Source organism: Curtobacterium sp. PhB25, from assembly GCF_004365375.1.
Taxonomy (GTDB): Bacteria; Actinomycetota; Actinomycetes; order Actinomycetales; family Microbacteriaceae; genus Curtobacterium.
In genome coordinates, this window is sequence record NZ_SODR01000007.1 from 171967 (window position 1) to 227077 (window position 55111).

Annotated in this window: 61 protein-coding genes (2 of these 61 running past the window's edge); 20 read left to right on the forward strand and 41 right to left on the reverse strand. The window is 71.3% G+C overall.

Translation table 11 applies throughout. The annotated features are described in order from the left end of the window. The 4 genes in view from EDF51_RS14595 to EDF51_RS14610 are tightly spaced (each overlapping or abutting the next) and all read right to left on the reverse strand, a layout consistent with a single transcriptional unit that may run on beyond the window. Positions 1 to 655 carry the 5' portion of a hypothetical protein gene (locus EDF51_RS14595; RefSeq protein WP_131844758.1) on the reverse strand. 344 nt of this gene lie to the left of the window's left edge, so 655 of the gene's 999 nt are visible here — the first part of the coding sequence; the start codon lies at positions 653 to 655; the stop codon falls past the left edge of the window. Further along, positions 652 to 1455: a heme ABC transporter ATP-binding protein gene (locus tag EDF51_RS14600; RefSeq protein ID WP_131844759.1), complete on the reverse strand. Its 804-nt coding sequence runs from the start codon at positions 1453 to 1455 to the stop codon at positions 652 to 654. Before EDF51_RS14600 ends, EDF51_RS14595 begins: the two co-directional genes overlap by 4 nt. Then, entirely contained in the window at positions 1452 to 2555 is a 1104-nt protein-coding gene (locus EDF51_RS14605; protein WP_131844760.1) for an iron ABC transporter permease, read from the reverse strand. The genes EDF51_RS14600 and EDF51_RS14605 overlap by 4 nt, the downstream gene beginning before the upstream one ends. Next, a complete protein-coding gene (locus EDF51_RS14610) occupies positions 2552 to 3679 on the reverse strand; it encodes an ABC transporter substrate-binding protein (protein WP_131844761.1) in 1128 nt (375 codons plus the stop codon). The genes EDF51_RS14605 and EDF51_RS14610 overlap by 4 nt, the downstream gene beginning before the upstream one ends. Before the next feature lie 118 nt (positions 3680 to 3797). Between EDF51_RS14610 and EDF51_RS14615 the strand changes: the two genes are divergently transcribed. Both EDF51_RS14615 and EDF51_RS14620 read left to right on the forward strand, forming a co-directional pair. Further along, positions 3798 to 4835: a glycerate kinase gene (locus tag EDF51_RS14615; protein ID WP_134195450.1), complete on the forward strand. Its 1038-nt coding sequence runs from the start codon at positions 3798 to 3800 to the stop codon at positions 4833 to 4835. A 114-nt stretch (positions 4836 to 4949) separates the two neighbouring features. Next, a complete protein-coding gene (locus tag EDF51_RS14620; RefSeq protein ID WP_111085390.1) occupies positions 4950 to 5996 on the forward strand; it encodes an NAD(P)-dependent alcohol dehydrogenase in 1047 nt (348 codons plus the stop codon). A gap of 78 nt (positions 5997 to 6074) precedes the next feature. Here the strand turns inward: EDF51_RS14620 and EDF51_RS14625 are convergent, their stop codons facing one another. The 4 genes from EDF51_RS14625 to EDF51_RS14640 form a co-directional block, all read right to left on the reverse strand. Next, the gene (locus tag EDF51_RS14625; RefSeq protein WP_134195452.1) at positions 6075 to 7481 is read right to left on the reverse strand and encodes a hypothetical protein; all 1407 of its coding nucleotides are present in this window, start codon (positions 7479 to 7481) and stop codon (positions 6075 to 6077) included. Then, positions 7471 to 8301, reverse strand: a complete 831-nt coding sequence (locus tag EDF51_RS14630; protein ID WP_134195454.1) for a TIGR03943 family protein — start codon at positions 8299 to 8301, stop codon at positions 7471 to 7473. The genes EDF51_RS14625 and EDF51_RS14630 overlap by 11 nt, the downstream gene beginning before the upstream one ends. Then, positions 8288 to 9307, reverse strand: coding sequence for a permease (locus tag EDF51_RS14635; protein ID WP_131844766.1), 1020 nt, complete (start codon positions 9305 to 9307; stop codon positions 8288 to 8290). The genes EDF51_RS14630 and EDF51_RS14635 overlap by 14 nt, the downstream gene beginning before the upstream one ends. Before the next feature lie 179 nt (positions 9308 to 9486). Continuing rightward, a complete protein-coding gene (locus EDF51_RS14640) occupies positions 9487 to 10065 on the reverse strand; it encodes a TetR family transcriptional regulator C-terminal domain-containing protein (protein ID WP_165901146.1) in 579 nt (192 codons plus the stop codon). 96 nt (positions 10066 to 10161) lie between these two features. On the opposite strand from EDF51_RS14640, the gene EDF51_RS14645 reads away from it, so the two are divergent. Together EDF51_RS14645 and EDF51_RS14650 are read left to right on the forward strand one after the other, a co-directional pair. After that, the gene (locus EDF51_RS14645) at positions 10162 to 10476 is read left to right on the forward strand and encodes a multidrug efflux SMR transporter (RefSeq protein ID WP_134195455.1); all 315 of its coding nucleotides are present in this window, start codon (positions 10162 to 10164) and stop codon (positions 10474 to 10476) included. A gap of 1 nt (position 10477) precedes the next feature. Next, positions 10478 to 10849, forward strand: a complete 372-nt coding sequence (locus EDF51_RS14650; RefSeq protein WP_134195457.1) for a multidrug efflux SMR transporter — start codon at positions 10478 to 10480, stop codon at positions 10847 to 10849. Positions 10850 to 11080: 231 nt separating this feature from the next. Here the strand turns inward: EDF51_RS14650 and EDF51_RS14655 are convergent, their stop codons facing one another. Beyond that, positions 11081 to 12220, reverse strand: coding sequence for a CE1758 family FMN-dependent luciferase-like monooxygenase (locus EDF51_RS14655; protein ID WP_123339972.1), 1140 nt, complete (start codon positions 12218 to 12220; stop codon positions 11081 to 11083). Positions 12221 to 12305: 85 nt separating this feature from the next. After that, complete coding sequence (locus EDF51_RS14660) at positions 12306 to 13205, reverse strand: phosphatase PAP2 family protein (protein ID WP_131844768.1); 900 nt, start codon at positions 13203 to 13205, stop codon at positions 12306 to 12308. A gap of 238 nt (positions 13206 to 13443) precedes the next feature. Here EDF51_RS14660 and EDF51_RS20000 point away from each other — a divergent pair, with 238 nt between their 5' ends. Continuing rightward, positions 13444 to 13893, forward strand: a complete 450-nt coding sequence (locus tag EDF51_RS20000) for a DUF4383 domain-containing protein (protein WP_165901145.1) — start codon at positions 13444 to 13446, stop codon at positions 13891 to 13893. Between the two features lie 101 nt (positions 13894 to 13994). Here the strand turns inward: EDF51_RS20000 and EDF51_RS14670 are convergent, their stop codons facing one another. From EDF51_RS14670 to EDF51_RS14725, 12 genes are all read right to left on the reverse strand, one after another. Beyond that, positions 13995 to 15329 (reverse strand): AAA family ATPase, encoded by a 1335-nt coding sequence (locus tag EDF51_RS14670; RefSeq protein ID WP_131844769.1) that lies wholly within the window; start codon positions 15327 to 15329, stop codon positions 13995 to 13997. Further along, positions 15326 to 17263 carry a cytochrome c oxidase assembly protein gene (locus EDF51_RS14675; RefSeq protein WP_131844770.1) on the reverse strand — a complete coding sequence of 646 codons (1938 nt, stop codon included), beginning with the start codon at positions 17261 to 17263 and terminating at the stop codon, positions 15326 to 15328. Before EDF51_RS14675 ends, EDF51_RS14670 begins: the two co-directional genes overlap by 4 nt. A gap of 175 nt (positions 17264 to 17438) precedes the next feature. After that, a complete protein-coding gene (locus tag EDF51_RS14680; protein WP_111085379.1) occupies positions 17439 to 17726 on the reverse strand; it encodes an HU family DNA-binding protein in 288 nt (95 codons plus the stop codon). A gap of 278 nt (positions 17727 to 18004) precedes the next feature. After that, complete coding sequence (gene rpsN, locus EDF51_RS14685; RefSeq protein ID WP_111085378.1) at positions 18005 to 18310, reverse strand: 30S ribosomal protein S14; 306 nt, start codon at positions 18308 to 18310, stop codon at positions 18005 to 18007. A 2-nt stretch (positions 18311 to 18312) separates the two neighbouring features. Then, on the reverse strand, positions 18313 to 18483 hold the full coding sequence (gene rpmG, locus EDF51_RS14690) for a 50S ribosomal protein L33 (RefSeq protein WP_017886456.1): 171 nt from the start codon (positions 18481 to 18483) through the stop codon (positions 18313 to 18315). Next, positions 18483 to 18719, reverse strand: coding sequence for a 50S ribosomal protein L28 (rpmB, locus tag EDF51_RS14695; protein WP_111085377.1), 237 nt, complete (start codon positions 18717 to 18719; stop codon positions 18483 to 18485). Before rpmB ends, rpmG begins: the two co-directional genes overlap by 1 nt. A gap of 230 nt (positions 18720 to 18949) precedes the next feature. Further along, positions 18950 to 19642, reverse strand: a complete 693-nt coding sequence (locus tag EDF51_RS14700) for an alpha/beta hydrolase (protein WP_134195459.1) — start codon at positions 19640 to 19642, stop codon at positions 18950 to 18952. Positions 19643 to 19652: 10 nt separating this feature from the next. Continuing rightward, entirely contained in the window at positions 19653 to 20096 is a 444-nt protein-coding gene (locus EDF51_RS14705; RefSeq protein WP_123293457.1) for a transcriptional repressor, read from the reverse strand. Beyond that, on the reverse strand, positions 20093 to 21064 hold the full coding sequence (locus EDF51_RS14710) for a metal ABC transporter permease (protein WP_243649777.1): 972 nt from the start codon (positions 21062 to 21064) through the stop codon (positions 20093 to 20095). The genes EDF51_RS14705 and EDF51_RS14710 overlap by 4 nt, the downstream gene beginning before the upstream one ends. Then, the gene (locus EDF51_RS14715) at positions 21064 to 21909 is read right to left on the reverse strand and encodes an ATP-binding cassette domain-containing protein (RefSeq protein WP_123293829.1); all 846 of its coding nucleotides are present in this window, start codon (positions 21907 to 21909) and stop codon (positions 21064 to 21066) included. Before EDF51_RS14715 ends, EDF51_RS14710 begins: the two co-directional genes overlap by 1 nt. A 47-nt stretch (positions 21910 to 21956) precedes the next feature. Next, a complete protein-coding gene (locus tag EDF51_RS14720; RefSeq protein ID WP_131844772.1) occupies positions 21957 to 22868 on the reverse strand; it encodes a zinc ABC transporter substrate-binding protein in 912 nt (303 codons plus the stop codon). A 127-nt stretch (positions 22869 to 22995) separates the two neighbouring features. Continuing rightward, positions 22996 to 24261, reverse strand: a complete 1266-nt coding sequence (locus EDF51_RS14725) for a PTS transporter subunit EIIC (protein WP_123672150.1) — start codon at positions 24259 to 24261, stop codon at positions 22996 to 22998. A gap of 178 nt (positions 24262 to 24439) precedes the next feature. Between EDF51_RS14725 and EDF51_RS14730 the strand changes: the two genes are divergently transcribed. After that, a complete protein-coding gene (locus EDF51_RS14730) occupies positions 24440 to 24676 on the forward strand; it encodes a PTS transporter subunit EIIB (protein WP_071293232.1) in 237 nt (78 codons plus the stop codon). Then, the gene (locus EDF51_RS14735) at positions 24673 to 25125 is read left to right on the forward strand and encodes a glucose PTS transporter subunit IIA (protein ID WP_123293454.1); all 453 of its coding nucleotides are present in this window, start codon (positions 24673 to 24675) and stop codon (positions 25123 to 25125) included. The genes EDF51_RS14730 and EDF51_RS14735 overlap by 4 nt, the downstream gene beginning before the upstream one ends. 98 nt (positions 25126 to 25223) lie before the next feature. Here the strand turns inward: EDF51_RS14735 and EDF51_RS14740 are convergent, their stop codons facing one another. The 6 genes from EDF51_RS14740 to EDF51_RS14765 form a co-directional block, all read right to left on the reverse strand. Further along, positions 25224 to 25958 (reverse strand): GntR family transcriptional regulator, encoded by a 735-nt coding sequence (locus tag EDF51_RS14740; RefSeq protein WP_123293453.1) that lies wholly within the window; start codon positions 25956 to 25958, stop codon positions 25224 to 25226. 129 nt (positions 25959 to 26087) lie between these two features. Beyond that, positions 26088 to 26669 (reverse strand): GNAT family N-acetyltransferase, encoded by a 582-nt coding sequence (locus EDF51_RS14745; protein ID WP_166673566.1) that lies wholly within the window; start codon positions 26667 to 26669, stop codon positions 26088 to 26090. A gap of 159 nt (positions 26670 to 26828) precedes the next feature. Beyond that, complete coding sequence (locus EDF51_RS14750; protein WP_131881944.1) at positions 26829 to 28430, reverse strand: dihydrolipoamide acetyltransferase family protein; 1602 nt, start codon at positions 28428 to 28430, stop codon at positions 26829 to 26831. A gap of 46 nt (positions 28431 to 28476) precedes the next feature. After that, positions 28477 to 29436, reverse strand: a complete 960-nt coding sequence (locus EDF51_RS14755) for an alpha-ketoacid dehydrogenase subunit beta (protein WP_131881952.1) — start codon at positions 29434 to 29436, stop codon at positions 28477 to 28479. Between the two features lie 86 nt (positions 29437 to 29522). Next, complete coding sequence (locus EDF51_RS14760) at positions 29523 to 30659, reverse strand: thiamine pyrophosphate-dependent dehydrogenase E1 component subunit alpha (protein WP_111087051.1); 1137 nt, start codon at positions 30657 to 30659, stop codon at positions 29523 to 29525. A 23-nt stretch (positions 30660 to 30682) separates the two neighbouring features. Then, on the reverse strand, positions 30683 to 31762 hold the full coding sequence (locus EDF51_RS14765; protein WP_134195463.1) for a histidinol-phosphate transaminase: 1080 nt from the start codon (positions 31760 to 31762) through the stop codon (positions 30683 to 30685). Between the two features lie 50 nt (positions 31763 to 31812). Between EDF51_RS14765 and EDF51_RS14770 the strand changes: the two genes are divergently transcribed. The 5 genes from EDF51_RS14770 (at position 31813) to EDF51_RS14790 (ending at position 36365) form a co-directional block, all read left to right on the forward strand. Further along, entirely contained in the window at positions 31813 to 32211 is a 399-nt protein-coding gene (locus tag EDF51_RS14770; RefSeq protein ID WP_123293450.1) for a phage holin family protein, read from the forward strand. Positions 32212 to 32258: 47 nt separating this feature from the next. Further along, entirely contained in the window at positions 32259 to 32771 is a 513-nt protein-coding gene (locus EDF51_RS14775; RefSeq protein WP_111087056.1) for a low molecular weight protein-tyrosine-phosphatase, read from the forward strand. Further along, the gene (purB, locus tag EDF51_RS14780) at positions 32768 to 34153 is read left to right on the forward strand and encodes an adenylosuccinate lyase (protein ID WP_123672158.1); all 1386 of its coding nucleotides are present in this window, start codon (positions 32768 to 32770) and stop codon (positions 34151 to 34153) included. Before EDF51_RS14775 ends, purB begins: the two co-directional genes overlap by 4 nt. A 134-nt stretch (positions 34154 to 34287) precedes the next feature. After that, entirely contained in the window at positions 34288 to 35553 is a 1266-nt protein-coding gene (locus tag EDF51_RS14785; RefSeq protein WP_131922120.1) for a hypothetical protein, read from the forward strand. A gap of 2 nt (positions 35554 to 35555) precedes the next feature. Then, positions 35556 to 36365: a L,D-transpeptidase family protein gene (locus EDF51_RS14790; protein WP_243648943.1), complete on the forward strand. Its 810-nt coding sequence runs from the start codon at positions 35556 to 35558 to the stop codon at positions 36363 to 36365. A gap of 86 nt (positions 36366 to 36451) precedes the next feature. Here the strand turns inward: EDF51_RS14790 and EDF51_RS14795 are convergent, their stop codons facing one another. Then, positions 36452 to 37366, reverse strand: a complete 915-nt coding sequence (locus EDF51_RS14795) for a LysR family transcriptional regulator (protein WP_131881940.1) — start codon at positions 37364 to 37366, stop codon at positions 36452 to 36454. A gap of 71 nt (positions 37367 to 37437) precedes the next feature. On the opposite strand from EDF51_RS14795, the gene EDF51_RS14800 reads away from it, so the two are divergent. Next, positions 37438 to 38427 carry an EamA family transporter gene (locus EDF51_RS14800; protein WP_131881938.1) on the forward strand — a complete coding sequence of 330 codons (990 nt, stop codon included), beginning with the start codon at positions 37438 to 37440 and terminating at the stop codon, positions 38425 to 38427. On the opposite strand, the gene EDF51_RS14805 is transcribed toward EDF51_RS14800, so the two are convergent. Genes EDF51_RS14805 through EDF51_RS20340 form a run of 3 tightly spaced genes read right to left on the reverse strand, consistent with a single transcriptional unit; the run spans position 38396 to position 40102 of the window. Further along, positions 38396 to 39373 (reverse strand): DUF1731 domain-containing protein, encoded by a 978-nt coding sequence (locus tag EDF51_RS14805; protein ID WP_131881936.1) that lies wholly within the window; start codon positions 39371 to 39373, stop codon positions 38396 to 38398. The genes EDF51_RS14800 and EDF51_RS14805 overlap by 32 nt on opposite strands. A gap of 1 nt (position 39374) precedes the next feature. Next, positions 39375 to 39551, reverse strand: a complete 177-nt coding sequence (locus EDF51_RS20335; protein ID WP_131881948.1) for a DUF4166 domain-containing protein — start codon at positions 39549 to 39551, stop codon at positions 39375 to 39377. After that, positions 39548 to 40102 carry a DUF4166 domain-containing protein gene (locus EDF51_RS20340; protein ID WP_131881934.1) on the reverse strand — a complete coding sequence of 185 codons (555 nt, stop codon included), beginning with the start codon at positions 40100 to 40102 and terminating at the stop codon, positions 39548 to 39550. Before EDF51_RS20340 ends, EDF51_RS20335 begins: the two co-directional genes overlap by 4 nt. A gap of 47 nt (positions 40103 to 40149) precedes the next feature. On the opposite strand from EDF51_RS20340, the gene EDF51_RS14815 reads away from it, so the two are divergent. After that, positions 40150 to 41070, forward strand: a complete 921-nt coding sequence (locus EDF51_RS14815) for a cation diffusion facilitator family transporter (RefSeq protein WP_111086907.1) — start codon at positions 40150 to 40152, stop codon at positions 41068 to 41070. Between the two features lie 211 nt (positions 41071 to 41281). Here the strand turns inward: EDF51_RS14815 and EDF51_RS14820 are convergent, their stop codons facing one another. Together EDF51_RS14820 and EDF51_RS14825 are read right to left on the reverse strand one after the other, a co-directional pair. After that, positions 41282 to 41887, reverse strand: coding sequence for a hypothetical protein (locus EDF51_RS14820; protein ID WP_134195464.1), 606 nt, complete (start codon positions 41885 to 41887; stop codon positions 41282 to 41284). Between the two features lie 131 nt (positions 41888 to 42018). Then, positions 42019 to 43302 carry an MFS transporter gene (locus EDF51_RS14825; RefSeq protein ID WP_134195466.1) on the reverse strand — a complete coding sequence of 428 codons (1284 nt, stop codon included), beginning with the start codon at positions 43300 to 43302 and terminating at the stop codon, positions 42019 to 42021. 81 nt (positions 43303 to 43383) lie between these two features. On the opposite strand from EDF51_RS14825, the gene EDF51_RS14830 reads away from it, so the two are divergent. After that, complete coding sequence (locus tag EDF51_RS14830; RefSeq protein ID WP_166673567.1) at positions 43384 to 44262, forward strand: LysR family transcriptional regulator; 879 nt, start codon at positions 43384 to 43386, stop codon at positions 44260 to 44262. Between the two features lie 72 nt (positions 44263 to 44334). Here EDF51_RS14830 and EDF51_RS14835 read toward each other — a convergent pair whose 3' ends face one another. From EDF51_RS14835 to EDF51_RS14860, 6 genes are all read right to left on the reverse strand, one after another. Further along, entirely contained in the window at positions 44335 to 45102 is a 768-nt protein-coding gene (locus EDF51_RS14835; protein ID WP_134195470.1) for a hypothetical protein, read from the reverse strand. Next, on the reverse strand, positions 45092 to 45631 hold the full coding sequence (locus EDF51_RS14840; RefSeq protein WP_111086929.1) for a sigma-70 family RNA polymerase sigma factor: 540 nt from the start codon (positions 45629 to 45631) through the stop codon (positions 45092 to 45094). The genes EDF51_RS14835 and EDF51_RS14840 overlap by 11 nt, the downstream gene beginning before the upstream one ends. 123 nt (positions 45632 to 45754) lie before the next feature. Beyond that, the gene (locus EDF51_RS14845; protein WP_123310696.1) at positions 45755 to 46018 is read right to left on the reverse strand and encodes a hypothetical protein; all 264 of its coding nucleotides are present in this window, start codon (positions 46016 to 46018) and stop codon (positions 45755 to 45757) included. Next, entirely contained in the window at positions 46015 to 46674 is a 660-nt protein-coding gene (locus EDF51_RS14850; RefSeq protein WP_123293438.1) for a DUF308 domain-containing protein, read from the reverse strand. Before EDF51_RS14850 ends, EDF51_RS14845 begins: the two co-directional genes overlap by 4 nt. A gap of 146 nt (positions 46675 to 46820) precedes the next feature. Next, positions 46821 to 48779 carry a DUF11 domain-containing protein gene (locus EDF51_RS14855; protein WP_134195472.1) on the reverse strand — a complete coding sequence of 653 codons (1959 nt, stop codon included), beginning with the start codon at positions 48777 to 48779 and terminating at the stop codon, positions 46821 to 46823. A gap of 111 nt (positions 48780 to 48890) precedes the next feature. Continuing rightward, complete coding sequence (locus tag EDF51_RS14860) at positions 48891 to 50549, reverse strand: glycoside hydrolase family 13 protein (protein WP_134195474.1); 1659 nt, start codon at positions 50547 to 50549, stop codon at positions 48891 to 48893. 106 nt (positions 50550 to 50655) lie between these two features. Here EDF51_RS14860 and EDF51_RS14865 point away from each other — a divergent pair, with 106 nt between their 5' ends. The 5 genes from EDF51_RS14865 to EDF51_RS14885 all read left to right on the forward strand — a co-directional run bounded on the left by EDF51_RS14865 (position 50656) and on the right by EDF51_RS14885 (position 54521). After that, entirely contained in the window at positions 50656 to 51213 is a 558-nt protein-coding gene (locus EDF51_RS14865) for an NAD(P)H-dependent oxidoreductase (RefSeq protein WP_111086916.1), read from the forward strand. A gap of 152 nt (positions 51214 to 51365) precedes the next feature. Then, complete coding sequence (locus EDF51_RS14870; protein ID WP_123339939.1) at positions 51366 to 51878, forward strand: MarR family transcriptional regulator; 513 nt, start codon at positions 51366 to 51368, stop codon at positions 51876 to 51878. A gap of 119 nt (positions 51879 to 51997) precedes the next feature. Further along, the gene (locus EDF51_RS14875; protein ID WP_123293434.1) at positions 51998 to 52504 is read left to right on the forward strand and encodes a DNA starvation/stationary phase protection protein; all 507 of its coding nucleotides are present in this window, start codon (positions 51998 to 52000) and stop codon (positions 52502 to 52504) included. 8 nt (positions 52505 to 52512) lie between these two features. Continuing rightward, positions 52513 to 53313, forward strand: coding sequence for an SDR family oxidoreductase (locus EDF51_RS14880; RefSeq protein ID WP_111086919.1), 801 nt, complete (start codon positions 52513 to 52515; stop codon positions 53311 to 53313). A 14-nt stretch (positions 53314 to 53327) separates the two neighbouring features. Next, the gene (locus EDF51_RS14885; RefSeq protein ID WP_123293433.1) at positions 53328 to 54521 is read left to right on the forward strand and encodes an FAD-dependent oxidoreductase; all 1194 of its coding nucleotides are present in this window, start codon (positions 53328 to 53330) and stop codon (positions 54519 to 54521) included. A 99-nt stretch (positions 54522 to 54620) separates the two neighbouring features. Here the strand turns inward: EDF51_RS14885 and EDF51_RS14890 are convergent, their stop codons facing one another. Then, positions 54621 to 55111, reverse strand: the 3' end of a protein-coding gene (locus EDF51_RS14890) for an alpha/beta fold hydrolase (protein WP_166673568.1). The gene runs 589 nt beyond the window's last position; 491 of the gene's 1080 nt are visible here — the last part of the coding sequence; its start codon lies beyond the right edge, outside the window; it ends in the stop codon at positions 54621 to 54623.

Genomic DNA, 55111 nt, shown 5'->3' on the forward strand with positions numbered 1-55111 from the left:
TGTCGGCCGGCGCCTGCCCGGTGGTCGCCCTGGTGCCGCCACCGGCCAGCGTGCCGCCGCTGCCGTACAGGTTCTGCACGGAGACGGGTGTGAACGACTCGTTGTTCGCGTTCGCGACGCCGTGCGCACCGATCGTGATGATCCCGCACTGCACGACCGTGCAGTCGACGGTCTTCGCGGCACCGTTCCGGTCGAGCGCCTGGAACGTCGAACCGGGGACCTTGAGGGTCGCGGACCAGGTGCCCGTGGCGGAGTCGACCGTGCCGCCGTTCGCCGCCGACGCGGTGGTGCTGCCCTCGAAGGCCACGAAGTCGAGGTACCCGGTGGGGTTCGACTCGTCGTCAGGCACGTAGCTGTAGTCCGCGCCCGTCGCCCCGCCCTTGCTCGGCTGCCAGGTGCCGTTCACGGTGCCGAACGCCACGTAGATGCCGCCGTACCCGTTCTTGATGCCCTGGAACCCGGAACCGCGCAGGCGCAGCGTCGTCAGGTACGTCGAGTCGACCTGGTTCGTGACCTCGGGGTGCCCCTCGATCGCGACGCTGACACGGCCGGCTGCCGCTGCGGGGGCGACGCCCACCAGGGCGGCTCCCCCGGCACTGAGCGCGACGAGCAGTCCGGCGAGCGCGAGCCGCAGCGGGCGGGTGCGGGTGGTCACGAGGAGGCCTCCTGGAGGGTTCGGGACGGCACGACGACGGGCGTGCCGGTGTTCGGGTCGGGCACGACGGTGACCGGGTGTCGGTAGACGGTGCCGATGCGGTCGGCGGTCAGGACGTCGGTGGGGGTGCCGTCGGCGACGATCCGACCGCCGGCGAGCATGGCGACGCGGTCGGCGTACGCCCCGGCGAGGCTCAGGTCGTGGAGCACCACGACGACGGCGCCGCCGGCCCGGGCGTGTGCGCGGGCGACGGCCAGCACGGCCTCCTGGTGCCGCAGGTCGAGGGCGGCGGTCGGTTCGTCGAGCAGGAGCACCGGGGTCGACTGCGCCAGGACCCGGGCGAACGAGGCCCGGGCTCGCTCCCCGCCCGACAACGAGGGGAACGCCTGGTCGATCCGGTCGGCGAGTTCGACCTGGTCGAGCACCCGCGCGACGACGGTGTCGTCGTCGACCGCTCGCGGGGTCCCCCGCCACGGAGCACGGCCCATCCGGACGACCTCCCCGACGCGGAACCCGAAGGCCACGGCGGTGTCCTGCTCGAGCACGGCACGCCGACGAGCGGTGGCGAGCGGTGCTTCGCCGCCGGTGCGCACGCCGTCGATCGCGACCGTGCCGCTGTGCGCGAGGTCACCGGCGATCGCCCGGAGCAGGGTCGACTTGCCGGCACCGTTCGGACCGACGAGCGCCAGGACCTCGCCCGCGCGCACGGTCAGGTCGACGTCGGCGAGCAGCGGTCGTCCGTCGATGACGACGCCGATCCCGGAGGCGACCACGGCGCCGACAGCACTCGTCTCGATCATGCCCAGCCTCCTGACCGTCGGCGGGCACGGCGCAGGAGCCAGAAGAAGAAGGGTCCGCCGACGAGCGAGGTCAGCATGCCGATCGGCAGGTCCGCGTACGGCACCAGGGTGCGCGCGAGCAGGTCGGCGATCGTCAGGAGCAGGGCGCCGCCGAGCGTCGAGACGAGCAGCAGCGGGCCGTGCGCCGGGCCGATGACCATCCGCATCAAGTGCGGGACGACGAGCCCGACGAACGCGATGATGCCGGCGAACGCGACCGCTGCGCCGACGAGCAGCGCGACCACGACGATCGCGACGACCCGGACGGCCTCGACCCGCACCCCGACGTGCCGCGCGGCCCGGTCGCCGAGGGCGAGCAGGTCGAGCGAGCGCGTCAGCACGACGGCGCCGACGAGGCCCGCACCGATGACGGGGGCGATCGCTGCGGCCTGGTCCCACATCGAGCCGTTCAGGGACCCGAGCTGCCAGAACACGATCTGCTCGCGCGCCTGCTGGTCGCCGAGGAACGTCAGGAAGGCGAGCCCCGCGCCGGTGAACGCGTTCACCGCGATGCCGGTGAGCAGGAGCGTGACGACCTCGGTGCGGCCACCGGCACGGGACAGCCCGTAGACGAGCAGCGTCGCGACCAGGCCCGCGGCGAAGGCCATCAGCGGCGTCGTCCAGTACCCGGCGAACTGCAGCCCGAACACGATCGAGGCGCAGGCCCCGAACGCCGCGCCGCCGGACACCCCGACGACGCCGGGGTCGGCCAGGGGGTTCGCGAACACGGCCTGCATGAGCACACCGGCCGCGGCGAGCGCGGCACCGATCAGCAGCGCCATCACCACGCGCGGGAACCGGATCGTCCACAGCGCCTGGGTGACGAGGTCGTCGGCGGGACCGTCCACGGGCAGCCCGAGCGACCGGCCGACGGTCCGGAGCACCTCGGCGGGCGAGATCCCGAGCTGCCCGACGCTCGCCGACACCAGCGTCGCGACGACGAGCGCCACCACGAGCCCGGCGGTGAGCAGTGCGATGCGGCCGACCCGCGACCTGGACGTGACCGCCGGTGCTGCGGGGACGTGCGTGGCGGGCGCGATCCGTTCCTCCCGGACGGTCATGAGGCGTCCGCCGGACCGTAGATCGCCGCGGCCAACGCGGCCACGATCTCGGGCGTGCGCGGCCCGAAGCTCATCACCGTCGTGTCCGCCATGTCCACGATGCGGCGGTGCTCACCCGCGGGCGTCTTCGCGATCGCGGGGACCCGCTGGAGCAGTCCGTCGACGCCGTCGACGGACTTGAGCCCCTTGGTCATCATGATGACGAGGTCCGGCTGCATCGCGACGAGCGCCTCGGCGTTGACGGGGCGCATGCCCGTCCAGTCCTGTTCCGTCGCGACGTCCCGCCCGCCGACGGCGTCGATGAGCGAGTCGGCGCCGGACTCGCTGCCGAACAGGTAGTAGATCCCGGCGTTCCCCCGCACGTACAGGAACACCATCTTCAGCTTGTCGGCCCGAGCCGACGGCGCGATCCGGGCCACCTGCGCGGCGACGGCCTGCTCCTGCGCGTGCACCTCGGCGGCCAGGCGGTCGCCGGTCGCCGGGACGCCGAGCGCGGTCGCGACCTGCTCGATGATCGCGTCGGTGTTCGTGGTGTCCCGGTGCGGGTCCAGGACGACGACGGGGACGCCGGCCTTCCGGATCTGCAGGACGACGTCCCACGGTCCGAGTGAGGTGTCGGTCAGCAGCACGGTCGGGCGGAGCGCGAGGATCGCCTCGGCGGAGAGTTCGTGGCCGTTCTGGGTGACGAGCGGCAGGTCCTCGGTGCCCGCGAAGCCGGTCGAGACGTCCCGTCCGACCAGGTGGTCCCCCAGGCCGAGGCCGTACACGGTGGACGACAGCGTGCCGGAGATGTCGAGCGCGAGGATCCGGTCCGCGCTCGTGACGGTCACCTCGGTGTCCTGGTTGTCGGTGACGGTGACGGGCAGCTCGGGCTCGTCCACCGTGCTCGCCGTCGGCGGCAGGTCCGTCGCCAGGGTCGCGGTGCGCTCGCCGGTCACGTCCTTCGCGTCGGTCACCGGGGCGATGGCCTGGAGGCTCGCGGCCGGGTCCGTCGCGCTCGTCCCGCGACCCGCCGCATGCGTCGCGCCCGCGGTACCGGTGCCGCCGCCGGTGCAGCCGGTCGCCACGGCGAGGACGACGAGGGCGGACGCTGCAGCCGAGAGGGCGCGACGGAGTGACGACATGGAGATGATCCCGAGTGCTGGTTCGTGAAGTTAGGTGAGCCTCACCTAACCGTTAACTTAGGTGAGCCTTGCCTACCTTGTCCAGCACGTGTCGCCGTCTCCCCGCTACGGTGGTCCCGTGCGCATCGTGGTGGCTCCGGACTCGTTCAAGGGCACCGCGACCGCGGCGTCCGTCGCCCAGGCGGTCCGCGACGGCTGGCTGACCGAACGCCCCGACGACGACGTGGTGCTCGTGCCGATGGCCGACGGCGGCGAGGGCACCCTCGAGGCGTTCGCGACCGCCGTCCCCGGTGCGGTCCGGGTCCCCGTCACCGTGACCGGGCCCGCCGGCACCCCCGTCGAGACGTGGTGGCTCATGCTGCCCGACGGCCGTGCGGTGGTGGAGCTCGCGGCGACGAGCGGCCTCCCGCTGCTCGACGAACTCCTGCCGGACTCCGCGACGAGCCGGGGGTTCGGCGAGGCGATCGCCGCCGCGCTCGACGCCGGCGCCACGGGGCTCGTGCTCGGCATCGGCGGCAGCGCCTCGACCGACGGCGGCCGGCCCGTGCTCGAGGCGCTCGGGTACGACGCCGACCACGACGCGCTGCGTGCCCTCCCACCGCTCGGCGTCACCGTCCTGACCGACGTGACCTCACCGCTGCTCGGCCCGACCGGCGCGGCTGCCGTGTTCGGGCCGCAGAAGGGGATCGAGCCCTCGCGCGTCGCATTCTTCGACGAGCGACTGGCCGCCTGGGCCGCCCGCTTCCCTTCGGTGGACCCCGCGACCCCCGGCGCCGGCGCCGCGGGTGGCGTCGGCTTCGGCCTGCTCGTCTGGGGTGCGACCCTGGCCCGCGGCGCGGACGGCATCGCCGAGGTGCTCGGGCTGGCCGATCGGCTCACCGGCGCCGACGTCGTGATCAGCGGCGAGGGCCGGTACGACGGCCAGTCCGCCGCCGGCAAGGTCCCGTCGGTGGTGCGGTCACTCACGGCGACGCACGCCCCCGGCGCCCGGTCGATGCTCGTCGCCGGCGCGATCGAGGCCTCCCTCGACGACTACGCCGCCGCTGCCTCGCTCACCGTCCTCGCCACGCAGACCACCGGGGAACCGGACGACGCCCTGGCCGACACGCTGCGCTTCGCCACGATCGCGGGCCAGCGCCTCGCACGGCTGGCCTGACCACTCCGATTCCCGCACTGGGGAGCCCCATTGGAACCTCCCACGCTGTGGCGCGCTCCATCAGACTGGTTCCGGGCCGGAACCGGCCCGCAACGCACCCCCACGAGGAGATCATTGCGCACCGTCAACGCCTACGCGGCACCGTCAGCGACCGAGCCGCTCGTCAAGACCACCATCACCCGTCGTGACGTCGGAGCGAACGACGTCGAGATCGACATCGCCTACGCCGGCATCTGCCACTCGGACATCCACACCGTCCGCGGTGAGTGGGGCCAGATCCAGTACCCGCAGGTCGTCGGCCACGAGATCGTCGGCCACGTCTCCGCCGTCGGCGAGAACGTCACCAAGCACCAGGTCGGCGACCGCGTCGGCGTCGGCTGCATGGTGAACTCGTGCGGCGAGTGCGAGAACTGCGTCGCCGGCGAGGAGCAGTACTGCCTCAAGGGCAACATCGGCACGTACACGAGCGTCGACCCGGCCGACGGCTCGATCACCCAGGGCGGCTACTCGCAGGCGATCGTCGTGAACGAGGACTTCGTCCTCCGCGTCCCCGAGTCGCTCGACATCGAGAAGGTCGCGCCGCTGCTCTGCGCCGGCATCACCACCTACTCGCCGCTGCACCACTGGAAGGCCGGCCCCGGCACGAAGGTCGCCGTCATCGGCATGGGCGGCCTCGGCCACATGGCCGTCAAGATCGCCGTCGCCCTGGGCGCCGAGGTCACCGTCCTGTCGCAGACCACGTCGAAGGAAGCCGACTCGCTCCGCTACGGCGCGAAGGCCCACTACGCGACGAAGGACCCGGAGACGTTCGAGAAGCTCGCGAACTCCTTCGAGCTCATCATCAACACCGTGTCGGCGAAGATCCCGATGGGCTCGTACCTCGGCCTGCTCAAGGTCGACGGCACGCTCGTCAACGTCGGCGCTCCGTCCGAGCCGCTCGAGGTCCCGGCGTTCGCCCTGATCCCGCGCCGGCTCAGCTGGGCCGGGTCCGCCATCGGCGGCATCCGCGAGACCCAGGAGATGCTGGACTTCTGCGCCGAGCACGACATCCTGCCGGAGACCGAGCTCATCAGCGCCGACCAGATCAACGAGGCCTACGAGCGCGTCCTGTCCTCGGACGTCCGCTACCGCTTCGTGATCGACGCGGCCACGCTGGCGTAGTCGGCACCACTTGCGAGACGGGAGGCCCGTTGCCAGCCGGCAACGGGCCTCCCGTCTGTCCGCCTGTCCGTCGGGCCGTCAGCCGACCTCGTCGCCGGACGGCAGCGCGCCGCACCAGTCGACGGAACCCGCGTCGATGCTCGCCTCGAGCGCACCGGAGGTCGCGTCGATGATGCTCACCAGCTCGTCGGTCGCCGACTTCGTCGCAACCGCGACGAACTGACCGTTCGGAGACGGGCAGACCGCCGTGACGCTCGCGTCGTCGGGGATGGTCACCGGCAGCCGGGAGGCCCGCCCACCGTCCACGCGCACGATCCGTGCCGAGACGGTCCCGTCCGACCGCACGTCCCCCAGCACGCGCAGGTACGTGTCGTCCGTCAACGGGGCGATGCGGCCGAGCACCGCCGCGTCGGTGCTCGCGGCCGGCGCCCGCAGCGCCGTCTTCGCGCCGTCGGTCAGGTCGAGGCGCTCGATGCCCGTGCCGGTCTCGACCACCGCCGTGGTGCCCGAGCCGACGAACCCGTGCAGGTACGTGGCGCTGCCGAGCCGGACGGGGTCGGCGTGGCCGCTCATGTCGACGAGCACCAGGTCGTCGCTGCCCGTCCGCACCAGGGCGCTCTCGGTGCGCGGCACGTAGGCCCACTGCCCGACCGTCATCGGCACGGCACCCGTCGTCGGCGTGCCGTTCGCCGCGATCGCCGTCGGCAGGTGCGTGCCCGTCATGTCGACCACGTACAGACCGGTGTTCCGCGACTGCCCGGTCGAGGTGTCGGCGTACTCGAACCCGAACGAGGCCCCGTCGTCGGCGACGTGCAGCGCGGTGACCCGCCCCTGCGACGACGGCAGCGTGAGGTGCTCGACGGGGGCGTCGTCGTCCTGCACCCCGCCGGACAGCGCGACGATGTCGACCGACGAGCTCGCGTCGCTGCCGCTCACCACCACCAGGGAGCGTCCGAGCCGGGCGTACTCCGAGATGTCCGTGCCCTGGTACACCGTGGTCGCGCCCCCGGCGTCGAGCGAACGGCTGACGATGCGGTCCTTCGCGCCGTCGGCTCCGGGCACGAGGGCGAGGACGTCGGTGCTGCCGGTGCGGATCGCCGCCGTCAGGTCGGCGGTGGCGCGCTGCCCGGGAGCCCGGACACCCTCGACGGTCACCGTGTACTCGCGGTCGTAGGCCAGGGGCCCGGCGAACTCGACCGCGATCGTGTTGCCGCTCGACGTCACGGTGTGCGCGGCCGCGGGGCTGACCCGGACGTCGGCGGCGGACACCTGCTGCAGCGCCTGGTTCGCCGTCAGGATCACCCGCTGCGCCGGACGGGACACCAGGCCGGTGGCGTCGTACGACACGTCGCGCAGGCGTGGGCCCTGCTGCGACCCGACGACGGCGGCGAGCGCTGCGACGACCGCCAGGACGAGCACGACGGCGAGGTACCGGCGGTGGAACCGGCGCGTCACCGGGCGGCGTCCCGCGTGCTCAGTACTCATACGGGTCCTTCGGCTGCGCGATCTCGGTGACCTTCGCGGCCTTGATGACGATGCGGGCGTCGGCGGACTGGTCCGGGTTCGCCGCGAGGGCGCCGGTCACCGTGACCCACTGTCCCTCGTCGGGCTCCGCGTCGGCGCCGTCGCCCGTCACCACACCGAGGCCGACCGGCTGGGCGTCGACGGCACAGCAGCTGATCACGAACCGGGTGAGGGTGAACGAGCCGTCCTGGCCGGGCACGACGAAGCCGGACAACCGGACCTGCTTGCCGACCAGGGCCGTGGTGTCGGTGGTCTGCCGGATCAGGGCCGCCCAGTCCTTGACGCCGTACTCCGAGGTGTCGACGCCCCCGCTGCCGAGCAGGGAGACCGCCGCCTCGGAGCCCGTCGCGTTCGACAGGGTCGCCGAGTCCACGCTCCGCTGCTGCGCGGTGCGGGCGGACAGCGTCGTCGGGGGCAGGACCAACATCGACACGGTGACCCCGACCGTGACGATCGCGGCCGCTCCACCGAGCGCGAGTCGGACGGCGCGACCACGGCCGGGCCCGCGCCGCCCGTGGTCGTGGTCCGGCTCGTGCTCGTGCTCGTCCGCGTCGTCACCGTGGGTGTGGCCGTGGCCGCGTGCGATGACCACCAGGCCCGCGATCGAGGCGGGTACCGCGACGGCGGCGAGCACGATCGTGAACACCGAGTACCGCGGGTTGATGTACAGGTCGAGGTGGCCCACCAGTGCGAGCCAGAGCGTGCACAGGGCGACCGCCAGCACGGACCCGAGCCCGAGGTAGGCCGGAGCATTGCTGCTGCGTGCGTCAGACGAGGACATTCATCACCAATCCCACGGCGCCGGCGAACAGGACGCACACGACGGCGAGCAGCACCAGGAACCGGACCCGGAACGTCGTGCGGAGCAGGGCGATCATCTTCACGTCGATGATCGGCCCGATGATCAGGAAGGCCGTGATCGACCCGGGCAGGAACGTCGAGGCGAACGACAGTGCGAAGAACGCGTCGACGTTCGAGCAGAGCGACACCGTCATCGCGAGCAGCATCATCGCCGCGACGGACAGCACCGGGTTCGAGCCGATCGCGACGAGCGTCGAACGGGGCACGGCGACCTGGATCGCCGCAGCCAGGCCGGCGCCGACGAACAGGGCCGGCATCATCGTCGCGGTCTCGCCGCCGAACTGCGCGGCGCTCTCCCGCCAACGGTTCCGGCTCCGTGGTGCGCCGATCGCAGCGCGGCAGCGGGCCTCGAACGCGGGCAGCAGCAAGTCGGCCGGGCGGCGGTGCGCGGCGACGATCCAGCCGACCAGGTTCGCGATCACGAAGCCGCCGACGATCCGGACCGGCAGGATCCAGCCGGACCAGCCGAACGCCTGCGCGGTGCTGATGATCACGAGCGGGTTGAGGATGGGCGCGGCGACCAGGAACGTGACGGCCTCGGCAGGGGTGAACCCGCGCATCATCAGGCCGCGGGCGAGCGGCACGTTGCCGCACTCGCACACCGGGAACAGCATGCCGATCAGCGAGATCACGGCGCGGCGGCCGAAGGCGTTCTGCGGCAGGACCTTCTCGAGCGCACCGACCGGCACCCACACCTCGACGACGATCGACAGCACGATCCCGAGCACCACGAACGGCAGCGACTCGACCACCACGCTGATCGCCAGCGTGAGGAAGTCCTGCACGACGTCCGGCAGCCCCGCGGTCCCGATGCTCGGGGACAGCAGCCGGATCCCCAGGAGCACGACGACGGTGAGCAGCACGAGGCCCGGGCCCGTCAGGGAACGGGAGCGGGAGCGCTGCTGCGGCGGCGTGGTCGTCGTCACCCGGAAAGGATAGGCGACGCGTGCTGCGTGGCGGTCCGCGCGCGGCCGCCTGCGCACCGTGCGAGTTCGTTCACCCCGTGCAGGGTTGCTCGCTCGGTGCAGGCCTGGAGCGCCGCACGGAGCCACCAACGACGCACGGGTTCGCGAACCCGGCACCGTGCGAGCGCGACGGGCCGCAGTCAGACCCGGGCGATGCCCGCCACGTGCCGATCGAGGGTGTCGATCGCCCACGAGGCGTCACCCCCGGGATCGACCCGCACGATGTGCATCGCGAGCCCGTCCACCAGGGCGTGCAGCCGCCGGGTCTCGTAGGGCACGTCGGCGTCCGGCACCCCGAGCGCCCGCAGGATCCGCCCGCACCACTCCCGCATCTCGTCGACGACCCGGTCGTGGAACGGCCGGAGCTCGGCGTCGGTCAGCGCCGCCGTGCCGAGGCCCAGGTAGACGTCGAGCTCGATGCGTCGCTCCTCGTCGAGGGGCAGGAGCTCGAGCAGGACCGCGTGCGCGTACGCCGTGCCCCGCAGGTCCGCGGGCACGGCGTCGATCCGGGCCGCGGTCGCGTCGAACACGAGCTCGAGCGCGTGCGACCGGACGCTCGCCTGGGTCGGGAAGGTGTAGCGGACGGTGCTCGGCGGCAGTCCGGCCTCCGCCGCGACGTTCCGGACGCTCAGCGCCCCGAGTCCGTCGCGGGCGAGCACCCGGCACGCCGCTTCGGACACGGTGCGGCGCCGCTGCTCGACGTCCATGCTCCTGGCCACCACGCCATACTCGCACAGTCGTACGAACTCGTGTTAGCGTCGAGGTCGTTGTCGCACAGTCGTGCGACTATGCGACCGAACGAAGGGAACATCGTCATGGCATGGGTCATCCTCGTGCTGAGCGGCGTGCTCGAGGCCGTCTGGGCCACCGCGCTGAGCGCCTCGAACGGCTTCAAGAAGGTCGTGCCGACGATCGTGTTCATCGCCAGCATGGCGCTGAGCATGGTGGGGCTCGCGTTCGCGATGAAGTCGATCCCGGTGGGCACCGCCTACGCCGTCTGGGTCGGCATCGGCGCCTCGCTGACGGTCGTCGTGTCGATCCTGCGCCGACAGGAAGCCGCGTCGCTCGCACGCCTCGGCCTCGTGTTCGGCCTGGTCGCCTGCGTCGTCGGCCTCAAGGTGGTGAGCTGAGGTGGCCTGGATCGTCCTGTTCCTCAGCGCCACGCTCGAGACCGTGTGGGCGACCGCCCTCGGCGAGAGCGACGGCTTCACCCGACCCGGCCCGACCGTCGTGTTCGCGATCACGATCGTGATCAGCCTCGTCGCCTTCGGCTACGTCCTCAAGCACATCCCGATCAGCACCGCGTACGCCGTGTGGACCGGCACCGGTGCAGCCCTGACGGTGCTGTGGGGCATGGCCACCGGCGCCGAGCCCGTCACCGTGCTGCGCGTGCTGTTCATCGCCGGGATCGTCGGCTGCGTCGTCGGCCTGAAGCTCGTGCCGGCCCGTCCGGTCACCGAGCCCGCCTCCCCGCTCGCGAAAGCGACAGATCTCCGCCGATGATCGGCGGGCAACTGTCGCTTTCGCGAAGGTGACGGCAGCGCCATCCGCAGGACTGTCGCTTTCGCGACTCGCGCCGTGGACGGGCGCCGAGACGGACTGGAGGCCCGGTGCCAGCTGGCGCCGTCCCTCCCGTCCGCACGTGGTCGCGCCCACCCCGCATGGTGAGCAGAAAAGGTCGGGTCTCCTCGCGGGACCCGACCGTTCCTGCTCACGAACCGAGCGCTGGGAGCGTCAGACGGAGGCGCCCGTCCACTCGTCCTCGGCGGCGACGTGGTCGCTGCCGACCGTGCCTGCGGCGAGCGCTGCGGCGGCGCGCTCCGTGTGGCTCGGCGGGTTCGACGGTACGTCGGACGGACGGCCCTCGTCGTTCAGCTTGCGCAGCTCGGGGACGATGTCCGTGGCCAGGATGTCGATCTGCTCGAGCACGGTCTTGAGCGGCAGCCCGGCGTGGTCGACCAGGAACAGCTGGCGTTGGTAGTGGCCGACGTGGTCCTTCATGGCCGCGTACCGGTCGATGACCTGCTGCGGCGAACCGACCGTGAGCGGGGTCTGGGCGGCGAAGTCCTCCATCGAGGGGCCGTGACCGTAGACCGGGGCGTTGTCGAAGTAGGGCCGGAACTCGTTGACCGCGTCCTGCGAGTTCTTCCGAGCGAAGAACTGCCCGCCCAGACCGACGATCGCCTGGTCGGCACGGCCGTGACCGTAGTGCTCGAAGCGCTGGCGGTACAGCCCGACCATCTGCTCGGTGTGCTGGATCGGCCAGAAGATGTTGTTGTGGAAGAAGCCGTCGCCGTAGTACGCGGCCTGCTCCGCGATCTCGGGCGTGCGGATCGAGCCGTGCCAGACGAACGGGGGCACGCCGTCGAGGGGGCGCGGCGTCGAGGTGAAGCCCTGCAGCGGCGTGCGGAACTTGCCCTGCCAGTTCACGACGTCGTTCTCCCAGAGCTGGCGGACGAGCGCGTAGTTCTCGATCGCCAGGTTGACGCCCTGGCGGATGTCCTGCCCGAACCACGGGTAGACCGGGCCGGTGTTGCCGCGACCCATCATGAGGTCCATGCGGCCGTCGGAGATCACCTGGAGCATCGCGTACTCCTCGGCGATGCGCACCGGGTCGTTCGTGGTGATGAGCGTGGTGCTCGTCGAGAGCGTGATGTCCTTCGTCTTCGCCGCGAGGTAGGCCAGCAACGTGGTCGGCGACGAGGCGACGAACGGCGGGTTGTGGTGCTCGCCGGTGGCGAAGACGTCGAGTCCGGCCTGGTCGGCGTGCTGCGCGATCGTGAGGATGTCACGGACGCGCTGCGTGTCGTCCGGCGTGGTGCCGGTCGTGGGGTCGGTCGTGACGTCACTGACCGTGAAGATGCCGAACTGCATGATGCGCCGCCTTTCGCGATATCGATGCGTTTGCATCGACTTGCTCGGTACAACGTAGCGTACGCCGGTGCATTCCCACCAGGCGTCAGCGCGCTGCGGGCAGTGCTGCGGGGTCGGTCCGGGCCGCGTGGTGCATGCCGTCGAGGAACCACACCGCGGTCACCACCGCCAGGACGCTCGCGCTCGAGGCCAGTCGTCCGGCCATCAGGATCGCGGCGTGGTCGTGAGCGCCGTCCCCCGTCAGGCCGACGACGAGCGCGGCGACGCCGACAGCCAGCGTGACCCCGGTGGCGACGAGCAGGACGACGCTGACCACCCGACGCGGTCCCCGTCGGCCGTCCCGGTCACCTCGGAGTCCACGGTCGACCCTCGGCCCGAACGCCCGGACGACGCCGAGCCAGAACATCGCGATCGCGCACGCCCCGATGATGTCGCTCACCCGGTGCCAGCCGTAGACGACCGTCTGGTTGGCGACGAAGACCGCGTAGGCGGCACCGAGCAGGGTGACGATCGGCCGGAAGCGACGGGGCGTGACCATCAGGACGGCGAACAGTGCGGCCAGCGCGATGGTCGCGTGCCCCGAGGGGAACGAGTTCGGCGTCGTCGACTGGGCGATCTCCGGGCGCTCGGCGATACGCTTGACGAGCGTCGAGGTGGCCGCCGACGCGAGCACCACTGCACCCGCGCCGAGCCCCACCGAGAGCCGTCGCCTGGCGAACGCCACCGCGACGATCACGACAACGAGCAACAGGATCACCGGCACCGAGATGACGTTGAGCGCAGTGTCCGAGCTGAACAGGTCGGACTCACGGACCCCGCCGAGCGCGGCGTCCTCCATGCGCTGCCCCACCGGCGTCAGCACCGCGGCCGCGTAGACGGAAGGCACGATCACGAACCCCAGAGCCGCCAGCACACCCCACCGCAACCGCCGCGAGACGCTCGGTCCACGCGACTCCGGTGCATTGCGCTCGGGTGTCAAGGTCACCGGGCTGGTCCTCCTCGGAGTGGTCGTCGTCGGTCTCGTCGCACGCCTGGTGACGGCGCTGCGATTCGGACGGTCGGGGTCGGACACGATACCGTTGGCTCACCGGCCGGAGGCTGGGAACCGCGCGGCCGTCACCCGCGGATCCCGCGCTGTGCCGCTCAGTGCCGCGCCGCTCAGTCCGGCGGGCACCGCCGGACTGACGCACGTCGCGTCGGCAGTGTACGAGGAGGAGACCGAAGTGGCCATCAAGGAACCGGGCATCACCGCCTCACCGAACCGCGGGCTCGCGCTCACGGTCGGTGGCGTCCTCGCACTCTGGGGCATCCTGGGCTTCTTCTTCGCCGCCGACGGCGACCCCGGCTTCTTCAGCCGCCAGGGCGGGATGCTCTGGAACGCCTTCGGGGTGAACCCGCCGCTCGCTCTCATCTGGGTGCTGCTCGCCGCGGTCCTGCTCATCACCGGGCTCGGCACCACCATCGGTTCGCGGAACGGCAACCTGGTCGTCGGCGCCGTGCTCGTGGTGCTGGCGGTCTACGGCTTCGTCTTCGTCAACACCTCGGCGAACATCTTCGCGCTGAACACCACCGACAACGTGTTCCACGCGATCGTCGGGGTCATCCTGCTGCTGACGGCGCTCGGTGCCGACAAGGAGAACCTCCGCGCGCTGCGTGCGGCGGCTCGCGCCTGACGCACCGACACGCTCCCCGACGCCCGTCTGCCGCTCCGGCAGGCGGGCGTCGTCGTGTGTGCGGAGCGAGTGCGTGACTGGAGCGTGCGTGCGCGGGTGCGTCAGGCGTCGTCGTCGGAGTCGTCGGGGTCGTCGTCCGGCTCCGGCTTCCGGGCTTCGAGTGCCGTCGCGACGATGCGCGGCGCCTCGGACATGAAGCGTCGGACGTCCGTGTCGACGATGATGTCCTGCGGCCGCAGCGGCCGGGTGAGGTACAGGCCCTCGAGCGAGGTCAGGCGTGACAGCGCGACGTACGTCTGTCCGGCGCTGAACACCCGGTTGCCCAGGTCGACCACCGCGCGGTCGTAGGTGCTGCCCTGCGACTTGTGGATCGTCACCGCCCAGGCGAGTCGCAACGGGAACTGCTGGAACTCACCGACGGTGTCCTTCTTGAGTTCCTTCTTGTCGGCGTCGTAGGAGTACTTGAACTTCTCCCACACCGACGGCTGGACCTCGAACGATTCTCCGTCGACGTCGACCCAGACCGTGTCGCGGATCGCCGTGACGATGCCGAGCGTCCCGTTCACCCACCGCTGGTCGGCGTCGTTGCGCAGGAACATCACGTGCGCACCGGGCTTGAGCTCGAGGGCTTCGTCGGCCGGGAAGTTCCGCCCGCCGAAGTCACCGTTGACGTCGGCCTTCGCGGTCTTCACCTTGCCGGGCAACCGTTCGAGCGCCGCCTTGTTGATGCGCGCGACGGTGTCGTTCCGGGTGGCGAGGGTGATGGCGTCGTCGGGCGAGGGCCGTGCGCCCGCGGTGTTCAGCTGGTCGGCGATCTCGGCGGTCACCCGGCCGTGCCGCACCGCCGTGAGCATGGCGGCGAAGGCGTCGTCGCGCTGGCGGTGCACGGTGGCGAGCTCGATGATGTTCAGCTTCGCCTCGAGCCAGACCTTGGCATCGAAGAACCACATCGACCGGTAGTGGTCGGTGAAGTAGGCGCGTTCGTCGGCACCGCCCGGGACCGGCGGCAACTGGTACGGGTCGCCGAACATGACCACCTGCACTCCACCGAACGCCTCGAACTGCCGCCCGCGGGCCTTGCGGAGCGAGCGGTCCATCCCGTCGAGCAGGTCGGCGTTCACCATCGAGACCTCGTCGATCACCAGGGTGTCGATGGTGTTCAGGAGCTTGCGGGTGTCCGGTCCCTGGCGCAGCTCGGCATCGGCGATGAGCCCGATCGGCAGGCGGAACAACGAGTGGATCGTCTGGCCACCGACGTTCAGGGCCGCGACCCCGGTCGGTGCGCAGATCACGACCTGCTTCTCGGTGTTCCACGACAGGTGGTTGAGCAGGGTCGACTTGCCCGTGCCGGCACGACCGGTGATGAAGACGTGGTCACGGGTGTGCTCGATGTACTCGAAGACGGCCCGCTGCTCGTCACTGAGCTCGACGCTCATCGTGCGTCCTGCTCGAGGGTGCGCGCGTCCGCTCCGAGCGTGCGAGCCGGTGATCCAGCACGCCGCAGCTGCACGAGCACCACCACGACGACCGCCACCAGGAGCAGCACCCCGGCGACCACGAGCACGAGCCCACCACGGGCCTGGTCGACGAGCGGATCGGGCCCCCAGGTCCGCCCCATCGCCCCGAACCACGACGCCTGCAGCAGTCCGAGCGGCCCGCGCATCGCGACGCCGAGCGACACCGCTCCGGCGGCGACGACCGCGGCCCCGACGATCCGGACGATCGCTGCTGCGCGGGTCGGGTACTGCTGGCCGGCCGCGACCGGTGCGAAGAGCGTCGGCATCGCCAGGAGCCCGACGAGCAGGAAGCCCACGTCGATGACCGTGCGCCCCGTGGAGTCGCTCACCGACCACCGGACGGCGTCGGTTGCGAAGTACGCCCACCACACCGCTGCGGCGAGCAGGAACGCCGGGAAGGGCTGCACCAGGTAGCGGACCGCGGCGTTGTCGACCAGCACACCGGTCCACTCGCGCACGCCGGTGCTGTCGTCGTCGCGCGGGTGCACCGCGGCCCGGATGAGCACGACGGGAGCCGCCGCCCACGCGAGCGCCGGCACGACGAGACCGAGCAGCACGTGCGCGCCGACGTTCGCCGAGACCAGGAAGCGGTCGTACTGGTGCAGCGACCCCGACGTCGCGACCACGAGGCACACGATCGCGAGCGCAGCAGCCACCGAGCGGCGCACCGGCCAGTGCACGCCGCCCCGACGCAGCCGGACGACCCCCGCGACGTAGGTGACGGCGAGCAGGACGGCGGCCATCAGCCAGAACAGGTCGAGGTTCCACTGCGTCAGCCAGCCCCACGCCCCCGGCGCGTGCGGCAGCCGGTCGTCGGTGAGGAACTCGGCCGGGCTGGGGTCGGTGGTCTTGCTCGGGGCGAGCTGGTCGGTCGGTGTCGCCGTGCGTCCGAGTGCGGCGGCGAACCCCGAGGCGATCCCCATCACCCCGAGTTCGACCACCACGAGGGTCCAGAACGGACGGTGTCGGGCGGGGACGGCGGTCAGGGCACGGATCGCGCGTCGCCGCTGCACGGCACCGAGGATCCCGATGGCCACGATCGCGCCGATCTTGACGAGCACGAGGACGCCGTACGGGGTGAACAGGTTCGACAGGGCGCCGACACGGATCTGCGCGGACGCGGTGCCCGACACGGCCACGAGCACGAAGCAGGCGAGCGCGATGCTCGAGTAGCGCGAGACGACCACGGCCAGGCGGTCGCCCGGCAGCACGCCGCGCAGGAGGACGAGCATCAGCAGTCCACCGACCCAGAGCGCTGCGCCGATCAGGTGCAGGCCGAGCGCGGTCACCGCCGCGTCGTGGCTGGCGGTGCCGGCTGCGTGGCCCTGCTGCGCGAGCGGGATGAGGCCGATCATCGCGACACCCGTGGTAATGGCGACCATGCCGCGCGAACGGACGGCGAAGCAGAGGACGGTGACGGCTGCGGCGACGAGGACGGTCACCAGCCAGGCGAGCCCGAGGTCCGTGCCGGTGAGGAACACCCCCATCGACTGCCCGAACTGCTCGTCGATGCTGATCTTCGAGCCGGCGACGCTCAGGAACGTGAAGAACGTGGCGACGGCGGACGACACCGTCCAGACACCGCTGGCGGCCGCCGCGACGTCGATGGCACGGTTCCACTCCGGGCCGGAGCGCGAGAGTCCGACGGTGGCCAACGCGAGGCCGCCGATCGTCGCAGCGGCGGACAGGTCCACGACCAACCGGGAGATCGGCAGACCGAACCGGACCAGGGCACCAGGGTCCGCGATCAGGGCTGCGTCGGCGCCACCGCCGATGACGAGCGCAGCGAGCAGCGCCACGAACCCGACGAGCAGGAGCACGGCGGGACCGGCGATGCGCACGATCCGATTCACCCGTCAAGCCTAGGCGGTGCCCACCCGGCCACCGAACCGGCCGGGCCGACCTGTGGGAACCGGCACGGGCCTCCCGGTCGACGCAGCGCGACGAACGCGACCCGACGCACCGAACGCACCCTGGGAACGACGAAAGGGACGGCCGAAGCCGTCCCTCCCGATGCGCGGAACAGTCTTACTTGACCGCAGCCTTGAGCTTCGAGCCGGCGCTGACCTTGACCGAGTCGCTCGCGGCGATCTCGATGGCCTCACCCGTCTGCGGGTTGCGGCCGGTGCGGGCGGCGCGGTGCGTCTTCTCGAAGGCGATCCAACCGGGGATCGTGACCTTCGTGCCGTCCGCGACGGACGACGAGACGACGCTGAAGAGCGCGTCGACGACGCCGTTGACGGTGGCCTGGCTCTGGCCGGACTCGGCGGCGACGGCAGCGACGAGCTCGGTGCGGTTCAGTGACTTGTCAGCCATGGATGTCCTCCTCGGACTTCTTGCAGTATCGGTCGGACGGACGTGCCGTCCGGCGCCCGGAGCGGTTGCCCCGTGCCACGGTGCCAGTGGGCCGAGGGCCCGGCGGAACCGGAGTTGAACCTACCAGCCACATCGGACGTTTTCAGCCGACTCGCCCGGATTTCCGGGCTTGTCGCGGGTCCAACGGGGCAGATGTGACCCCTGAGGCACCCTTGTACCCCGGACACAGCGAACGCCCCGCCACCAGGAGGTGACGGGGCGTCGGGTACTGCGAGTGCTTACCAGGAGCTCTTCGTGATGCCGGGGAGCTCTCCACGGTGGGCCATGTCGCGGAAGCGGACACGGCTGATGCCGAACTCACCCAGGTGGCCACGGGGGCGGCCGTCGATCGCGTCGCGGTTGCGGTAGCGGATCGGGGATGCGTCGCGGGGCAGCTTCTGCAGGCCCACGCGAGCGGCCTCACGCGACTCGTCGGAGCCGTTCGGGTCCACGAGGGCCTTCTTCAGCTCGAGACGACGCTCGGCGTAGCGCGCGATGATGACGGCACGCTGATTGTTCTTCGCGATCTTGCTCTTCTTCGCCATGCTTAGCGCTCCTCACGGAAGTCGACGTGCTTGCGGATCACCGGGTCGTACTTCTTCAGCACGAGACGGTCGGGGTTGTTCCGACGGTTCTTCTTGGTCACGTACGTGAACCCGGTGCCCGCCGTCGAGCGGAGCTTGATGATCGGACGGATGTCCTGACCCTTTTTCGCCATCAGATCTTCTCCCCACGGGCGAGGACGTCCTTGACGACGGACTCGATGCCCCGTGCGTCGATGACCTTGATGCCCTTAGCGCTGACGTTGAGCGTCACGTTGCGACGCAGCGACGGCACGTAGTACGTCTTCTTCTGCACGTTCGGGTCGAAGCGGCGCTTCGTCCGGCGGTGCGAGTGCGAGATGTTGTGACCGAAGCCGGGAACGGCGCCGGTCACCTGGCACACTGCTGCCATGGTTTCCTCCTGAGGTACCGTGCGACCGGACGGCCGCACCCAAGTTCACTTGCCTGGTGCGCACGCGCAGGACCACCGGAGTGGTGCATGCGAGGGGGTTGTGCACACCGCCCAGGCCCGCAGCCCCTGTCGAAGGGGGAACGGACACCACGCGACCGCGGCGTTCGCGACGGTCGGAGGGCTTGGAACAACGGGTCCACCACGCGGACGTGGAGGACCAAGGGAAGAGCTTACGCGAGCTCCGGGCGTGTCGCAAGCGCACGCACCATGAGCTCGCCGAGTTCGCGCGGCGCCGTGAACATCGGCCAGTGTCCGGTCTCGAGTCCGACGATGCTGAGTTCCTCGGTCTCGACGAGTTCCGCGGCCCAGGTCTGGTGGTCGGCCACCATCGTCGCGAGCTCGGTCGCCGGGATCTCGCAGGTGATCACCGTCGCCGGGATCGTGTGGCGGGCGGCGTCGGCGTAGTGGAACCGGTCGGACGGCACGGCGGCCGGCTCCGGGATCGCGCGGTGCTCGAAGGACTCCCGCAACGCCGGGGTCATCCCGCGCACCGTGGCCGGCTCCCAGACGTCCCACGACGGCAGCGGCACCACACCGTCCACCACGGGCAGTTCGTCGTTCACGCAGCCGCCGGCGGGACCGGGGAACGTGTCGACGTAGAGCAGGTGTGCGACGAGCGAGGGCCGCTGGTCGGCGGCCATGTACGCGATCGGTCCGGCACCGGAGTGTCCGGCGATCACGACGGGCTCGTCCGGGCTGGCGACGTCGTCCAGGCGCTCCACGAGCGCCGCGACCTGCTCGTCGAGCGTGTCGCCGTCGCGGGTGATCGCCTCGACCGTGTGGCCCGCCTGCAGCAGCACCGGGGCGACGTCGTCCCACGCGCTCGCATCGAGCCAGAACCCGGGGACCAGGATGACGTGCATGGCGCGGACGCTACTCGCCGTCGGCGTCGCCGGTCCGCGGTCCGGCTGCGGCGGCAGATGCCGTGCACACCGCGCACTCGCCGAAGATGTCGACGACGTGGCTGGCGTTCGTGAACCCGTTGGCGGCGGCGACGTCCTGCGCCCACTGCTCGACGGGGTCCGCCTCGATCTCGACGGTCCGGCCGCAGTTCCGGCAGATCAGATGGTGGTGGTGCGCGTCCGTCGTGCACGCCCGGTACAGCGATTCGCCGTCCTGCTGCAACGAGTCGGCGTCACCCTCGGTCGCCAGGTCGGCGAGCGCCCGGTAGACGGTGGCGAGGCCGATGGTCGAGCCCTCGTCCCGCAGGTGCTGGTGCAGCGCCTGCGCGCTGACGAACCCCTCGGTGGAGTCGAGGGCACCGCGCACCGCTTCGCGCTGCCACGTGTTCCGCTTGACCTTCTGCACGGCGTTCATGCTGGTGCACCCACCTTCGTTTCGGCTGACGTTCCGGAACCGGTTCCGGCTCCGGTTCCGGTTCCGTTCGTTCCGGACGGGAGGCCCGGTGTGCCCCCGCCACGCTGGTCGCGGCGGACGACCCGGTCGCGTCCACGGCGGTCGCGCCGGGCCCCGACGATCCGACAGACCACCCAGATCGCGAACGAGATGGTCGTCACGTAGGGGCTGATCGGCAGTCCGCCGCCGAGTGCCAGCAGGATGCCACCGACGACCGACACCACGGCGAACACCGTGGACAGCACCGGCACCACGACCGGGTGCGAGCTGAGCCGCAGTGCCGCAGCGGCCGGGGTGACGAGCAGCGACAGCACGAGCAGGGCGCCGACGATCTGCACCGACACCGCGGTGGCCAGGCCGAGGACGAGCATGAACACGATCGCGAGCGTCCGCACCGGGACACCGGCGGCCGCGGCGACGTCGGGGTCGACGGACGCGAACATCAGCGGCCGCCAGATGACGAGCAGGGTCGCGACCACGATGGCGGCGATGACGATGAGGAACGTCAGCTGCGGGTTGTCCACCGACACGATCTGGCCGGTGAGCAGCCCGAACTTGTTGGCCGCACGTCCCTTGTAGAGCGCCAGGCAGAGAATGCCGAGCCCGAGACCGAACGGCATGAGCACGGCGATGATCGAGTTGCGGTCACGCGCCCTCGAGCCGAGCACCCCGATGAGCAGCGCCGCGATCACCGACCCGACGAGCGAGCCCGTGACGACGTTGACACCGAGCAGCAGGGACGCGCTCGCGCCGGCGAAGGACAGCTCCGAGATGCCGTGCACCGCGAAGGGCATGTTCCGGGCGACGACGAACGGGCCGATGAGCCCGCCGACGATGCCGAGCACCGCGCCGGCCCAGATCGAGTTCTGCACCAGGGCCACGAGCTCGCCGTAGTCCTGGAACGAGAAGACCGTCGACAGGACGTCCATCAGATCCGCCCTTCGTCCGACGCCGGGGCGTGCGGGTCGACCTCGCCGTGGTGGTGGTCGTGCGCGTCGTTCGCGCCGACGATGACGATGCGGCCCATCGTGCGGACGACGTCGACGGGGGTGCCGTACAGGTCGCTCAGCACGTCGGCGCGCAGGACCTCGTCGGGGGAACCGATCCGGAACCGGCCGCCGGCAATGTAGAGAACCCGGTCGACGACGTCGAGGATCGGGTTCACGTCGTGCGTCACGAAGAGCACCGCGGCACCCTGCTGCCGACGCTGCCGGTCGATGAGCTCGGTGACGCCCCGCTGGTGCCGCAGATCGAGTGAGATGAGGGGTTCGTCGCACAGCAGCAGTGCCGGGTCGGCGGCGATGGCCTGACCGACGCGGGTGCGCTGCTGCTCGCCGCCGGACAGCTCGGCCACCGGGGCGTCCGCGAACGCGGTGGCGCCGACCTCGTCGAGGATGCGGTCGATGCGGGCGCGGTCGGCCTTCGACGTCGGCAGGACGCCCCACCGGTGGCCCGTCACACCCTGCGCGATCATGTCCCGCGCGCGCAGGGGGGTGCCGGCCTCCATGAGTCGCTGCTGCGGGATGTAGCCGATCTTCCGGTGCCCACGACGGACGGGCTGGCCGAGGAACGACATCGTGCCGCTCGTCAGGCGCTGCTGCCCGAGCACCGTGCGCAGGAGCGAGGTCTTCCCGGCGCCGTTCGGGCCGAGGACCGCGACGAACTCCCCCGGCGCGATGTCCAGGTCCAGGTGTCCCCAGAGCTTCCGTTCGCCGAAGGACAGCCCGGCGTCGCGCAGGGCCAGGACCGGACGGGCCGCAGCCCGGTCGTCCACCGAGGTGGTCGCCGGGCTGTCGGTCGTCGCTGCTGCGGTCGAGGTCGTCACTTCTGGAGCGCCGCCTGCACCGCGTCGATGTTCGCCTGCTGCCACGAGACGTAATCCTGCCCCTTGGGGAGCGTCTCCGTGACACCGACCACCGGGACGTCGTTCTGGTCGGCGGCCTTCTTGACCTGTTCGGTCTCGGCACTCGAGGTCTGGTCGTTGTAGGCGAGCAGCTCCACGCTCTTGCCACTGAACAGCGCGAGGGTGTCCTTGAGGGCTGCCGGCGGGACGTCGTCGCCCTCCTCGATCGCCTCGGAGAACGCTTCGGGGGTGACGTTGTCGAGACCGATCGCGTCGAAGAGGTAGCCCGGCACCGGCTCGGTGTACGCCACCTTCTCGCCGTCGTACGTCTTCTTCAAGTCGGCGGTCTGGGACTCGAGGCCCTCGAGTTTCGTCGTGAGCGCGTCGGCGTTCTTCTCGAACGTGGTCTTGTCGCCCGCGTCGAGCGCGGACAGGCGCTTCGTGACGTCGTCGACCAGCTTCACCATCGTCGGGTAGCTGTAGAACACGTGCTCGTTGAACTCGGCGTCGCCACCCTTGTCCAAGCCCGAGAGCTTCACGACGTTGATGGTGTCGGCCTTGGTGTCCGAGGCGTCGGCGAGCGTGGTCATGAAGTCGTCGTACCCGCCGCCGTTCTCGATGAGCAGGTCGGCCTTCGACACCGCGAGCTGGGTTCGGGCGCTCGACTCGAACGAGTGCGGGTCCTGCGAGGGGTCGTTCAGGATGCTCGTGACCGACACCTGGTCGCCGCCGATCGACTGGACGATCGAGCCGTAGACGTTGGTCGAGGCGACGACGGCGATCTTCCCGTCGCTGCTGGCGTTGCCCGAGGCCGAGGAGGTCGCGCAGCCCGTCAGGGCGAGCGCGGCGGCGCCGGCGACGAGCGGGAGGGCGAGGAGGCGGTTGTGCATGCTCCGACGGTAGCGCTTGCTGATAACGATTGTCAAAACCGGTATCAGCGCTCTGGTGGTGACGACAGACGGACAGGAGGCGCGGAGCCAGCTGGCACCGCGCCTCCTGTCCGTCACGTGGTGACGTCTACGGCTTGGTGGCCGCGTCGATCGTGTTCTCGGCGATCGTGTCCTCTTCACGCCCGGGCGTGCGGAGGTTCCACTTCTTGATCACGAAACTGAACAGGAAGTAGTACACGACCGCGTAGCCGAGGCCGATCGGGATGAGCCAGATCGCTCCGTCCGCCTTGCCGAAGTTCAGCACGTAGTCGATCGCACCGGCCGAGAACGAGAACCCGTCGTGGATCCCGAGTGCGTTGACCAGCGCCAGCGACGTCCCGGTGAGCACCGCGTGGATGATGTACAGCGGGAACGCCACGAACATGAACGAGTACTCGAGCGGCTCGGTGATACCGGTCACGAACGAGGTGAGGGCGGCCGAGAGCATGATGCCGCCGACGAGCTTGCGGTTCTGCGGCTTGGCGTTGCGCCAGATGGCGAGCGCACCGGCCGGCAGCGCGAACATCATGATCGGGAAGAAGCCGGCCTGGAAGATGCCGGCGGTCGGGTCACCGGCGAGGAAGCGCGCGATGTCGCCGTGGTAGGTGACCCCGCCCGAAGTGAAACTGCCGAGCTGGAACCACGGGAAGAAGTTGAGCAGCTGGTGCAGCCCGATCGGGATGAGCATGCGGTTGACGAACCCGAAGATGCCGCCACCGATGACGGCGTTGTCGGCCACGGCCTGGCCGGCGGCGGTCAGCGCGATGTCGAAGTAGCGGTACACGAAGGACATCAGGACGGCGATGACCAGACCAGCGACCGCGGTCAGGATCGGGACGAGGCGACGGCCGGAGAAGAACCCGAGGAAGTCGGGCATCTTCGTGCGGTGGAACTTCTCCCACATGACCGCCGAGACGAGGCCCATCACGATGCCGCCGAGGACACCGAAGTTGATGGTGGCCTGGTCGCCGTTGGCGTCCTTCACCCCGGCCAGGACGATCGGCGACATCGCCGCGAACACCTGGTACATGACCATGTAGCCGACGACGGCCGCGAGCGCGGTCGTGCCGTCCGACTTCTTCGCCCACCCGATCGCGATGCCGACCGCGAAGAGCAGCGGCAGCCAGGTGAACACACCGTTGCCCGCGGCGGCGATGATCGTCGCGCCCTGCTCGAAGCCGGGGATCGCGCCGAGCATGTCGGACTGGCCGAGGCGCAGCAGGATGCCCGCGGCGGGCATGACCGCGATCGGCAGGAGCAGGCTCCGTCCGAGGCGCTGGGCTTGCGCGAACAGCCGGGACTGCTTCTTCGGCTTCTTCTTCTCCGGCACGTCCGTGGCAGTGGTGGCGCTCATCGGAGGTCCTCTCGTCATTGGGTGGAGCTGTCGGGGTGAGTTGAGTCGTGCAGCCAGCGCAGGTAACCTCGGCGGTGTCGCCAGGTCCGGTCCTGTCCGGTCATGACCAGTTCCGTAGTCTGAACCGAGACCGGTCCCGTGTCAACCTGGTACGAAAACCCTTAACGAGGAGGAAACGATGGCCGACATCAAGGCAGCCGACATCATCGCCGCGCTCGGCGGTGCCGACAACATCGAAGAGGTCGAGGGCTGCATCACGCGCCTCCGTGTCGAGGTGGAGGACGGCGACCTCGTCGACAAGGCCGCGCTGCAGGCTGCGGGCGCCCAGGCCGTCGTCGGCGGCGGCACCGGCTGGCAGGTCATCGTCGGCACCATCGCCGACAACCTCGCGCAGGACATCCAGGACGAACTGTGACGGCGGTCCGCACGCCGTTCGCCGGCCCGGTCGTCGCCCTCGCTGACGTGCCGGACCCGGTGTTCGCCGGCCAGCTCGTCGGCGCCGGTGTGGCCGTCGACCCGACGGGCGTCGAGGGCGCGGTCACCGCGGTGGCCCCGGTCGACGGCACCATCGTGAAGCTGCACCCGCACGCGTTCGCCCTGCAGGGCTCGGCGGGCACGGACGTCCTCGTGCACGTCGGCATCGACACCGTGAAGCTGTCGGGCGAGGGCTTCGAGCTCCTCGCCACCGAGGGCTCGACGGTCACGGCCGGCGACCCCGTCGTCCGGTTCACCCCCTCGGTGATCTCGGCCGCCGGCTACTCGCCGATCTGCCCGGTCGTGGTGCTCGGCTCCGCGCCGGACACCGTCGACCAGGGCACGGTGGGCACCTCGGTGCTCGACGGTGACACCCTGTTCGAGGTCTGACCCGGGCGCACCCCGGTTCTTCCCCGGTCCTTCCCGCCGAAGCGACTGTGTACCGCGAACTGCTCGCGGCACACAGTCGCTTTCGCGTTCGTGCCGGACTACGCGACCGCCGGGGTCGCGGTGACCTCCATCTGCACGCGGTAGCGGTCCGAGCGGTACCAGCTGCGGGTGTGCTCCACGGGGCGCTCCCCCGCGTACGACACCCGGTCGAACTCGAGCACCGGAGCACCGGTCTTCGTGCCGAGCAGGGTCGCGACGTCGTCGGCGGCCGGGTTCGCGGCCACCGTCTGCTGTGCCCGGTCGATCGGGGTGCCGTACTCGTTCGCGATGATCGAGTACACCGACCCGGACAGGTCGTGGTCGAGCAGGCCCGGGAACGCATCGGCCACGAGCCAGGCGTCGTCGATCGACACCGGAGCGCCGTCCGCCATCCGGAGTCGCTTCACGTGGAAGGCCGACACCTCGGCGTCGAGCCGCAGCGCCGCCACGGTGTCACTCGGCGGCACACGTTCCTCGCGCACCAGCACAACCGTGGTCGGGACGTGGCCCATCGCGCGCATCTCCTCGGTGAACGACGCGAGGTGCAGCGTCGACTGCACGGGGCGGTGCGCCACGAACGTGCCCTTGCCGCGCACGCGCTCGAGGTAGCCCTCGTTGACGAGCTGCCCGAGTGCCTCGCGCACAGTGATCCGTGAGACGCCGTACTCGGCGATGAGCTGGCGTTCGGACGGGATCGCGGCGCCGGGGGCCAGACGGGCGGTAGCGAGGTCGAGCAGGATGCGCCGCAGCTGCTGGTGCTTCGGTTCGGCACCCTCGGTGATGCGGCTCGTCATGCGTCCCTCGTGCTCCGTTGCTGGTCCTGGGTGGTGGTCATGCGCGGACATGACCAGTTCCCATCACAGTAGCGAGTCGACCTCGGAACGCCAACGTGCGTGACGTTCCGCGTGGACCGGCGGGAGGGTTCAGGCGTTGCGGACGAGCCAGGCGAACTGTTCGTCGGAGAGCAGCCGGTCGGTCCAGACCTGCCCCTCGACCCCCGCGGCGGACGACGTCTGCACCCCGGGAGCCCCCTGCCACACGAGTGACAGCCCGGCACGACGGAGCACCGCGGCGGACGCGGGGTTGTTCGTGAGCACGCGACCCGTCACGGGGACGTCCGGCGCGGTCTCGCCGGCGGCTCGCACGGCAGCGAGGGCGATCTCGGACGCGAAGCCCTGCCCCCAGGCCGCGGGAGCCAACCGGTACCCGAGGTTCCAGACCCCACCGGCGGTCATGTCGACCCCGCCGACCCCGACGAACACGTGGTCTGCAGCCGTGCGGACGGCCCACGAACCGAGTCCGTGTCGGGCCCGACCACCGATCTTCCGCTGCACCAGGTCCACGCTCGAGCTCCGGGCGACGTGCCGTCCGCTCGGCAGGTGCTGCCAGGTGCGGGCGTCAGCGAACACCGCGTGCACGTCGTCGATGTCGGCCGGCGTGAGCGGGGTGAGCAGGAGGCGATCCGTTCGGATCTCCTGCGAGGGGGTCAGGAGCTGGTGGACCATGCCCCGATCATCCCCCGCACCACCGACATCCGTGTGAACACCACGCGACGATTGCGGAAGGCCGCAGATGGTGAGCAGAAATGGTCGAGTGGCTCGAAGCCACCCGACCATTTCTGCTCACGAAGCGGAACGACCGACGCGCCGGCCCCTGAACGCCACTCAGTCGAGCAGGAGCGCCGGCTCCTCGAGCACCGAGGCCACGTCGTGCACGAACCGCGATGCAACGTCGCCGTCGACGACGCGGTGGTCGAACGAGGCGCCGATGGTCGTCACCATTCGCGACCGGACCTCGCCGTCGACGACCCACGGCTTCGGCTTGATCGTGCCCATGGCGACGATGGCGACCTCGCCCGGGTTGAGGATCGGGGTCCCGGTGTCCATGCCGAACACGCCGATGTTCGTGATCGAGACCGTGCCGTTCGCCATCTGCTTCGGCGTCGTCTTGCCGTCACGGGCGGTGAGGGTGAGTTCCTCGAGCGCCTGCGCCAGCTCGAGCAGCGACATGTCCTGCGCGTCCTTGATGTTCGGCACGATGAGCCCGCGCGGGGTCGCTGCGGCGATGCCGAGGTTCACGAAGTGGTGGACGATGATCTCGCGATCGGTCCAGGTGGAGTTCACCGAACGGTTGCGGCGGACGGCCCAGATGACGGCCTTCGCCACGATGAGCAGCGGCGAGACCTTGACGCCGGCGAACGTCGGCGACGCCTTCAGCCGCTTGACGAACTCCATCGTGTGGGTCGCGTCGACGTCGACGAACAGCGACACGTGCGGTGCGGTGAACGCCGAGGTGGTCATCGCGGTCGCGATGGCCTTGCGGACGCCCTTGACCGGGATCGTCTCGCTGCGCACCTCACCCCACTCGGGCGTCTCGATGTTGCGGAAGACGCTGGCCTGCTTCGCGTGCCGGATGACGTCGTCGCGGGTGACCTCGCCGGCGAACCCGGTCGCGACGATCTCGGTCAGCTCGACACCGAGGTCCTTCGCGAGCTTCCGGATCGGCGGCTTCGCGAGCACGTTGGTCGCGAGGGTCTGCTTGCGCGCGGGCGCGGAGGCCAGACCGGCGATCGCCTCGGCGGTGGTGTCCTCACCGGGATCGCTGGCCGCTTCGGCCGCTGCTTGCGCATCCACACTGGAGGCACGGCTCGCCTCGGCCGCGAGGGCTGCGGCCCGGCGGGCGCCCGGCTTGCGACGCGACGGCGACGAGGTCGCCGAGCCGTAGCCGACGAGGACGGCGCCGGAGGACTCGTCCGTCCCGACGACGGAGGCGCTGTCGGCGACGGGCTGCACCGATGCTTCCGGTGCAGCTGTGGGCGCGGCAGCGACGACGGGAGTAGGTGCAGCAGCAGGCGCCGGGGCCGCCGCGGGGACGGGCTGGGTCTGCGCGACCGGAGCCACCGGGGCGGGCGCTGCCGGCGGGGTCGGGGCGACCACGGGCGAGGTCGGGACGCTGTCGGCGACCGGTGCCGGGCCTCCCGACTGAGCAGCTGGAGCGGCGACCGGCGCACCGGACGCGACCGACGCGTCGGACTCGACACGGATGATCGGCTTGCCGACCTCGACCGTGTCGCCCTCGGACACGAGCAGCCCCGTGACGGTGCCGGCGAACGGCGACGGCAGCTCGACGAGCGACTTCGCGGTCTCGATCTCGACCAGGACCTGGTCGACGGTGATCTCGTCCCCGATCGCGACGCGCCACTGCACGATCTCGGCCTCGGTGAGGCCTTCGCCCACGTCGGGCAGGGGGAATTCGGCGACGGCCACTTACGGCTCCTTCGGCGTTCGGACGAGTTGGGTCAGTCGAGCTGGATCAGTACGCGAGGGCGCGGTCGACGGCCTCGAGGACGCGGTCGGCGTCCGGCAGGTGCAGGTGCTCCAGCTTCGAGACCGGGAACGGGATGTCGAACCCGGACACCCGCAGCGGCGGCGCCTGCATCGTGTAGAACGCCTTCTCGGCGACCGTGGCGGCGATCTCGCTGCCGACACTGACGAAGCCGGACGCCTCTTGCGCGATGACGAGGCGACCGGTCTTGCGGACCGAGGTGAGGATCGGGTCCCAGTCGATGGGCGAGATCGAGCGGAGGTCGATGACCTCGCAGCTCGTGCCCTCGGACTCGGCGAGCTCGGCGGCCTGCATGAGGGTCGCGACCATCGCACCGTGGCCGACGAGGGTGACCTCGGTGCCGGTGCGTGCCACGCGCGTGGTGTGCATCGGGACGTGTCCGTCGACGAGGTCGACCTGGCCCTTGGGCCAGTAGCGCGACTTCGGCTCGAGGAAGATCACCGGGTCCTTCGAGGCGATGGCCTCTTGGATCATCCAGTAGGCGTCGTTCGGGGTGCTCGGGCTGACCACGCGCAGACCGGGGGTGTGCGCGAAGTACGCCTCGGGCGACTCCTGGTGGTGCTCCACGGCGCCGATGTGGCCGCCGTAGGGGATGCGGATGACGACGGGCAGCGACATGTGCGCCGGCAGCCGGTTCGCCATCTTCGCGAGCTGCGAGGTGATCTGGTCGAAGCCGGGCCACACGAAGCCGTCGAACTGGATCTCGACGACCGGGCGGTAGCCGCGCAGGGCGAGGCCGATCGCGGTGCCGATGATGCCGGCCTCGGCGAGCGGGGTGTCCCGCACGCGCTCGTTGCCGAAGCGGTCCTGCAGGCCCTCGGTGATGCGGAAGACACCGCCGAGCTGGCCGATGTCCTCGCCCATCAGCAGGACCTTGTCGTCCGCCTGCATCGCCGCAGCGAGCCCGGCGTTGAGGGCCTTCGCCATCGGCAGGGTCGGGGTGGGGTCGCTCGGGACCTCGCCAGCGCCCGGGTGGGAGCGCAGCGTGTAGTCGAAGAGCTGCTCGGTGGTGCTCATGCGTGGGCGCCCCCTTCGAAGCCGGCCTCGTACTGTTCGAGCCAGGCCTTCTGCTCGGCGACCAGCGGGTGCGGCTCGCGGTAGACGTTGTCGAACATGACGTCGACGGACGGCGGGGTCAGCGCCACGGTGCGGCGGCGGACGTCGGCGGCGATGTCCTCGCCCTCTTCGTCAAACGCGGCGAACTGCTCGTCCGTCGCGCCCTTCGAGCGCAGGTACGCCTCGGAGCGGACGATCGGGTCGCGGCGGACCCAGTCCTCGAGCTCGCCGTCCGCGCGGTAGCGGCTCGGGTCGTCCGAGCTCGTGTGCGCGCCGATGCGGTACGTGTCGGCCTCGATGAAGGCCGGACCCTGGCCGCTGCGGGCGTGGTCGGTGGCGACGACCGAGGCCGTGTACGAGGCGAGGATGTCGTTGCCGTCGATCAGGACGCTCGGGATCCCGAAGCCGCGGGGACGGTCGACGAGCGGCGTCGGGGACTGCACCGACACCGGCACCGAGATGGCCCAGTGGTTGTTCTGCAGGAAGAAGACGACGGGGGCCTTGGTCGACGCCGAGAACACGTACGCCTCGTTCACGTCGCCCTGGCTCGTCGCGCCGTCGCCGAAGTAGACGATGGAGCACGCGTCACGGTCGGGGTCGCCCGTGCCGACGTCGCCGTCGAGCTTCTGACCGAGCGCGTAGCCCGTGGCGTGCAGGGTCTGCGAACCGATCACCAGGGTGGAGATGTGCGTGTTGCCGCGCTGGTCCGGGTCCCATCCACCGTGGGTCTGCCCGCGGTACATCGCGATGATCTCCATCGGCTCGACACCGCGCTGCATCGTGACGGCGTGCTCGCGGTATGAGGGGAAGACGTGGTCCTGGGCGCGCAGGGCGAAGGCGGAACCGGTCTGCGCCGCTTCCTGCCCGTGGCTCGGGACCCAGAGGCCGAGCTGGCCGGTCCGCTGCAGGTTGTGGCCGGCGTGGTCGAACCGTCGGGTGAGGACCATGCGGCGGTGCATCGCCAGCAGGGTCTCATCGGGGATCGCCCGCGCGGCGGCGGCGAACTCGGCGTTCTCGTCGGACTCCACGAACCGACCCTCGGGGTCGAGGAGCCGGACGGTGGTCGTCGCGGGAGCCGCGGCGCGGAATGACATGCGGGCCAGCGTAGCGGCAGGCATCAGTCGGCCACCTGGAGGTCCCCCACAAGCGAGCGGGCCGTTTCGAGGAGCGTTTCCACAGCCTCGTGCTCGCCGATCGAGATGCGGATGCCCTCCGGCGGGAAGGCCCGCACGATGATGCCGGCCTCCTCGAAGGCGGCGGCCGCGGCGACCGTGCGGTCCCCCGTCGGCAGCCAGACGAAGTTGCCCTGGGCGTCCGGCACGGCCCACCCCTGCTCGCGCAGCTCGGTGACGATGCGGTCCCGCAGCGCGGCGATCTCGGAGACCCGCTCGAGCAGTTCGCCCTCGCGTTCCAGGCTGGCCAGTGCGGCCGCCTGCCCCTGGGCCGTGACGGAGAGGGGGATCGCGCACGCGCGGACCGCCTCGAGCACGTACACCGGGCCGAGGGCGTAGCCGACGCGCAGCCCGGCGAGACCGTACGCCTTCGAGAAGGTCCGGAGGACGACCAGGTTCGGGTAGCGGGCCAGCAACGGGTGCCCGTGCACGGCGGCCTCGTCGGTGGCGAACTCGGCGTATGCCTCGTCGAGCACGACCAGCACGGACTGCGGCACCGCGGCCATGAAGGACGCGAACTCGGACTCGGTCACGATCGGGCCGGTCGGGTTGTTCGGCGTGCATACGATCACCATGCGGGTGCGGTCGGTGACGGCGGCGGCCATCGCATCGAGGTCGTGGCCGCCGTCCGGCCGGTTCGGCACCTGCACGCTCGTGGCGCCCGCGACGGTGACGACGCCGGGGTAGGCCTCGAACGACCGCCAGGCGTAGACGATCTCGTCGCCCGGACCGGAGATCGCACGGGCGAGCTCGTGCAGGATCGCGACGCTGCCGGGGGCGACGTGCACCTCGTCGGCGGTCAGCCCGAAGCGGTTCGCGAGCGCGGCGCGCACGGCCAGGGCGGTGGCGTCGGGGTAGCGGTTGAACGCGGTCTGCGCCTGCACGGCCTGGACCACCCCGGGGAGCGGGGGGAACGGGTTCTCGTTGCTCGACAGCTTGAAGGCGTCGTCGGCGGCCTGGCGTCCCTGCTTGTAGGCGGGGAGGACGGCGATCTCCGGCCGGATGTGCACACGCTCGTCAGTCACCGGTTCAGGTTACCGGCACGTGCGCGGGGACCGGAGGGCATCATGGGTGCATGCGATTCCTCGTCCGCCTCGTCGTCAACGCCGTGGCCCTCTGGCTCACCACGCTCATCGTCAGCGGCGTCTCCGTCACCGCGTTCGGCGACGGCGGGACCACGGCGACTGTGCTCACCTACCTGCTCGTGGCCTTCGTGTTCGGGCTCGTCAACGCCGTGATCGGCACGCTGATCCGGATCGTGGCGTTCCCGATCTACATCCTGACCCTCGGGCTGATCTCCTTCATCGTGAACGCGGTCCTGCTGCTCATCGTCGCGGGCATCTCGGACGCGTTCGGCTTCGGGCTCGAGGTCGAGTCGTTCGGCTGGGGCATCGTCGGCGCCTTCGTGCTCGCCGTCTTCGCCTGGCTGATCGGGCTGTTCGTCCGTCCGGTGCTGAACCGCCAGCGGGCGTGACGCGGACGGACCTCGCGGAGGAACCCTCCCTGCGTCATGATGTGACCATGGCCCCGGACGTCGACGCCCCGTTCCGCGTCTCGTTCGTCTGCAGTGGCAACATCTGCCGGTCCCCGATGGCCGGCGTGGTCTTCGCGCAGATCGCCGCGGACGCCGGGCTCGCCGACCGCTTCCACGTCGAGTCAGCAGGCACCGGTGACTGGCACGTCGGCGAACCGGCCGACGAGCGCACGATCGCAGCCCTCGCGGCACGCGGATACGATGGCAGCAGGCATCGCGCCCGTCAGTTCGACCCGGACCGGTTCCCGGACCTCGATCTGGTGGTCGCACTCGACCGCTCCCACGAACGCGTCCTGCGATCGTGGGCACCGACCATGGACGACTCCGCCAAGGTGACGCTCCTGCTGCGGTACGACGACGCCTGGCCCCAGCAGACCGACGTGCCGGACCCGTACTACGCGGACCGGCACGAGTTCGACCGAGTGCTCTCGACCGTCGAACGGGCCTGCCGGGCGCTCTTCCACCAGCTCGAGCCGGCCGTCCGTCAGGGAGCCCCATGACCCCCCTTCCCCCGCAGCCGATCAGCCCGCTCGACGGGCGCTACTACCCGATCGTGCACACGGTGGGCGAGCACCTCTCCGAGGCCGGACTCAACCGTGCGCGCATCGTGGTCGAGGTCGAGTGGCTGGTCTTCCTGACCGACCACGCGATGTTCACCACCTCGCCGCTCAGCGTCGACGACAAGGCCGCGCTCCGGCGCATCGTCGAGACCTTCGGCCACGACCAGATCGCCGAACTCGCCGAGATCGAGGCGACGACCCGCCACGACGTCAAGGCCGTCGAGTACTTCGTCCGCCGCCGGCTCTCGGAGCTCGGGCTGGACGCGATCGCCGAGCTCACCCACTTCGCCGCCACGAGCGAGGACGTCAACAACCTGTCCTACGCCCTGACCGTGCGCGACACCGTCGACCAGGTCTGGCTGCCGGCGTACCGTGCCGTGCTCGAGAAGCTGCGGACCCTCGCGGTCGAGCTGCGCGCCGTCCCGATGCTCTCGCACACGCACGGGCAGCCCGCGACCCCGTCGACGCTCGGCAAGGAGCTCGCGGTCGTGGTCTACCGGCTCGAGCGCGTCCTGGCCCAGATCGAGGGCGGCGAGTACCTCGGCAAGTTCTCCGGCGCGACCGGCACCTTCTCGGCCCACCTCGCCGCCGACCCCGAGGCCGACTGGCCGACGCTGTCGCGCGAGTTCGTCGAGGGCCTCGGGCTGACCTGGAACCCGCTCACCACGCAGATCGAGTCGCACGACTGGCAGGCCGAGCTGTACGACCGGATCCGGCACGCCAACCGCATCCTGCACAACCTGGCGACCGACGTGTGGACCTACATCTCGATGGGGTACTTCACGCAGATCCCGGTCGCCGGTGCCACCGGGTCGTCGACGATGCCGCACAAGATCAACCCGATCAAGTTCGAGAACGCCGAGGCGAACCTCGAGATCTCGTCGGCGCTGTTCTCCACCCTGTCCGAGACCCTCGTGACGAGCCGTCTGCAGCGCGACCTGACCGACTCGACCACGCAGCGGAACATCGGCGTCGCGTTCGGGCACTCGCTGCTCGCGCTCGACAACCTGCGCCGCGGCCTGGGCGAGATCTCGGTGAACGAGGCCAAGCTCGCCGACGACCTGGACCACAACTGGGAGGTCCTCGCCGAGGCGATCCAGACGGTCATCCGTGCCGAGGTCACCGCCGGGCAGTCGAACATCGAGGACCCCTACGCGATGCTCAAGGACCTCACCCGCGGCAAGCGGGTGACCCAGCAGGACCTCATCGTGTTCGTGAACGGTCTGGACATCTCGGACGGTGCGAAGGCCCGGCTGACGAACCTGACGCCGGCGACGTACACGGGCCTGGCGGACGAGCTGGTCGACCACCTCGACGTCTGACGCTGTTCACCTGCACGATGTGAACACTGTGCTCCAAAGGGGTGCGGAATCCTCATGAAGTCGGTAGGTTCGTTCCGCTGAGCATCGTCTCAGCACGGGGGCGTCACAGAGGACGACCCCTGTCCTCTGACCGGATGGATCTCCACACCGTGCTTCGTTCCCGCATCACCGCGGCCGCCGTCGGCGCCACCGTGCTCGGCGTCACCGCTGCGCTCGTCCCCACCGTCTCCACCGCGAACCAGACGACCACCGCCGCGTCGGCGATCGTGACCTGGACCGACTCGGCCGCCGACTTCACTGCGGCACCCGAGGGCACCGTCCCGCTGAACGACAAGTGGTACTGGGCGGCGCTGTCCGACCCGACCGCCGGCGGGGAGATCACCGACTTCGCGACGCTCGACGAGGACGGCCTGTCGGTCTCCGACGGCGAGGCCGTCGGCCTGGTCCGCGGCCTGACGAAGCCGGTGCCCGGCGGCGAGGTCGGGGCGCTCGCCTCCGGCCTCAGCACCACGACGACCGGGGCGACGAGCTTCGGCCTCGCGATCCAGGAGGGCGGCGACACCAGCGCCCAGACCGTCGTCTTCGCCACCGACGCCCGCAACACCGACGGTGTCAGCGACGGCCTCACCCGGTGGATCGACCCCGCCACCGGCGAGGTCGAGTCGACCTCGAAGCTCGCCACCGACCTGAAGGCAGCAGACGCCGAGGTCGTCGGCTACGTCGTCTACGTCGGCATCGACATCACCGCCGAGGTCCCCGGACCGCCCGCGACCGACGAACCGACCGAGACGCCGGCCCCGACCGAGACGCCCGCCCCGACCGAGACCCCGGCTCCGACCGAGACCCCCGCGCCCACCGAGACGCCGACGACCGCCCCGACGCCGCCGACCACCGAGGCTCCTGACGCGACCACCGCCCCCGGCGGCGAGCTGAAGAGCCTCGCCTCGCCGCTCGAGTCCGACGCCCAGGCCCTCGCCGCCGACGCCAGCGGTTCGATCTCGGCCCTGCGCATCGACGACACCACGACGTACTTCACGCCGCAGCCCACCGCGGCAGCACGTCTGCTCACCACCTCCGCCACGCTGACCGAGGCCACCACCACCGGTGTCCGCGTGCAGGGCTCGGGCTTCGCCCCGAACGAGGTCGTCACCGCTGCCGTCGGCGACGCAGCCGACGCCGTCGCGATCCCCGGCGTCCAGTTCCGCGCCGACGCTGAAGGCAACGTCTCCGGGACCATCGTCCTGCCCGCCGACCTCGTCGACTCGGCCGGCACCTACGTGCTCGGTCTCGTCGGCCTGTCGTCGGGGCAGACGGCCGCGACGACCCTCACCGTGACGGCCGACGCGGCCACGGCGCCGGTCGCCGTGCCGGTGCCCGGAACGGCGACCTTCACGGGCTGATCTTGCCGATCCTCCCGACCGAGCCACGGCGGCGCGCGACACTGATCGCCGCCGCCGTGGCCGTCGTCTGCGCCGGGGCGGTGGCGTTCGTCGCCCTCGGCCCCCTGTCGGCGGCCCCCGCGCCGACCCCGACACGGTCCGTCGCCGCGAGCGCGACGCCGACCCCCACGGCGACACCGGGCCCGACGCGCTCCGCAGGCCCCACCGATGCGGTCGACGCGCCCGCGAGCACGACCGTCGCGGCCGTCCGCGGTGACAGCGTGCCGGTCAGCCGTACGCCCGGTGGCGCGGCCACGACCACCCTGTCGAACCCGCAGCAGTCCGGCGCACCACTCGTCTTCCGTGTGGTCGACCAGCGGGACGGCTGGGCGCAGGTGCAGCTCGCAAAGCGTCCGAACGGCAGCACCGGGTGGGTCCCGACGAGCGCGGTCGCCCTCACCGAGGACCCGTACGCCATCGTGGTCACCCGCGCGGAGAACACGCTCGACCTGTACAAGGACGGCAAGGTCGTCGACAGCTACCCCGTCGCGACCGGCACCGGCGGCACCCCGTCACCGACCGGCCGCTTCGCCCTGACCGAGCTGCTCGCCCCGACGAACAGCGGCTACGGCCCGTACGCGTACGGCACGACGGCGTTCTCGGACGTCCTCAACTCGTTCGGCGGCGGCCCGGGCCAGATCGGCCTGCACGGCACCGACGACAGCTCGAGCATCGGGACCGCTGCCTCGCACGGCTGCATCCGCATGCACAACGCCGACATCAGCGCCCTGGCCGAGCTCCTGCCGCTCGGCACACCGTTCCAGGTGCGCTGAGCGCGTTTCCGCGCACGGAGCGGGTCTGCCGTGGTGCACACCCGGACTGGAGGCACGGCGTGCGCCCGGCAGTGGGCGCGACCGTCTCAGGTGGTGACGTCCAGGGCCTCGGCGACCAGCGCCTCCAGGACGGTGCGCACCACGGGGCGGACCGCACGGTCGGGGCGGACCAGCGCCTCGATCCGGCGACCCGCACGCACGTCGGCCAGCTCGGCCAGGTGGAACCGGCCGGACGCCCGGGTGCCCGAGGTGTACCGCGGCACGAGCGCGACGCCGTGGCCCGCTGCGACCAGGTTCTCGATGACGGGCAGGTGGATCGTCCGGAAGGCGACGCTCGGCGGGGCGTCCGACGCCGCGGCCATCGCCTGCAGGACCCGGTCGATCGGGTAGCCCTCGGGCACGCCGATCCACGTCTCGCCGACGACCTCGTCGATCCCGACCCGCTCGCGACCGGCGAGCCGGTGCCCCGGCGGCACCGCGACGTCGAGCGGTTCGCGCAGGAGCGGCACGGTCTCCACCGATCCCTGGTCCGCCAGCCGCACCCCGTCCGACCGGTGTCCGACGACGACGTCGTGGTCGGCGGCCAGGGGTGCGAACTCCCCCTCGCTGACGTCCACGTCGACGAGGGTCAGCTCGATACCGGGGTGCGCGCGCATCCTGGTGAGGACTCCGGGCAGCAGCAGTTCGGCCGCCGACGGGAAGATCGCGAGGTCGACGCGGCCCGTCGCGCCACCCAGATGCTCCTGCCACGCGGCGTCGACCCGGGCGATCGCTGTGGCGACGCCGGCGGACAGGCCGGCCAGCACCTCGCCGTCGGCAGTGAGCCGGACGCCGCGTCCGATGCGCTCGACGAGCGGGACGCCCACCTGCCGCTGCAGCGTTTGCAGCTGCTGCGACACCGCGCTGGGCGTGCGGTGCGTGGCCTCGGCGACGGCGGTGACGCTGCCGCGCTCGGCGAGTTCGCGGAGAACGGCGAGCAGCTGCACGTCGAAGTCGACCATGCAGGGAGGCTACAACGTCGGTTGCGAACAATTCGCTGGTCCTACACGTTCGGAGCCGTCACGATCGGAGCATGACCACCCGTGACCGCCTCCTCGCCCTGGTCGTCGCCGTCGTCTGGGGCCTGAACTTCCCCGCGACCGCGCTCGCCCTCGAGCACTTCCCGCCGTTCCTGCTCGCGGCCCTGCGGTTCACGATCCTGGCGATCCCGACGCTGCTGTTCGTGCCGCGGCCGAAGATCCCGTTCGGACGGCTGCTGCTCGTCGGGTTCGGGCTCGGGGTGCTGCAGTTCTCGTTCCTGTACCTGAGCATGGCGTCGGGGATGCCGTCCGGGCTCGCCTCGCTCGTGCTGCAGGCCTCGGCGCCGTTCACCGTGGTGCTCGCCGGGGTGTTCCTGCGCGAACGACTCACCGGGCGACAGGTCATCGGCGTGACGATCGCAGTCGCCGCCCTCGGCCTGATCGCCCTGCACCGCTCGCAGACGGCGGCCCTGCTGCCGGTGGTGCTGGCGCTGTGCGGCGCGCTCGGGTGGGCGATCGGCAACGTCGCGACCCGACGAGCAGGAGCCGCGAACCCGCTGCACCTGACGCTCTGGTGGTCGGTCGTGCCGCCGATCCCGATGGCCGTGCTGTCGCTCGTGGTCGAGGGGCCGGACCGCATCGGCGCCGCACTCGGCACGGCCTTCACCACCGAGGCCCTGCCGGCGGACCTCGGCCTGCTCTACATCGTGCTCGTCGCGACCCTGGTCGGCTACGGGATCTGGTCGCGACTGATGGCGACCTACCCGTCGAGCACGGTCGCCCCGTTCTCGATGCTCGTGCCGGTCGTCGGTGTGCTCGCGTCGTGGGCGGCCTTCGGCGAGGTGCCCGACCTGGTCGAGGTGCTCGCCGGCGCCGTCGTGGTCGGGGCGGTGCTGTGGTCGTCGCGACCGGCGCGCGCGTCGCGACCGGCACGCGCGTCGGGTCCGTCGCACTCGTCGCCTTCCGAGGTCCTGGTGCCGACGCCGATCGACGGGGTCCCGGTGCCGGCGCTCAGCCCCGGTGCTGGCGACGCTCCGCGATGATCCCGGCGAGCGCACCGCGCAGGTGCGGGTACCGGAACTCGTAACCCGCCTGGGTCAACCGGGTCGGCACCACCCACCGGCTCTTGAGCACCAGTTCGGTCTCGGTGCGGATGGCGAAGGAGCCGACCTCGAGCATCCACCGCGGCGTCGGCAGTCCGAACCGGCGGCCTACGGCGTCGCGGATCGTCGCCATCACGGTCCGGTTGTCGGACGGGTTCGGGCTCGACACGTTCACCGGCCCCTCGAGCTCCGGGTGGTCGCGGACGAACCGGATCGTGCCGAGCACGTCGGCGATGTGCACCCAGCTGAACCGCTGTCGGCCGCGGGTCGGTCGGTGGTGGTGGTACGTCCCCGCCCGCAGCCGGGACCGGGTCGGCACCCAGGCGCCGTCGTACTGTGGCCCGCCGAGGCCCGTCTGCGCCAGCCGGAGGAGCGGCACGAGTGCGCTGCCGTCGCCGAACACGATCGCCATCCGGAGTGCCACCCGACGGGTCGACGGCAGGTCCGCGCCGAAGAAGGCGTCCTCCCACGCGCGTGCCACCGAGACCGAGAAGCCCTCTCCGAGCTCGCCGGTCAGTTCGTCCTGTGGGCGGTCGTCGGCGTGCCGGTAGATCGTCGCGGTCGAGGCGTTCAGCCACAGCGGTGGCGGCTGCTCGGCGGTGCGGATGGCCTCGGCGAGCTCGAGCGTGGTGTCCACCCGGGAGCGCGTGATCTCGGCGCGGTTCCGGCGGCCGTACCGGCAGTTGACGCTCTTGCCCGCCATGTTCACGACGAGGGCTGCACCGTCGACGAGCTCGCGGATGCGCAGGGTGTTGCCCCACACCGCGTCACCGGTCCGGCCGACCGTGACGACCTGGTAGCCCTCTTCGGTGAAGGCATCGCGCAGGTACTGCCCCACGAACCCGCTCGCTCCCGCGATCACGACGCGGCCCTTCTGGTCGCTCATCTCATCCCCGTCCTGTGTCCGGCGCGATCTCGTACCGGAACGCCCCCTCGTACCGGTACAGCGTGCCGAGCACCGGTGCCGAGAGCACCAGGGACACGCGCTGCAGGTCCGCTTCGTCATCGAATCGTTCTGTGAGCGTCACACGTGGTGACAGGGCGGCCGGGCGCGGCCCGCTCAGCGGCGACGCGCCAGCGGCGCGCGGGCCGCGCCGAGCGAGCCTGCGAGCCCGGTCACCTCGCGGCCCAGCGCACGGAACGTCACGCGCGTGGAGACCAGGCGCAGGGCGCCCGCGTCCGGCCCGTGCGCGTCGACCTCCGCCCGGAGCCGGGCGCTGACGCGCCCGTGGCGACCGAGGTGGTCGACCAGGCCGTCCGGTTCGGCGGTGATGGCGTCCACCATCGTGCGGCTGCCGGAGCGGAACCGGAAGGTGCGGTGCGCGCGGACAGCGGGGTGAGCCTCCCGTCCGGCACGACCACGACGGACGTGAGCCGGCCGGTTCTCGACCGTGAAGGGGACGTCCCGTTCCCAGACCGGGAACATGACGGCATCGCGGGCGAACCAGGCGAGCAGCGGCCACAGCCACCGGCGCGGTGTGCCGACGACGTCGAACACCCCTTCACCGCGGCCGACGTGGCCCGGCGGGATCGCGCCGAAGTACGCCGACAGCCGCGGGTGCAACCGGGCCAGCACGTCGGATGGTGTGGACAGCTCGTAGGGCGACCGGGTCACGTCCCGATCCTGGCATGTCGTCGGTGCCGATCCCTACGATGTGGCACATGGGTCACGACCACGGAGCAGGGCACTCGCACGGGCACGCGTCCGAGCGCGCGCTGCTCATCGCGTTCTGCATCTCGGCGACGATCCTGCTGGCCGAGGTCGTCGGCGCCGTCGTCACGGGTTCCCTCGCGCTGCTGGTCGATGCCGGGCACATGGTCGTCGACACCGGTGGGCTCGGCATCGGACTCGTCGCGACGCGGCTCGCCCGCCGCAGCCCGACGACGCAGCGCACGTGGGGCTTCCAACGCGCCGAGGTGCTCGGTGCCACCGCCCAGGCGGCGATCCTGCTCGCGGTCGGCGTCTTCGTGATCATCTCCGCGATCCAACGGCTGTTCGTGCCCGCCGAGATCCACTCCGGACCGCTCCTCGTGTTCGGCATCATCGGACTCGTCGGCAACCTGGTGGCCTACGGCGTGCTGCTGCGGGCCTCGGGCGAGGGCTTCACCTCGCGCGCCGCCCGGCTCGAGGTCCTCAACGACACCCTCGGCTCGGTCGCCGTCATCGCCGCCGCGGTCGTGCTCATGCTCACCGGGTGGGAGCGTGCCGACTCGGTCGCTGCGATCCTCATCGGCCTGCTCATCCTGCCGCGGGCGATCCGGCTGTTGCGCGAGACCGCGAACGTGCTGCTCGAGTCCACGCCGCCGGGGCTCGACCTCGACGACGTGCGGGGCCACATCCTCGAGCTCGAGCACGTCATCGCCGTGCACGACCTGCACGCGACCCTGGTGGCGACGGGGGTCCCGAACCTGACCGCCCACGTGGTGGTGGACGACGAGTGCTTCTCGACGGCGCACGCTCCGCGGATCCTCGACGAGCTGCAGCAGTGCGTGGCGGAGCACTTCGACGTGCCCGTGGAGCACTCGACCTTCCAGCTGGAGCCCGCGTCGCACCGGCGGCACGAGCACGAGGTGCACGCGTAGGGGTGCGGGCGCGGGTCCGTCGCTGGTGCGGCGGGCCACACCCGTTCTGCGACGGTGCACGAGTCGATCGACGCGTGTTCTGCCGGAAGGTGCGCACGCATCCGTTGCGTGCGCATATTGCGACCGACCACGAGTCGATCGACGCGTGTTCTGTCGGAAGATGCGCACGCACGCACTCACGCCCGCGACCTCGACCGCGCCCGCGCCCGCGTCAGCAGTCGTCGGTGCGCGTCGGGTACGCGGTGATGACGCGGTCGGTGGTGGCCGAGACGATGACCTTCACGAACGGGTCCGCATCCGGGCGCGACCCGTCGTCGAACCGCACCGGTGCCGCGTAGCAGACCTTGCCGTCGCCGGCGTCGACCGGGAACCCCGCTCGCGGTGCGACCAGCGCCGTCTGAACGGCCGTCAGCATCGCGTCGTCCCAGTCGCGGGAGCCGTGGCCCGCGACGACCCCCTGCCAGTCGGCGGTGTGCCGCTGCCGGATGTGCTCGTAGCCCTGCGCCGACGTGCCGCACTGCAGGGTGACCCGCCCGAGCGCCGCGGTGTCGTACTGGGCGACGGCCGCCTGGGTCGTGGAGTCGCACCGCGCCAGGGTGGTGTCGCCGGGCAGGTCCGGCCCGGTGCGGGTGATCGTGACGGTGCCGTCGCCGGAAGCGGTTGCCGCGTCGCTCGGCGTCCCGGAGCTCGATCCGGTGCCGATGGTCGGGTCGTCCGCGCCCTGCCGCGCCGTCAGGAACAGCCCGCCGGCGAGGAGACCGGCGGCCACCACGGCCGCGATCCCCGTGATCACGGGACGGTTGCGGTTCTGGGGCACGCGCCCAGTATGCCGGGAGTGCGACCCTCACGACGGAACCAGGTTCCGGACCCGACACCGTGCGATCGCGTGGTGCGGTGTCCGGAACCTGGTTCCGGGATGCGACGGGCGGACGGGAGGCCCGCCCCGCGTCAGGCGCGCGCGGCCAGTCGGGTGCCGGCGAGGACGGCCAGGACGGCGACGAGCACCACGTACCCGATCAGGACGGGCAGGGTCGGGATCACCAGGAGCGCCGCCCCGACGGCCACGACCGGCACCGTCAGCCCGGCGTACGCGATGAGGAACGTGGCCGCGAGCACCCCGCCCCGACGCTCGGGACCGACCAGGGCTCCGGCGCTCGCGATGCTGGCCCGGAAGAGCAGCCCGACCCCGGCGCCCGCCACGACGCCACCGCCGATGAAGCCGGCGACCTGCAGCAGGACCGCGGCGACGGCGAGCACCGCCAGACCGCCGACCAGGAGCACCATGCCGAGTCGGATCTGCGTGCGCTGCGTGAGTCGGGCGAACACGATCTGCGAGACGGCACTCGCGGCGAACACCCCGAAGGTCGTCGCACCGGCCGCCAGTCGGTCGGTGACGTGGAAGGTGGTGCCCAGGAACGTCGGGGCGACCGAGGTGAAGAGCCCCTGGACCGCGAGGGCCGCGAACGCTGCGGCACCGGCTGCCCAGAACGCGGCGGCCTTGCCCTCCGGCGCCTGCATGCGCTGCGGGCGGTAGGGCACACGGGTCTCGGGGCGGGCGACGGTCTCCGGCACGACGAGGACGAGCACGAAGGCCACGGTCAGCGCGACGACGAACACGACGTACGGCACCATGAGCGGCGCTCCGACGAACTCGGCGAGCGCACCCCCGACGAGGGCGCCGAGCGACAGCCCGCCGAGGTTCACGGCACCGGCTGCGACGCTCGCGCCCTTCGCCGAGTCGGACGAACCGGTCGCACGGACCCGCAGCTCACCGAGGTGGGCGGTCGCCGTGGCGGTGAGCGTGCCGACGCCGAGGCCGGTCACGAGCCGCGCGACGATCAGGCCGGTGACGTCGTTCCAGACCAGGAACAGCACGGCGGCGACGAGCTCGAGGGCGATCGACACGAGGATCAACGGCTTCCGCCCGTGCACGTCGCTGAGGTGCCCGGCCAGGTACAGGGACCCGACGACCCCGACGCCGTACGCGGCGAAGATGATCGTGGTGGTGAACGTCGGGAAGCCGTCTCGTGCCTGGTAGATGACGTACAGCGGTGCGGGGACGGTCGCGAAGGCCATCACCGACAGGAACGCGAAGGCGACGGCCCAGAAGCCGAAGCCGTGGCGCCGACGGGTGTGCGCACGACGGCCACGGGGGGCCGGGACGCGGTCGCTCGCGGGAGCGCTTGGGGTGGCGGGGAGAGCGCCCGTCGGGGTGTCGGTCACGGTTGACATGCTCCGATGATCGCGCGCGCCGAGCATCGAGTCCAACGGATGCTCTTGATGCCGTCCATCGATCGGATCGATGATGGGGTGATGGAGACCCGCCTGCTCGAACAGTTCGTGACCGTCGCCGCCGAGGGCAGCGTGACCCGCGCGGCCGAACGGCTCTGGGCGGCGCAGTCCACGGTGTCGGCCGGGATCGCCTCGCTCGAGCGGACCTTCGGCGTGCGGCTGTTCGACCGCACCGGACGGCACCTCGTCCTCACGACCGCCGGCGAGGACCTGCTCCCACACGCCCGCGCCGTGCTGGAGTCGCTCGACCGGATGCGCGACCTGGCGACCGTGGACGACGCCGACCTGCGCGGACGGGTGCGGCTCGGCATCTTCACGAGCATGGACATCGTCGACCTGACCGGCGTGCTGCAGCGGTTCCGGCGGCGGCACCCGCTCGTCACCGTGGAGCTCATGACCTCGCCGTCCGGCACGACCGGGCTCGTGCAGGACCTCGTCGCCGGGCGCCTCGACCTCGCGTACACGGGGCTACCGACGGTGCCGGCCGGTGTGGTGGTCGAACCATTGCGCGAGATGCCGTTCCGGGTCTTCACGGCGTCGGACCACCCGTTGGCGAGGCGCGCCTCGGTGTCGCTCGCCGAGCTCGCGGACGAGCCCTTCGTCGACACCGCGCACGGGTTCGGCAACCGGATCATCCTGGACGGCGCACTCGAACGGCTCGGGATCCGGCGGCGGATCGTCGCCGAGATGAACGACATGCCCGCGGTGATCCGGTTCGCTTCGGCGGGGCTGGGGGTCGGGGTCGTGCCGGACTCCGGGGTGCGGCACGACGGCGCGGTCTTCGAGCTCGAGGACGCGGTCGAACCGCTCCGCATCGGCCTGGCGATCCGCACGAGTCCGGAGCCGAACCGTGCCGTCCGGACGCTCGCGCGCGACCTCGTCGCCGCGCGCGTCGTGTGACGCGGCGCCGGTTGGTGGGTCCCACCGACGGACGGGAGGCGCGGGGCGGGTCCGCCACGGGCCTCCCGGCCGTCAGTCCCCCCAGATCGTCGCGATGAGAGCGGGCAGGAGCCCGTCGGTCGGGACGTTGGTCTGCTCGATGGTGATCCAGGTGTCACCTCGGGCGAAGTACGTGTACGCCTTCTCCACGCCGTAGGGCTCCACGATCCCGCGGGACTGGCAGAACGTCCCGCCGTCGCGCTCGGTGCACGTCCCCCCGCCGTCGTGCGCCGGGAACTCGTCGATCTCCTGCTGGATGGCGGCCTCGGTGGCGGTCCCGACCCGGACCTCGATCCCCGAGACGTCCGCGCGCGGGTCACGCCACGTGCAGGAGACCTTCGACTCGACGCCTGCCGGGTCCTGGCCGTCGGGGACCCGATCGGTTCCCGACGGCGGATCGGCCTGCGTCAACGGAGTGTCCCCGAAGAAGCGGCTGTAGTCGGCTGCCGAGACGAGCGCGCGACAGTCCGTCGGTATCGTCGCCACGTCCACCGGGGCGCTCGGGGTCGACGTCGGGGTCGGTGCGCCGGTGATCGGCGCGGAGCTCGGGGTCGTCGCGGTGGGCGAGGGCTCGGGCGCCTGCGTCTGGGTGGGCGCGGCGACCGGGGTGTCCTGCTGGGAGAGCGTCAGGGCGACGGCTCCGGTCGCGGTGCCCACGGCCAGGAGCGCCACGACACCGATGACGATGCCGGATCGGCCACGACCCCGCCTCGCCCGCGGGGTGGCGCGCTCGAGGACGTTCTGCTTCATCGAGACGAGCATGCGCTGCAGGTCGTCTCCCTCGGGAGGTTCAGTGTTCATCGTGCGTCACCACCTTCTTGAGTCGGCGTCGGCTGCGGGAGACCCGCTGCGTGACCGCTCCGACACTGAGTCCGAGCATCTCGGCGGCCTCGGCGTACGAGTACCCCTCGAGCAGGCAGAGCTCGCAGATGCGGCGGTCGGTGGCGGGGAGTGCGGCGATCTCGTCGCGGACCCAGCGCAGGAGGTCACGGGCCTCGTCCTGGTCGGTGGGAGCGGCCAGGTGTTCGGGCAGCTCGTCAGCGCGCCGACGCGCCTGCTTCCGGCCGGTGTTGAAGGCGTGGTTCCGGCAGACGACGAGCAGCCACGGCAACACGGTGTCCGCCGGGAGCTCGAGCGTCACCGCCCGCTGCCAGAGCGTCAGGAACGTGTCCTGCACGATCTCCTCGACGTCGGACCGGTCGTCGACGAGTGCCCAGGCGTACCGGGTGAGCGTGGCGGCGTAGCGGTCGAACACCCGTGCGAGCGCACCGGTGTCCCCCTGCGCGATCGCACGGACGAGTCCTTCGTCCGTGTCGGTGCCGGTCGTCACGTCCACATCCCACCTCCTTCACCCAGAGGTGTCGGCAGGACCCACGATCCTGACAGGACCGTGGCGGAAACGTGATCCCGGGCGTGTCCGGACCGCGGTGCGATCGACCGCGCCCGATGCGGATCAGTGGAAGTCGTCGCCCTCGCCCTCGCCGGGCGCTTTGTGCCCGCCGAGCATGTCGTTGTCGTCCTGGTCGCTGGTCGACGCGAGCTGGAGCATCGCGAGCACGACGACCACCACGATGAACGCGACGCCGAGGAAGATCACGGCCAGCTGCAGTTCCCGCGTCGAGAACAGCACGACGAGCCCGGTGAACACCGCGATGATCGCGGAGATCCCGAGGAGCTCGACCGGGCGCAGACGGTCACGACGGCTGGGGGTGGTCATGCGTGTGGTGCTCCGTCCGGGGCGACGGCCGGCGTGGCCGTGCCCCACTTGTGCGAGAGGCCGGCGATCACGTGGAAGACCGCCGTGATGGCGAGGTAGGCGCCGAGCAGGCCGACCAGGACGATCGAGGCGTCCAGCGTGCCGGTGACCTGCTCCACCCCACCGAGCTGCTGCGAGTAGTCCGGCGGGGTGATGAGGAACGCGATCGCGAGCAGCAGGGTGAGTGCGCCGATCGTGGTCCAGTCCCGCGCGAAGGGGGAACGACGACGAGCCCGCAGCCCTTGTGCCAGCTCGAGGGCCCCGGTGAGCACCGCGAAGGCGACGATGACCGAGATGAACGCCGGCAGCCCGAGACCGTTGCCGGCGAACCCGGCGACCGCGGCGAGCAGGGTGATGACGGCCTGCAGCAACGTGGTGCGGCGGGACCGACCGTCGAGCGGGAGCCGCGCGACGCCCGCCCACAGGAGCACGAGTCCTTCGACCAACGCGAAGCCGGCGAACAGCAGCAGGCCGTAGCCGGCGGCGTGGTTCGTCGAGAAGGTGATGACGAGCGCGACGACCGCGGCGGGCACGGCCCGGAGGATCGGGATCGGCCAGTACCGCGCGCGTTGGGTCGCCTCGTTCACGGTGGTGGCGTCGTCCACGGTGTCGGACACGGGACCTCTTTCAGGCATGCGGATCGTGAGATCGATCCTACCGCCGCGGTGGCAGCCGACCGACCGCCGGGGGTTCCGCAGCACTGAGGATGCTCGAATGCGCGGCCGGGGTGGCGTCGCCCGAGCGACGCCACCCCGGCACCGGATCAGGACCGCCGCTGCTCGTCCGTCACCACCGACTGCCGTCCACGCCGACGAGCGAGCCACCAGCACGTCGAACCGGCCGCGACGACCACCGCGGCGAGCGCGGCGAGCAGCCCGAGGTCGTCGACGCCGGTGTAGGCGAGGGCGCCGCGTGCAGCCTGCGGTCCCGCGTCGGCGACCGGGCCACGGAGATCCCGGTCGCCGGCGCCGTCGCCACCGCTGGGCGCATCGGGCACCGATGCCTCGTCGTCGGGTCCGGGCGCCGGGGACGGGGACGGGCTCGGCGCGGGACCGTCGTCGTCCTGCTCGACGACGATCGCGACCTCGGTCGACGGGTCGCCGCCGTCCGGGTCCGTCGGGGAGGTCGCCGTGGCCACGTTCACCACGTCGGACCCGTCCCCCTGGTACTCCGGGTCGAGGACTGCACGGAGCCGGAAGTCGTGGGTCTCCCCCACGGCGAGCGCCACGTCGGACCGGCAGGTCACCCGCTGCCCCTCGGCCGTGCAGCCGTCGTCGGACCCGACGAAGCGCATCGCCTCGGGCAGGTCGTCCACCGCGCCGATCTGCTGGGCGACCGACGGTCCGCGGTTCCGTGCGGTCACGGTGTACTCCACCTCGTCGCCGGGTTCGACGGTGGACGGCGACACCGTCTTGTCCGTCTCGACGTGGGCGACGACCGGCGGCGTGGTGACGGTCGTGCTCGCCCGCGAGGTGTTGTCGGACTCGTTCGTGTCGGACAACGACGTCGGTGGTGCGATGGTGGCGACGCTCTCGACCGGCCCCTCGACGCCGTCGGCGATCCGCCCCTCGACCGTCACCACCGCCGAACCACCGCGGGGCAGGTCGAGGTCGGTCGCCACGTCGCCCTGCCCGGACGGGGTGGCGCAGCCGGAGCCCTCCGCCGCCTCGCACGTCCAGGAAGCGCCCTCGATCGCGTCCGGGACGTCAACCTGCAGCGGGCTGGGGTCGGCGCCGTTCGGTCCGGGGTTTTGCGCCGTGACGGTGTACCGGACGGGCGCTCCGGCGACGGCGGTGGCGGGCAGGTCGTGCTCGACGGACAGGTCGGCGGGCTTCCACACCCTGAGGGCATCGACCTCGTGGTTGTTCACGTGGCTGCCGGTGGCCCCGGCGAACCCGAGGCGGAGGGTGCTCGGCAGCGGTGCCTGGTCGTCCCCGTGCAGGGGGACCGCGTCGAGCACGGTGCGCATCGTCGAACCGACCTGCAGCCGGACGGTCATCGAGAGCTCGCCGGCGTCCCCCGGCAGCAGGGTGATGCGCACCGTGCGCGGCGTCGACCCGTTCGTCACCGTGCCGCCGGGAGCGGGAGCCCCAGCGACGTACCGGTAGCCCTCGATCCCGTTGCCGGAGCCGCGGACGACGACGTGGTCCGGCTGGGCTCCCGGCCCGGAGGCGTTGATGCGCGACGAGAAGTTGCCGTAGTGGTCGATCGCGATCTCGGCGAAGCCGCCGGGCACCCCCGGCAGGTCGCACAGCCGCCCGCCGCCCTCGGTGGCCTCCTTGCGGCAGGCGTACCCGAGCCCGGCACCGAACGACCCCACGCCCTGCGCCGCCGCACCGTCGGCGAGGTACAGCAGCAGGCCGTCGGCCCCGGGGTCGTCCTTCGCGGTGTGCATCGCGTAGGTGAACTCGATCTCGAGCCCGGTGTCCGAGGGGAACGTGTCGTTCGTCGACCAGGCGCCGGCCTGGTTGCGGACGTCCGCGGTCAGCCGGAGTCGTCCGCCGGAGACCGCGGCGTCACCGTGCAGGGCGCCGCCGGACGCACTGGAGAACTGGTTGACGTAGGGGAAGTCGAGCGTCGCCGCACTCGACCCCGTGGGCAGGATCGTCGGTGCCGCGAGCACGGCGAGCGCGGTCAACGCGGTGCACGCCGCCGCGAGGCGACGGGCCACCCGCGACCGGACCGGACGTGGGACGGATGCTGGAGCAGTGGGTTCTGTCATGCCCCGATCGTCGCGATCCGCGACGTCACCGCACGTCGGCCGCGACCCGACCTGTGGAACGCGGCCCCGGGCCTCCTGGCTGTGGAGGAACGACGACCGGAACCGGTCCGCTCAGGCCAACCACACCGTCGTCTCACCCGGCAGCGTGCCTGCCGCGGAGCCGGGCAGCGAGCCGGGCAGCGGCCCGGACGCGACCACGACGTCTCCCGACGGCATCGGCACCGGCGTCGTGCCGAAGTTCGTGACCGACCGCCACCCGTCATGCCGGGCGAAGGCCACGACGCCGTCGGCGGAGTCCAGCCAGGTGAGCTCCTCACCCTGCTGCAGGCGGCGACGCGCGTCGAGCGCGGCCCGGTACAGCGAAAGCGTCGATGCCGGATCGCCGTCCTCCGCCTCGACCGACGACGCTCCGAAGTCCGCCGGCTGCGGCAGCAGCGGCGCGACGTCGCCGAAGCCGAACGACGGCCCGGAGGTCGTCCACGGGATCGGCACGCGGCAGCCGTCCCGTCCCTTCACGGTGTGTCCCGAGCGGATCCACTTCGGGTCCTGCAGCTGGTCACGCGGGATCGCGGCGGCTTCGTGCAGGCCGAGTTCCTCGCCCTGGTAGACGTACGACGACCCGGGCAGCGCGAGCATCAGCAGGGTCGCGGCGCGGGCACGGCGGAGGCCCCGCTCGCGGTCGAGCTCGGGCGTGGTGCCGTCCGTCAGCAGCCAGGCGTCGGTGTCGGTGTGGTCCGGCAGGCCGTACCGGCTGGCGTGCCGCACGACGTCGTGATTCGACAGCACCCAGGTGCTCGACGCACCGGACTGCTCGGACGCCGCCAGGTTCCGCTCGATGATGCTCCGGAACGCAGCGGATTCGAACGGCGCCTCGAGCAGGTCGAAGTTGAACGCCTGCCCGAGTTCGGTGGGCCGGGCGTACAGGACGCGTCGCGGTGCCGGTGCCCAGGCCTCGGCGACTGCGGCACGGGGCGGGTCGTACTCGTCGAGCACGGTGCGCCAGGACGCGAAGACCTCGTGCACCTCGTCGCGGTCGTACAGCGGGTCGGAGCCGTCGAGCGGCAGCGCGTGCTCGTTCGACGGGCGGTACGGCGTCGACAGGTCCTTCGCCAGGCCGTGTGCGACGTCGACCCGGAACCCGTCGACCCCGCGGTCCGACCAGAAGCGCAGCGTGTCCTCGAAATCCGCACGGACCTCAGGGTTGGACCAGTCCAGGTCCGGCTGCTCGGGCGCGAACAGGTGCAGGTACCACTGGCCGTCGGGGACCCTCGTCCAGGCGCTTCCGCCGAAGTTCGACACCCAGTCGCTCGGCGGCAGTTCCCCGGCGGTGCCGCTTCCGTCGCGGAAGACGTACCGCGCCCGTTCCGGCGAGCCCGGCGCGGATGCGAGCGCCGCCCGGAACCACTCGTGCTCGTCCGAGGTGTGGTTCGGCACGATGTCCACGATCACCCGCAGGTCGTGCTCGTGCGCGGACCGGAGCAGGGCATCCAGGTCCTCGAGCGAGCCGAGTCGTGGATCGACCGCCCGGTAGTCGGCCACGTCGTACCCGCCGTCGGCGAGGGGCGACGGGAAGAACGGCGAGAGCCAGAGGGCGTCGACGCCGAGCGCGGCCAGGTAGGGCACGCGGCTGGTGATGCCCGCGACGTCGCCCAGGCCGTCGGCGTTCGAGTCCGCGAAGCTGCGTGGGTAGACCTGGTAGACGACGGCGTCGCGCCACCAGTCCGGGTTCGTCGTGCGGGGTGTGCTGGCCGGCGTCCGAAGCGTGCTCACGTCGCCACCGTACCCAGCGGTCTGGGAATAGCACGCCGTAGGCTCGGATTGGTTGTCGCAGACACCTTTCCGTCCCAGAACAACGTCTCGAACCAGAAGGATCACCATGACGAACGTCCTCGCACTCGTCGGCAGCCTCCGCGCCGACTCCATCAACCGCAAGCTCGCCGAGGCCGCGGCGCACCACGCGCCGGAGGGCATCGAGGTCACCACGTTCGACGGCATCGTCGACCTGCCGTTCTACAACGAGGACATCGACGGCGACACCCCGCCGGCCGCAGCGGTCGCCTTCCGCGACGCGATCGCCGCCGCGGACGCCGTCCTGCTCGTCACCCCCGAGTACAACGGCACGATCCCGGCCGTGCTGAAGAACGCCCTCGACTGGGCATCGCGTCCGTTCGGCGCCTCGCCGCTGTCCGGCAAGCCTCTCGCCGCCATCGGTTCCGCGTTCGGGCAGTACGGCGGCGTGTGGGCCCACGACGACGCCCGCAAGGTCGCCGGCATCGCCGGCGCGAAGGTCCTCGAGGACGTCAAGGTCGCGATCCCGCAGTCGGTCGTCCGCTTCGCGGAGACGCACCCGCGCGAGGACGCCGAGGTCACCTCGCTCGTCCAGGGCGCGCTCAACGCACTCGCCGACGCCTCGACCGAGCAGGCCGCCGCGTAGCGCGAACGGGTGCGGTCGACCGCACCACAGGACGGACGGGAGGCCCGTGGCGACCCCGCCACGGGCCTCCCGTCCTGCACGCGGGAACGAAGCAGGCGCACCCACAGGAAGTCGCTAGACGGCCTCCATACGAGACGGACTAGCCTGTGGCAATGGCAACGCAGGAGATCACCGAGGCGTCCGGGTACTGGTTCCCCGACGACGACGCGACCCAGCGCGGGGTCGCCGTGCTCAACGCCCTGCGTCGCTACCGGGCCGCCGAGACCGCGATGCGCCGCCGCACCCGCGATTCGATGGGCATGGGCGAGACCGACCTGCTCGCCGTGCGCTTCCTGCTGCAGTCGCAGCGTTCGGGCCGCAGCATCAGCCCGAAGGACCTCGCCGCCTACCTCAAGATCTCGTCGGCCTCGACCACGATCCTGATCGACCGCCTGGTGAAGTCGAACCACGTGCGCCGCGACCCGCACCCCACCGACCGTCGAGCGCTCGTGATCACCCCGACGACCGAGACCGACGACGAGGTCCGCGCGACCCTCGGCATCATGCACCGCCGGATGATGTCGATCGCCGAGGGACTGCCAGCGGACGAGGCGCGCATCGTGGCGTCGTTCCTCGAGCAGATGCGCGGCGCCGTCGACCAGGTCGACCCGGCACCGGCCCACTGACCGGCGCGAACACACCCGGTGTAACGCCCGGGGGACAGTGCGGTTCCGTGCGCACTGAGAGTGGTCTCGGCCGCACCGCGTAGACCGGAAGGGTCACCGACGCGAAAGGAGCCACCACCATGCACGCTTCGGACAAGATGGCCAAGAACCTCCAGGCGGTCCTCGTGGACCTCATCGACCTGCACCTCCAGGGCAAGCAGGCCCACTGGAACATCCTCGGCACGAACTTCCGCGACCTGCACCTGCAGCTCGACGAGATCGTCGACGCCGCACGCGAGTTCGCCGACGACACGGCGGAGCGCATGCGCGCCCTGTACGCCGTGCCGGACGGACGCTCGAGCACGGTCGCTGCGTCGAGCCACCTCGACCAGTTCCCCGAGGGCGAGATCACCACGCACGACGCGATCGACCAGGTGACGCTCCGCCTCTACCAGGCGACCGGCACCATGCGCGACGTCCACGACGAGGTCGACGACGAGGACCCGACGACCGCGGACCTGCTCCACGGCTTCATCGAGCGCCTCGAGCAGCTCGCGTGGATGGTCTCCGCCGAGAACCGCGCGCCGAGCACGCCGCTGGCCTCCGCCACGACGCCTGCCGTCGCCGACGCGTCGGCGCACGCCTAGGGGACCGAGTGGACCTCGGCATCCAGGGCAAGACCGCGCTCGTCTTCGGTGCCGACTCCGGCATCGGCTGGAACACGGCTCGCATCCTCCTGGCGGAGGGTGCGACCGTGGTCGTGAGCGACCTCGACCAGGCGCAGCTCGACAACAGCGCCGACCAGCTCGAGGCACCGCTCGGCAAGCTGCACGCGTTCGCGGCCGACGTCACGAGCGCGGCGAGCCTGGCGGACCTGCACGGCAAGGTGCGGGACGCCGTCGGCGCGATCGACATCCTGGTGCAGTCCTCGGGCGTCACCGGCGCCCAGGGACTGTTCCACGAGATCGACGAGCAGGGTTGGGCCGACACCATCGACGTGGACCTGATGGGTCCTGTCCGCATCACGCGCGAGTTCATCGGCGACCTGCGGCAGGGCGGGTGGGGCCGGATCGTGTACCTCGTGTCCGAGGACGCCTCGCAGCCCTACGACGACGAACTGCCCTACTGCGCCGCGAAGGCCGGGGTCCTGTCGTTCGCGAAGGGCCTGTCGCGCACCTACGCGCAGGAGGGCGTGCTCGTGAACACCGTCAGCCCCGCGTTCATCCACACGCCCATGACGGACGCGATGATGAACAAGCGGGCGAAGGAGACGAACCAGAGCTTCGACGACGCGATCACGAGCTTCCTCGACGAGGAACGTCCGTACATGGAGCTGAAGCGCCGCGGTGAGCCGGAAGAGGTCGCGAACGTCATCGCGTTCCTCTGCTCCGACCTCGCGAGCTTCGTCAACGGCTCCAACTACCGGGTCGACTCCGGCTCGGTCGCCACGATCTGACGCCGGGAGGCACCGTGACCGACTACCGATACCTCATCATCGGCGGCGGGATGGTCGCCGACGCCGCCGCCCGCGGTGTCCGCGAGCTCGACGCCGACGGCACGATCGGCATCCTCAGCGAGGACGTCGACCGCCCCTACGCCCGCCCGGCCCTGTCGAAGAAGCTGTGGACCGACCCGGACTTCAGCTGGGACGAGAAGGTCGACCTGCACACCGAGGAGACCGGGGCGTCGTTCGTCCTCGGCACCGCGGTGACGGGGATCGACCGTGCATCGAAGACCGTGACCACGGCCGACGGCCAGACCCACGGCTACGAGCGGCTGCTCATCGCGACCGGCGGCAAGCCCCGCGGGCTGCCGGGCCTCGAGCCCTCCGACCGGGTGCTCGACTACCGCAGCGCCGACGACTACCGGAAGCTCCGCGAGCTCGCCGACGCCGGGGCGCACGTGGTCGTCGTCGGTGGCGGCTACATCGGCCAGGAGATCACCGCGGGGGTCGTGCAGAACGGCGCCCGCGTCACCCTGGTCGACCCCGACGACATCGTGGGCGGCCGGATGTTCCCGGACGACCTCGCGCGCGCGTTCCAACAGCGCTTCGTCGACGCCGGCGTGGACCTCCGACTCGGACGCCGGGTCGAGTCCGGCACGCAGACGGCCGACGGGGTCACGCTCACGCTCGACGACGGCTCCGTGCTCGAAGCAGACGCCGTGGTCGCCGGACTCGGCATCGAGCCCGCCACCCAGCTCGCCGCCGACGCCGGTCTGACCGTGCGCGACGGCATCGTGGTCTCGTCGACGCTGCTCACCGACGACGACTCGGTCTTCGCGGCCGGCGACGTCGCCGAGTACCCGGACCGGATCCTCGGGACCCGCCGGGTCGAGCACGTCGACAACGCGCAGCAGCAGGGTCGACAGGCCGGCCGGAACCTCGCCGACGCCGACGAGACCTACGACCACACGCCGATGTTCTACTCCGACGTCTTCGACATGGGGTACGAAGCGGTGGGGCAGGTCTCCACGAAGCTCCGCACCGTCGAGGACTGGCAGGACCCGACCGTCACCGGCGTCGTCTACTACCTGGACGACGACGACACGGTGCGCGGCGTGCTGCTCTGGAACGTGTGGGACAAGACCGACGAGGCCCGCAAGGTCCTCGCCGAGGCGAACTCCCTGACGTCGGACATGCTGCCGGGCCGCATCACGGCCTGACCGGCGCACGGGTCGCCCTGGACGCGACCGACGGGAGGCCCGGTGCCGGTTCTCGGAACCGGCACCGGGCCTCCTGTGCGTCGCGTGCAGTGCCCGGTGTCAGCGGTTCGGGTCGGCCTCGGGTGCGACGGCGTCGACGACCGCTCTGCGGTCGGCGGGGTCGACCGGCAGGTCGTCCCCGTCGGCCATCGCGACCGCGTGGGCGGACTTCGCCGCCTCGAGCGTCTCGTCGTCGTTCTTCGCCATGCCGACGAGTTCGACGAAGCGCGACTTCACGAGCATCCACGCCTCGCTCGGACTCAGGCGCGACAGGTCGGACGCCGTCGAGTCGTCGCGCACCCGCTGCAGCGAACCGACCCCGCGGTCCGGCAGCCGGTGGTCGACGTGCGCGACCGCCAGCTGCGCGACCGCGTCGGCCTGGGCGTGCATCACGGAGTGGGCGCCGTCGACGACCTCGCGCAGCACCGCGTAGGGGAACACCCGGGCGAGCCGGCGGATCCAGTCCCTCGGGACCATCGCATCGTGCTCGCCGCGGACGATGAGGGTGCGCGCCCGCACGTGGGCCGCGCGCTCCTCGATCGGGAACGCGA

Excerpts from the sequence above, each read along its gene's own strand:
- EDF51_RS14700 (WP_134195459.1), bottom strand. The coding sequence starts at position 19,642 with ATGCACGTCATCCTGGTCCCCGGGTTCTGGCTCGATGCGAGCGCGTGG.
- rpmG (WP_017886456.1), bottom strand. The coding sequence starts at position 18,483 with ATGGCGAAAAAGGGTCAGGACATCCGTCCGATCATCAAGCTCCGCTCG.
- EDF51_RS14875 (WP_123293434.1), top strand. The coding sequence starts at position 51,998 with ATGCACGCTTCGGACAAGATGGCCAAGAACCTCCAGGCGGTCCTCGTG.
- EDF51_RS14830 (WP_166673567.1), top strand. The coding sequence starts at position 43,384 with ATGGAGACCCGCCTGCTCGAACAGTTCGTGACCGTCGCCGCCGAGGGC.
- EDF51_RS14705 (WP_123293457.1), bottom strand. The coding sequence starts at position 20,096 with ATGAACGCCGTGCAGAAGGTCAAGCGGAACACGTGGCAGCGCGAAGCG.
- rpmB (WP_111085377.1), bottom strand. The coding sequence starts at position 18,719 with ATGGCAGCAGTGTGCCAGGTGACCGGCGCCGTTCCCGGCTTCGGTCAC.
- EDF51_RS14710 (WP_243649777.1), bottom strand. The coding sequence starts at position 21,064 with ATGGACGTCCTGTCGACGGTCTTCTCGTTCCAGGACTACGGCGAGCTC.
- purB (WP_123672158.1), top strand. The coding sequence starts at position 32,768 with ATGACCCCCCTTCCCCCGCAGCCGATCAGCCCGCTCGACGGGCGCTAC.
- EDF51_RS14730 (WP_071293232.1), top strand. The coding sequence starts at position 24,440 with ATGGCCGACATCAAGGCAGCCGACATCATCGCCGCGCTCGGCGGTGCC.
- EDF51_RS14870 (WP_123339939.1), top strand. The coding sequence starts at position 51,366 with ATGGCAACGCAGGAGATCACCGAGGCGTCCGGGTACTGGTTCCCCGAC.
- EDF51_RS14800 (WP_131881938.1), top strand. The coding sequence starts at position 37,438 with ATGACCACCCGTGACCGCCTCCTCGCCCTGGTCGTCGCCGTCGTCTGG.
- EDF51_RS14740 (WP_123293453.1), bottom strand. The coding sequence starts at position 25,958 with ATGACGAGCCGCATCACCGAGGGTGCCGAACCGAAGCACCAGCAGCTG.
- EDF51_RS14655 (WP_123339972.1), bottom strand. The coding sequence starts at position 12,220 with ATGCAGTTCGGCATCTTCACGGTCAGTGACGTCACGACCGACCCCACG.
- EDF51_RS14760 (WP_111087051.1), bottom strand. The coding sequence starts at position 30,659 with ATGTCATTCCGCGCCGCGGCTCCCGCGACGACCACCGTCCGGCTCCTC.
- EDF51_RS14625 (WP_134195452.1), bottom strand. The coding sequence starts at position 7,481 with ATGAGTACTGAGCACGCGGGACGCCGCCCGGTGACGCGCCGGTTCCAC.
- EDF51_RS14605 (WP_131844760.1), bottom strand. The coding sequence starts at position 2,555 with ATGACCGTCCGGGAGGAACGGATCGCGCCCGCCACGCACGTCCCCGCA.
- EDF51_RS14865 (WP_111086916.1), top strand. The coding sequence starts at position 50,656 with ATGACGAACGTCCTCGCACTCGTCGGCAGCCTCCGCGCCGACTCCATC.
- EDF51_RS14845 (WP_123310696.1), bottom strand. The coding sequence starts at position 46,018 with ATGACCACCCCCAGCCGTCGTGACCGTCTGCGCCCGGTCGAGCTCCTC.
- rpsN (WP_111085378.1), bottom strand. The coding sequence starts at position 18,310 with ATGGCGAAGAAGAGCAAGATCGCGAAGAACAATCAGCGTGCCGTCATC.
- EDF51_RS14785 (WP_131922120.1), top strand. The coding sequence starts at position 34,288 with ATGGATCTCCACACCGTGCTTCGTTCCCGCATCACCGCGGCCGCCGTC.
- EDF51_RS14720 (WP_131844772.1), bottom strand. The coding sequence starts at position 22,868 with ATGCACAACCGCCTCCTCGCCCTCCCGCTCGTCGCCGGCGCCGCCGCG.
- EDF51_RS14670 (WP_131844769.1), bottom strand. The coding sequence starts at position 15,329 with ATGAGCGTCGAGCTCAGTGACGAGCAGCGGGCCGTCTTCGAGTACATC.
- EDF51_RS14755 (WP_131881952.1), bottom strand. The coding sequence starts at position 29,436 with ATGGCGAAGGCCCTCAACGCCGGGCTCGCTGCGGCGATGCAGGCGGAC.
- EDF51_RS14775 (WP_111087056.1), top strand. The coding sequence starts at position 32,259 with ATGGCCCCGGACGTCGACGCCCCGTTCCGCGTCTCGTTCGTCTGCAGT.
- EDF51_RS14835 (WP_134195470.1), bottom strand. The coding sequence starts at position 45,102 with ATGAACACTGAACCTCCCGAGGGAGACGACCTGCAGCGCATGCTCGTC.
- EDF51_RS14645 (WP_134195455.1), top strand. The coding sequence starts at position 10,162 with ATGGCATGGGTCATCCTCGTGCTGAGCGGCGTGCTCGAGGCCGTCTGG.
- EDF51_RS14855 (WP_134195472.1), bottom strand. The coding sequence starts at position 48,779 with ATGACAGAACCCACTGCTCCAGCATCCGTCCCACGTCCGGTCCGGTCG.
- EDF51_RS14795 (WP_131881940.1), bottom strand. The coding sequence starts at position 37,366 with ATGGTCGACTTCGACGTGCAGCTGCTCGCCGTTCTCCGCGAACTCGCC.
- EDF51_RS14825 (WP_134195466.1), bottom strand. The coding sequence starts at position 43,302 with ATGTCAACCGTGACCGACACCCCGACGGGCGCTCTCCCCGCCACCCCA.
- EDF51_RS14630 (WP_134195454.1), bottom strand. The coding sequence starts at position 8,301 with ATGTCCTCGTCTGACGCACGCAGCAGCAATGCTCCGGCCTACCTCGGG.
- EDF51_RS14725 (WP_123672150.1), bottom strand. The coding sequence starts at position 24,261 with ATGAGCGCCACCACTGCCACGGACGTGCCGGAGAAGAAGAAGCCGAAG.
- EDF51_RS14805 (WP_131881936.1), bottom strand. The coding sequence starts at position 39,373 with ATGAGCGACCAGAAGGGCCGCGTCGTGATCGCGGGAGCGAGCGGGTTC.
- EDF51_RS14770 (WP_123293450.1), top strand. The coding sequence starts at position 31,813 with ATGCGATTCCTCGTCCGCCTCGTCGTCAACGCCGTGGCCCTCTGGCTC.
- EDF51_RS14745 (WP_166673566.1), bottom strand. The coding sequence starts at position 26,669 with ATGGTCCACCAGCTCCTGACCCCCTCGCAGGAGATCCGAACGGATCGC.
- EDF51_RS14815 (WP_111086907.1), top strand. The coding sequence starts at position 40,150 with ATGGGTCACGACCACGGAGCAGGGCACTCGCACGGGCACGCGTCCGAG.
- EDF51_RS14610 (WP_131844761.1), bottom strand. The coding sequence starts at position 3,679 with ATGTCGTCACTCCGTCGCGCCCTCTCGGCTGCAGCGTCCGCCCTCGTC.
- EDF51_RS14600 (WP_131844759.1), bottom strand. The coding sequence starts at position 1,455 with ATGATCGAGACGAGTGCTGTCGGCGCCGTGGTCGCCTCCGGGATCGGC.
- EDF51_RS14680 (WP_111085379.1), bottom strand. The coding sequence starts at position 17,726 with ATGGCTGACAAGTCACTGAACCGCACCGAGCTCGTCGCTGCCGTCGCC.